Origin of the sequence: Paenibacillus taiwanensis DSM 18679, assembly GCF_000425125.1 — a bacterium.
GTDB classification, from domain to species: domain Bacteria; phylum Bacillota; class Bacilli; order Paenibacillales; family Paenibacillaceae; genus Paenibacillus_B; species Paenibacillus_B taiwanensis.
The window spans coordinates 1-57,671 of the sequence record NZ_AULE01000002.1; the positions used below are offsets into that span (position 1 = coordinate 1).

The 57,671-nt window shown below is 46.2% G+C and carries 54 protein-coding genes, 1 rRNA gene, 1 other RNA gene and 1 riboswitch; of the genes, 15 read left to right on the forward strand and 41 right to left on the reverse strand.

What is annotated here, in order from left to right; genetic code table 11:
• The 18 genes from H509_RS0100595 to rpoE all read right to left on the reverse strand — a co-directional run.
• Positions 1-266: ribosomal RNA gene (locus tag H509_RS0100595) — 16S ribosomal RNA — on the reverse strand; the annotation flags it as partial.
• Between the two features lie 345 nt (positions 267-611).
• Positions 612-875 carry a pro-sigmaK processing inhibitor BofA family protein gene (locus H509_RS0100600; protein ID WP_028543353.1) on the reverse strand — a complete coding sequence of 88 codons (264 nt, stop codon included), beginning with the start codon at positions 873-875 and terminating at the stop codon, positions 612-614.
• Positions 876-888: 13 nt separating this feature from the next.
• Positions 889-1,164, reverse strand: coding sequence for a DUF2508 family protein (locus H509_RS0100605; protein WP_245595950.1), 276 nt, complete (start codon positions 1,162-1,164; stop codon positions 889-891).
• A gap of 195 nt (positions 1,165-1,359) precedes the next feature.
• Positions 1,360-1,956, reverse strand: a complete 597-nt coding sequence (gene recR / locus H509_RS0100610) for a recombination mediator RecR (protein WP_028543355.1) — start codon at positions 1,954-1,956, stop codon at positions 1,360-1,362.
• A 130-nt stretch (positions 1,957-2,086) separates the two neighbouring features.
• Entirely contained in the window at positions 2,087-2,398 is a 312-nt protein-coding gene (locus H509_RS0100615; RefSeq protein ID WP_028543356.1) for a YbaB/EbfC family nucleoid-associated protein, read from the reverse strand.
• A gap of 38 nt (positions 2,399-2,436) precedes the next feature.
• Positions 2,437-4,182: a DNA polymerase III subunit gamma/tau gene (gene dnaX, locus H509_RS0100620; protein ID WP_028543357.1), complete on the reverse strand. Its 1,746-nt coding sequence runs from the start codon at positions 4,180-4,182 to the stop codon at positions 2,437-2,439.
• 207 nt (positions 4,183-4,389) lie between these two features.
• Positions 4,390-5,601, reverse strand: coding sequence for an ATP-binding protein (locus H509_RS0100625; RefSeq protein ID WP_084159023.1), 1,212 nt, complete (start codon positions 5,599-5,601; stop codon positions 4,390-4,392).
• A 181-nt stretch (positions 5,602-5,782) separates the two neighbouring features.
• Positions 5,783-6,050: signal recognition particle sRNA large type (ffs, locus tag H509_RS27020), an RNA gene on the reverse strand.
• A 51-nt stretch (positions 6,051-6,101) separates the two neighbouring features.
• A complete protein-coding gene (locus tag H509_RS0100630) occupies positions 6,102-6,743 on the reverse strand; it encodes a hypothetical protein (RefSeq protein WP_028543359.1) in 642 nt (213 codons plus the stop codon).
• Between the two features lie 40 nt (positions 6,744-6,783).
• Positions 6,784-7,740 carry a helix-turn-helix transcriptional regulator gene (locus H509_RS0100635; protein ID WP_028543360.1) on the reverse strand — a complete coding sequence of 319 codons (957 nt, stop codon included), beginning with the start codon at positions 7,738-7,740 and terminating at the stop codon, positions 6,784-6,786.
• A 241-nt stretch (positions 7,741-7,981) separates the two neighbouring features.
• Entirely contained in the window at positions 7,982-8,179 is a 198-nt protein-coding gene (gene rpmE, locus H509_RS0100640) for a 50S ribosomal protein L31 (RefSeq protein ID WP_028543361.1), read from the reverse strand.
• A 151-nt stretch (positions 8,180-8,330) separates the two neighbouring features.
• A complete protein-coding gene (locus tag H509_RS0100645; protein WP_028543362.1) occupies positions 8,331-9,599 on the reverse strand; it encodes a radical SAM family protein in 1,269 nt (422 codons plus the stop codon).
• 35 nt (positions 9,600-9,634) lie between these two features.
• A complete protein-coding gene (gene rho, locus H509_RS0100650) occupies positions 9,635-10,933 on the reverse strand; it encodes a transcription termination factor Rho (RefSeq protein ID WP_028543363.1) in 1,299 nt (432 codons plus the stop codon).
• Between the two features lie 265 nt (positions 10,934-11,198).
• Positions 11,199-12,452: a UDP-N-acetylglucosamine 1-carboxyvinyltransferase gene (locus H509_RS0100655; RefSeq protein ID WP_028543364.1), complete on the reverse strand. Its 1,254-nt coding sequence runs from the start codon at positions 12,450-12,452 to the stop codon at positions 11,199-11,201.
• Between the two features lie 385 nt (positions 12,453-12,837).
• On the reverse strand, positions 12,838-13,692 hold the full coding sequence (fba, locus tag H509_RS0100660; RefSeq protein ID WP_028543365.1) for a class II fructose-1,6-bisphosphate aldolase: 855 nt from the start codon (positions 13,690-13,692) through the stop codon (positions 12,838-12,840).
• A gap of 285 nt (positions 13,693-13,977) precedes the next feature.
• Positions 13,978-14,370: a response regulator gene (locus H509_RS0100665; RefSeq protein WP_028543366.1), complete on the reverse strand. Its 393-nt coding sequence runs from the start codon at positions 14,368-14,370 to the stop codon at positions 13,978-13,980.
• Positions 14,371-14,635: 265 nt separating this feature from the next.
• The gene (locus H509_RS0100670) at positions 14,636-16,237 is read right to left on the reverse strand and encodes a CTP synthase (protein ID WP_028543367.1); all 1,602 of its coding nucleotides are present in this window, start codon (positions 16,235-16,237) and stop codon (positions 14,636-14,638) included.
• Positions 16,238-16,746: 509 nt separating this feature from the next.
• Positions 16,747-17,301 carry a DNA-directed RNA polymerase subunit delta gene (gene rpoE, locus H509_RS0100675; protein ID WP_028543368.1) on the reverse strand — a complete coding sequence of 185 codons (555 nt, stop codon included), beginning with the start codon at positions 17,299-17,301 and terminating at the stop codon, positions 16,747-16,749.
• Between the two features lie 388 nt (positions 17,302-17,689).
• Here rpoE and H509_RS0100680 point away from each other — a divergent pair, with 388 nt between their 5' ends.
• Positions 17,690-18,841 (forward strand): S8 family peptidase, encoded by a 1,152-nt coding sequence (locus tag H509_RS0100680; RefSeq protein ID WP_028543369.1) that lies wholly within the window; start codon positions 17,690-17,692, stop codon positions 18,839-18,841.
• 176 nt (positions 18,842-19,017) lie between these two features.
• Here H509_RS0100680 and argS read toward each other — a convergent pair whose 3' ends face one another.
• Together argS and H509_RS0100690 are read right to left on the reverse strand one after the other, a co-directional pair.
• Positions 19,018-20,673 (reverse strand): arginine--tRNA ligase, encoded by a 1,656-nt coding sequence (gene argS, locus H509_RS0100685; protein ID WP_425414214.1) that lies wholly within the window; start codon positions 20,671-20,673, stop codon positions 19,018-19,020.
• Positions 20,674-20,711: 38 nt separating this feature from the next.
• Positions 20,712-21,221, reverse strand: coding sequence for a YwiB family protein (locus tag H509_RS0100690; RefSeq protein ID WP_051286740.1), 510 nt, complete (start codon positions 21,219-21,221; stop codon positions 20,712-20,714).
• Between the two features lie 319 nt (positions 21,222-21,540).
• Between H509_RS0100690 and H509_RS0100695 the strand changes: the two genes are divergently transcribed.
• Together H509_RS0100695 and H509_RS0100700 are read left to right on the forward strand one after the other, a co-directional pair.
• On the forward strand, positions 21,541-21,813 hold the full coding sequence (locus H509_RS0100695) for a hypothetical protein (RefSeq protein WP_028543372.1): 273 nt from the start codon (positions 21,541-21,543) through the stop codon (positions 21,811-21,813).
• A 286-nt stretch (positions 21,814-22,099) separates the two neighbouring features.
• Positions 22,100-23,515: an alpha-L-fucosidase gene (locus H509_RS0100700; RefSeq protein WP_028543373.1), complete on the forward strand. Its 1,416-nt coding sequence runs from the start codon at positions 22,100-22,102 to the stop codon at positions 23,513-23,515.
• A gap of 91 nt (positions 23,516-23,606) precedes the next feature.
• Here H509_RS0100700 and speB read toward each other — a convergent pair whose 3' ends face one another.
• Together speB and speE are read right to left on the reverse strand one after the other, a co-directional pair.
• Entirely contained in the window at positions 23,607-24,476 is an 870-nt protein-coding gene (speB, locus tag H509_RS0100705) for an agmatinase (RefSeq protein WP_028543374.1), read from the reverse strand.
• Positions 24,477-24,492: 16 nt separating this feature from the next.
• Positions 24,493-25,320, reverse strand: coding sequence for a polyamine aminopropyltransferase (gene speE, locus H509_RS0100710; protein ID WP_028543375.1), 828 nt, complete (start codon positions 25,318-25,320; stop codon positions 24,493-24,495).
• Positions 25,321-25,585: 265 nt separating this feature from the next.
• Here speE and H509_RS0100715 point away from each other — a divergent pair, with 265 nt between their 5' ends.
• Positions 25,586-27,661: a transglycosylase domain-containing protein gene (locus H509_RS0100715; RefSeq protein WP_028543376.1), complete on the forward strand. Its 2,076-nt coding sequence runs from the start codon at positions 25,586-25,588 to the stop codon at positions 27,659-27,661.
• Positions 27,662-27,809: 148 nt separating this feature from the next.
• Here H509_RS0100715 and H509_RS0100720 read toward each other — a convergent pair whose 3' ends face one another.
• Positions 27,810-30,032, reverse strand: a complete 2,223-nt coding sequence (locus H509_RS0100720; RefSeq protein ID WP_028543377.1) for an MMPL family transporter — start codon at positions 30,030-30,032, stop codon at positions 27,810-27,812.
• 239 nt (positions 30,033-30,271) lie between these two features.
• On the opposite strand from H509_RS0100720, the gene H509_RS0100725 reads away from it, so the two are divergent.
• Together H509_RS0100725 and H509_RS0100730 are read left to right on the forward strand one after the other, a co-directional pair.
• A complete protein-coding gene (locus tag H509_RS0100725; protein ID WP_036695760.1) occupies positions 30,272-30,892 on the forward strand; it encodes a TetR/AcrR family transcriptional regulator in 621 nt (206 codons plus the stop codon).
• A 14-nt stretch (positions 30,893-30,906) separates the two neighbouring features.
• Entirely contained in the window at positions 30,907-31,188 is a 282-nt protein-coding gene (locus tag H509_RS0100730; RefSeq protein WP_028543379.1) for a hypothetical protein, read from the forward strand.
• Here H509_RS0100730 and H509_RS0100735 read toward each other — a convergent pair.
• Together H509_RS0100735 and H509_RS0100740 are read right to left on the reverse strand one after the other, a co-directional pair.
• A complete protein-coding gene (locus tag H509_RS0100735) occupies positions 31,172-31,372 on the reverse strand; it encodes a YwbE family protein (protein ID WP_028543380.1) in 201 nt (66 codons plus the stop codon). The two genes, H509_RS0100730 and H509_RS0100735, sit on opposite strands and share 17 nt — an antisense overlap.
• Before the next feature lie 205 nt (positions 31,373-31,577).
• On the reverse strand, positions 31,578-32,075 hold the full coding sequence (locus H509_RS0100740) for a YwhD family protein (protein ID WP_028543381.1): 498 nt from the start codon (positions 32,073-32,075) through the stop codon (positions 31,578-31,580).
• A gap of 153 nt (positions 32,076-32,228) precedes the next feature.
• Between H509_RS0100740 and H509_RS0100745 the strand changes: the two genes are divergently transcribed.
• From H509_RS0100745 to H509_RS0100755, 3 genes are all read left to right on the forward strand, one after another.
• Positions 32,229-34,211 carry a M1 family metallopeptidase gene (locus H509_RS0100745; RefSeq protein WP_028543382.1) on the forward strand — a complete coding sequence of 661 codons (1,983 nt, stop codon included), beginning with the start codon at positions 32,229-32,231 and terminating at the stop codon, positions 34,209-34,211.
• A 7-nt stretch (positions 34,212-34,218) separates the two neighbouring features.
• The gene (locus H509_RS0100750) at positions 34,219-35,034 is read left to right on the forward strand and encodes a hypothetical protein (RefSeq protein WP_028543383.1); all 816 of its coding nucleotides are present in this window, start codon (positions 34,219-34,221) and stop codon (positions 35,032-35,034) included.
• Between the two features lie 209 nt (positions 35,035-35,243).
• Positions 35,244-35,387: riboswitch (cyclic di-AMP (ydaO/yuaA leader) on the forward strand.
• Between the two features lie 4 nt (positions 35,388-35,391).
• Complete coding sequence (locus H509_RS0100755; RefSeq protein ID WP_028543384.1) at positions 35,392-35,865, forward strand: C40 family peptidase; 474 nt, start codon at positions 35,392-35,394, stop codon at positions 35,863-35,865.
• 557 nt (positions 35,866-36,422) lie between these two features.
• Here the strand turns inward: H509_RS0100755 and H509_RS0100760 are convergent.
• Positions 36,423-36,989: a hypothetical protein gene (locus H509_RS0100760; protein ID WP_028543385.1), complete on the reverse strand. Its 567-nt coding sequence runs from the start codon at positions 36,987-36,989 to the stop codon at positions 36,423-36,425.
• Between the two features lie 289 nt (positions 36,990-37,278).
• Here H509_RS0100760 and H509_RS0100765 point away from each other — a divergent pair, with 289 nt between their 5' ends.
• The 4 genes from H509_RS0100765 to H509_RS0100785 all read left to right on the forward strand — a co-directional run bounded on the left by H509_RS0100765 (position 37,279) and on the right by H509_RS0100785 (position 40,858).
• Complete coding sequence (locus H509_RS0100765; protein WP_028543386.1) at positions 37,279-38,166, forward strand: ABC transporter ATP-binding protein; 888 nt, start codon at positions 37,279-37,281, stop codon at positions 38,164-38,166.
• Positions 38,167-38,315: 149 nt separating this feature from the next.
• On the forward strand, positions 38,316-39,050 hold the full coding sequence (locus H509_RS0100775; RefSeq protein ID WP_028543387.1) for an ABC transporter permease: 735 nt from the start codon (positions 38,316-38,318) through the stop codon (positions 39,048-39,050).
• Complete coding sequence (locus tag H509_RS0100780) at positions 39,051-40,256, forward strand: sensor histidine kinase (RefSeq protein ID WP_028543388.1); 1,206 nt, start codon at positions 39,051-39,053, stop codon at positions 40,254-40,256.
• Positions 40,253-40,858, forward strand: a complete 606-nt coding sequence (locus tag H509_RS0100785; protein ID WP_028543389.1) for a response regulator transcription factor — start codon at positions 40,253-40,255, stop codon at positions 40,856-40,858. The genes H509_RS0100780 and H509_RS0100785 overlap by 4 nt, the downstream gene beginning before the upstream one ends.
• A 107-nt stretch (positions 40,859-40,965) precedes the next feature.
• Here the strand turns inward: H509_RS0100785 and H509_RS0100790 are convergent, their stop codons facing one another.
• The 15 genes from H509_RS0100790 to H509_RS0100860 form a co-directional block, all read right to left on the reverse strand.
• Positions 40,966-41,490, reverse strand: a complete 525-nt coding sequence (locus tag H509_RS0100790) for a GNAT family N-acetyltransferase (protein WP_245595951.1) — start codon at positions 41,488-41,490, stop codon at positions 40,966-40,968.
• 51 nt (positions 41,491-41,541) lie between these two features.
• Complete coding sequence (locus tag H509_RS23915) at positions 41,542-42,204, reverse strand: DUF2306 domain-containing protein (protein WP_051286741.1); 663 nt, start codon at positions 42,202-42,204, stop codon at positions 41,542-41,544.
• Positions 42,205-42,448: 244 nt separating this feature from the next.
• A complete protein-coding gene (locus tag H509_RS0100800; RefSeq protein WP_028543391.1) occupies positions 42,449-43,438 on the reverse strand; it encodes an ABC transporter substrate-binding protein in 990 nt (329 codons plus the stop codon).
• Between the two features lie 86 nt (positions 43,439-43,524).
• The gene (locus H509_RS0100805) at positions 43,525-45,156 is read right to left on the reverse strand and encodes an ABC transporter substrate-binding protein (protein WP_036695763.1); all 1,632 of its coding nucleotides are present in this window, start codon (positions 45,154-45,156) and stop codon (positions 43,525-43,527) included.
• A 229-nt stretch (positions 45,157-45,385) separates the two neighbouring features.
• Positions 45,386-45,925, reverse strand: coding sequence for a hypothetical protein (locus tag H509_RS23920; RefSeq protein WP_051286742.1), 540 nt, complete (start codon positions 45,923-45,925; stop codon positions 45,386-45,388).
• A 47-nt stretch (positions 45,926-45,972) separates the two neighbouring features.
• On the reverse strand, positions 45,973-46,989 hold the full coding sequence (locus tag H509_RS0100815) for an ABC transporter ATP-binding protein (RefSeq protein ID WP_281169711.1): 1,017 nt from the start codon (positions 46,987-46,989) through the stop codon (positions 45,973-45,975).
• Positions 46,986-47,981 carry an ABC transporter ATP-binding protein gene (locus tag H509_RS0100820; protein ID WP_028543394.1) on the reverse strand — a complete coding sequence of 332 codons (996 nt, stop codon included), beginning with the start codon at positions 47,979-47,981 and terminating at the stop codon, positions 46,986-46,988. Before H509_RS0100820 ends, H509_RS0100815 begins: the two co-directional genes overlap by 4 nt.
• A gap of 23 nt (positions 47,982-48,004) precedes the next feature.
• On the reverse strand, positions 48,005-48,850 hold the full coding sequence (locus H509_RS0100825) for an ABC transporter permease (RefSeq protein ID WP_028543395.1): 846 nt from the start codon (positions 48,848-48,850) through the stop codon (positions 48,005-48,007).
• A 5-nt stretch (positions 48,851-48,855) separates the two neighbouring features.
• Complete coding sequence (locus H509_RS0100830; RefSeq protein WP_028543396.1) at positions 48,856-49,806, reverse strand: ABC transporter permease; 951 nt, start codon at positions 49,804-49,806, stop codon at positions 48,856-48,858.
• A 47-nt stretch (positions 49,807-49,853) separates the two neighbouring features.
• Entirely contained in the window at positions 49,854-51,434 is a 1,581-nt protein-coding gene (locus tag H509_RS0100835) for an ABC transporter substrate-binding protein (RefSeq protein WP_028543397.1), read from the reverse strand.
• A 150-nt stretch (positions 51,435-51,584) separates the two neighbouring features.
• Positions 51,585-52,037 (reverse strand): MarR family winged helix-turn-helix transcriptional regulator, encoded by a 453-nt coding sequence (locus H509_RS0100840; protein ID WP_028543398.1) that lies wholly within the window; start codon positions 52,035-52,037, stop codon positions 51,585-51,587.
• Positions 52,038-52,653: 616 nt separating this feature from the next.
• Entirely contained in the window at positions 52,654-53,481 is an 828-nt protein-coding gene (locus H509_RS26550) for a type II CAAX endopeptidase family protein (protein WP_051286743.1), read from the reverse strand.
• Positions 53,474-54,043, reverse strand: coding sequence for a PadR family transcriptional regulator (locus tag H509_RS26555; RefSeq protein WP_051286744.1), 570 nt, complete (start codon positions 54,041-54,043; stop codon positions 53,474-53,476). Before H509_RS26555 ends, H509_RS26550 begins: the two co-directional genes overlap by 8 nt.
• A 320-nt stretch (positions 54,044-54,363) precedes the next feature.
• Positions 54,364-55,296, reverse strand: coding sequence for a sulfurtransferase (locus H509_RS0100855; RefSeq protein WP_028543399.1), 933 nt, complete (start codon positions 55,294-55,296; stop codon positions 54,364-54,366).
• 206 nt (positions 55,297-55,502) lie between these two features.
• Positions 55,503-55,811 (reverse strand): DUF7167 family protein, encoded by a 309-nt coding sequence (locus H509_RS0100860; RefSeq protein WP_028543400.1) that lies wholly within the window; start codon positions 55,809-55,811, stop codon positions 55,503-55,505.
• 235 nt (positions 55,812-56,046) lie between these two features.
• Between H509_RS0100860 and motA the strand changes: the two genes are divergently transcribed.
• Positions 56,047-56,838, forward strand: coding sequence for a flagellar motor stator protein MotA (gene motA, locus H509_RS0100865; RefSeq protein WP_028543401.1), 792 nt, complete (start codon positions 56,047-56,049; stop codon positions 56,836-56,838).
• On the forward strand, positions 56,831-57,649 hold the full coding sequence (locus tag H509_RS23935; protein ID WP_036695765.1) for a flagellar motor protein MotB: 819 nt from the start codon (positions 56,831-56,833) through the stop codon (positions 57,647-57,649). Before motA ends, H509_RS23935 begins: the two co-directional genes overlap by 8 nt.
• The last annotated feature ends 22 nt before the right edge of the window (positions 57,650-57,671 follow it).

Sequence of the window (57,671 nt, forward strand, 5' to 3'; positions counted from 1 at the left end):
ACCAACTAGCTAATGCGCCGCAGGTCCATCTGTAAGTGGCAGATTGCTCCGCCTTTCTCGAATCTCCCATGCGGGAGTCTCGCCTATCCGGTATTAGCTCACGTTTCCGTGGGTTATCCCAGTCTTACAGGCAGGTTACCTACGTGTTACTCACCCGTCCGCCGCTAAGCATCAGAGGTGCAAGCACCTCATCAACTCCGCTCGACTTGCATGTATTAGGCACGCCGCCAGCGTTCGTCCTGAGCCAGGATCAAACTCTCCATTAAAGTGTTTGACTTGCTCATTTGTATTGCTGACGAGATAAATCTCGTGATTCTTAACATTCCCGTTAAATGCGCTTCATGACTGAGGTCATGTCCTTCATTCAACGTTGCTCGTTGTTCAGTTTTCAAGGAACAATTATCTTCTAATTAAAGCACTGCTTCACTTTAATTTTTTCGTCCGCCGTTTTCAGCGGCGACTTTTATAATATACCATGTTGTCCTCTTCAGTGTCAAGCACTTTTTTTAAGTTATTTTCCGTTGTCTTTCGACAACTTCTTTTCGCTTAATACCGTACCGCCCGAAGCGACGTTTATTAATTTATCACATAGTGCACCCTTGCGTCAACACTTAAATCACTACCATTTTCAAGAAAACAATTGCAGCTAATCCTGGCACCCCCAGAAGTCCAACGGTCAGGAGAGTAATCGGATTTGTAGGCACATGTAATCCCGCAATCCAACCTGTTGAATTTAGTAAATACAACAACACAAATGCCGCCACCCCATGAAGCAGAACACCCATAACCACCTTCCACGCAGAACGCTGACGCAGCAGCACTATTAACAAGCCCACGGCAGAGATCACCAACATGACCCACATAATCATTTTCATTTACTTTGCCCCCTTAGCGGTAATAATACACATGGGCATGCGTTTGTTTAGCTTTGCGTAACAGCATCGACAGACGCTTCTCAGCAGCTTCCAACATATAAATTGTATAGTCAATCTCATCTTCATTATCTGCATAATTAAAATGAACTTGCGCTTCTTCCCAATTCCTAAAAGCTAGTTGGATTTGATTAATAAGTTCCTCTTTCTCCTCTAGCGACAGCGACACGTTTGCTACGGACATGCTTTCTTTCTCTTTTGTTACTACAGGTATGGACATCCACGATTTCATCACAATGATTCCTCCCTAGGCTCGTCTTATATAGCCTATGGCTGTCCCACCTAGAGTAGAACCTAAAGCTCGTGCAAAATGTCATAAACAAAGACCACCTTGATTCTGAACGGAATCAAAGTGGTCTTTGTTGTGGAATACTTTTAGTGTGACACCCGCTGTGAGCAGCATTATGATATGAAGATGTAACAGACCTTACAGCTCCCGACGACCTTCCAGCGCTTTAGACAACGTTACTTCATCTGCATACTCCAAATCCCCACCTACAGGCAGTCCGTGAGCAATCCTCGTTACTTTGATTCCAAAAGGACGCACAAGCCTTGATATATACATAGCTGTAGCTTCCCCTTCAATGTTAGGATTAGTTGCTAAAATGAGCTCCTTCACCCGTTCATCACTTAAACGCTTCAGCAATTCCGCCAGTCTTATATCCTCAGGTCCAATGCCCTCCATAGGCGAGATCGCTCCCTGTAAGACATGATAATACCCTTGAAACTCTTTGGTCCGTTCCATCGCTACTAGATCTCGTGTTTCTTGTACCACACACATTACAGAAGCGTCTCGTGTCTTGTCTTGGCATATGCGGCACGGATCTGTGTCAGTAATATTGCAGCATACGGAGCAGTAGTGAAGATTTCGCTTCACATTAACAAGCGCTTTCGCAAAATCGATGACATCATCCTCTTGCATCCGCAGTACATGAAACGCAAGACGAGCCGCCGTCTTTGGTCCGATACCGGGCAAATGAGTAAAAGCATCTATTAATTTGGCTATCGGCTCTGGATAATACACTGGCCCGTCCCCCTTAATTTCCCTTTCACGTTGGCAATCATGCGGTGTTGCGGCATATAAATAGTGGTGCCCTGCCCTTAACGTAGAGCTTGACACCACTATCGATGCTGCTTATATTTCATTTAACAAATTAGAACAGGCCTGGAATTTTCATACCACCAGTAAATTTGGACATATCGTCGTTAGCCAAGTCTTCTGCTTTAACCAATGCATCATTAACCGCAGTAATGACCAAATCCTGCAACATTTCGATATCTTCTGGATCTACAACTTCTGGTTTAATAGCAATGCTTAGAATCTTCTTATGACCGTTAACTTCTACAGTTACAGCTCCACCGCCGGAAGAGCCTAATACCGTTTTGTCTGCCAGTTGTTCCTGTGCTTTCAACATTTGCTCTTGCATTTTCTTAACTTGCTTCATCATTTGATTCATATTGTTCATCGTTACGAATCTCCTTTATTCTCCAAAAGTGTTGGGTTTTAATCTTTTATGATAACGAGGTCTTCTCCAAACATTTGGATAGCCTCATCAATCCAAGGTTCTCTCGCACTGTTTTGTTCGCCTTCCGGCTCAAGTTGGAATGCAATTGGTGCTTCCTCGACCGTATCAACCGCAGCTTCCCAGTCTTTCAACATCATCGTATCCATACGATAGGGTTTGCCCAATACGTCTTGCAGCACACGCTCAATCACTTGTTTATTGGCTGGCTTCTCCGTCGTATCGCGATGAATACTGTTCTTAAAGCCTACTAAAAGGCTATCTTCTAAAGCTGAGATTGGTTCACCGTTAACAAGCCAAGCATGAATCGTAACGCCCGCTTCCTTCACCTTCTGCAACACCAGCCCCCATTGTCCCCGTATCCGTGCAAAGTCCGGAGACTGATGGCTAGATACGTAACGGTCAAATTGAGGTGGTTTTTTCGCCATAACAGACGGTCTAGCCGGTTGCCTGATTGCAGCTCGATCTGAAGGTGAAGCTTCCGTAGCAGAGGAAGCCGTTGCCCCTCCCGACTTCATCAACTGATTCAGCTTCGTTTCTAATGACGTTATCTGACGTTGTAATTGTTGCACTAATCCATCCACTTTTCCACTAGAGGCTCCTGTGGTCTGCTGATTGGATGCCCCAGAGCTTTCTGAGCCTTGTTGCTGCGCTGCAATATGCAGCAGCGCCACTTCGAATAGCGTCTGCGGCTGAACGGCATACTTCATCTCTGTCTGATAACGATTCAAGGCATCGATAATACTGAAAATTCGATCCGTTGCAAACGAATGTGCCAGTTCTTTAAAGTCATCTGCGCGTGTCATACGATCCGTCATACGATCGCCATTAGGTACCAACTTTAACATCAACAAGTCACGGAAGAAGTATAACAAACTTTCCATACATTTGTCCGCACTCTTGCCTTCAAGCATTAACTGCTCGATACCTGTTAGTACGGCAGCAACATCTTGATCACGTACAGCAACTGCCAACTTGGCAAATTGTTCTTCAGGCATACCACCTGTTATATCCAGAACTTGTTGGTACGTAACTTGGCCATCCGTGAAGGACGCAGCTTGATCTAGCAGACTTAGCGCATCCCGCATACCACCATCAGAAAGCTTAGCAATGTACTCAAGGCTCTCGCTATCTGCTGTGATCTCTTCCTGTCGACAAACTTGCTCCAGTCGTTCCACCTGCTCCTCTAACGAGACACGTCTGAAGTCAAAGCGCTGACACCGCGATATAATCGTAGCCGGCAGGCGATGAGGCTCCGTTGTCGCCAATATAAACATAACATGGGCGGGCGGCTCTTCCAACGTCTTTAATAGTGCATTAAAAGCTTCTGTCGTGAGCATGTGCACTTCGTCAATAATGTACACTTTGTAGCGCACTTCTGTTGGAGCGTACTTTACTTTTTCCCGCAGATCTCGAATTTCTTCGACACCCCGGTTGGAAGCGGCGTCAATTTCCACCACATCCATCACAGCGCCCGTCGTAATCCGACGACACGCTTCACATTCATTGCAAGGCTCCGGGCCAGGACCATGTTCGCAGTTGACCGCTTTGGCCAAAATCTTTGCTGCGCTCGTCTTTCCGGTGCCTCGCGGTCCATTGAACAGATAGGCATGCGAAAAACGCCGCTCACGCAACGAATTTTGCAACGTCTGAATAATATGCTTCTGGCCGACCATCTCCTGAAAAGATTGGGGGCGCCAAGCGCGATACAATGCGATATGAGTCATGCTCTAACCTCGAAACACGTATTATTGTCCCCTATCTACAAAACATAGTCCTCAAGTGCGCAATCCAATGCACTATAAAACTAACTTCAAGCAGAACAGAAGGACGCCTCTTTTATGAGGCTTTTTATATTATACTATATCACATTTGCTAAAAAAACAGCCATTCCGCTCACATCGGTAGCAGGGAATGACTGTAAATTGCGTGTACTAATAGGGTACCGCGATCGTAAAGGTTGTTCCAAAGCCTTTTGAGGCAACACGAATTGTACCACCAATATCATGAATAATACGTTGGCATACTGACAATCCGAGCCCTGTTCCGTTCTGCTTTGTTGTAAAAAACGGGTCAAATATCTTATCAATTAGAAACGCGGGAATTCCTGGGCCGGAGTCATGAACATCAACAAGCACCCTTCTGCCTGTCTCGTCCACTTTAACTTGAATGTGGAGCACACCTCCATCGACCATCGCCTCTATGCCATTTTTGGCGATATTGAGGCACACTTGCTTCAGCAGCTCTCTGTCAGCTACAACAGAAGGTACTGTATGAGGGGCTTCATATTGTACTTGGACATCATACAAAGCAGCTTCATTACGAATGATCGGAAGCAATTCTTCTACAACATGCTGCACATGTAATTGTTCAATACTCACATGCTTCGGCTTGCTTAACAGTAAAAACTCCCCTACCAATTCGTTAATCCTGTTGATCTCCGATAACATTATGTTAGTGTAGTCAACTTCCTTGACCATTCCACGTTCAGTTAAGGTTTTTTTGAACATCTGTAAGAAACCTTTAATTGAGGTTAACGGATTACGTATCTCGTGCGCGGTTCCAGCAGCAATCTGTCCCACCATCGCCAATCGATCGTTTCGCTGGACTTGCTCTTCGAGCGAGCGCAAGTTTGATACATCCTTTAGCAGGACGTATGCACCAACAATAGCTCCTGCCTCATCACGAAGTACGTTGGAATCCATCAGCAAATCATAACGATAGGTACCGTTCATCCACGAAACTGCATGATTTCGAACCACAACACCCTCCAATAACGAACGTTGAATTAAATGGTGCTCTGTTGGCATCTCACCGAAAAGCTCATTTACACGTCGATGTAGCAGCTGATCTCGTTGCCATCCGAGGAAGTGGCATGCCAATTCACTAATATCAACTAAACGGTATTGTGTATCCACCAAAATAACACCTAAATTGACGTCCCGTAAAAACGAATCGGCGAACCTCTGCAACAAACTTAATGGTTTCCCTTCTACAACAGTTGAATCGGCTAAGTTCGAACTGCCCGCTATAAGTTCATTTTCATAAACTATATTTTTATTATTGTGCACGCGATCACCCCATTCCTCCGAATTGCGATGACGATGACATAGCAACAGTCTGTATTGACCTATTGGATTCGCCATCCCAAATCAGAATCCTGCACAGACAAACCTAATGTGTATGTTGGATCATGTACACACTAGTTAAATAAATAAAATATACTCACGATATGCTCACAATATATGTTCGAACAACATATGTTCATACAAATGTTCGCACAAAAAAACACCGATTCTCATCGGTGTTACGTGACTCATATCGAAACCGTGCACCTGTTATCGATAATTGCGATCCGAGCGGCACTTCTGCGCCACAGCTCAGGCTAGGCTTCCCTCCGGCACATGAGCGAACTTACTTATGGCTGCTTCCTTCCGGACCTGACCAGATTCATAAGTGCCCATTGCGGAGGACCCGGCCGTCAACACCATACGCAAACGCCAGACCTCACATCGACAAAACCTCTAACAGGAATTCAACCTCGCTACAGCGGATTGCGAGTTACAGGGCACCGCTACCTCCCCATCTAGCACGGCAAGGATTAGTATAGAACATTTTTGGACAAAGTGCAACCGACAGCAATCATTTACAAATTTTGATAACGTTGTTGTTCCAACATTTTATGATTCGATTCTGCTTCAGCAGGCATAGTTATGGCATGATCAGCATCCACTTCGCAACTTTTTCTAAGCATCCAATCAACCACAACCAGCAACATAATCATTACGCCTCCCAGCAAATAAACATAGTCTGATACGGTAGGCAAATGAACAATGTATTTCAACAAACATGCACCGATGACCAAAACACCAAGGTTAAACAAGGTCCAGAACATATTCGATGTTAACCGAATCGACGAACCCCCTTGAAGAAGTTCCAACACCATTATGCCAGCAATGGCTAACCCAACAGTAACAAGACTGAAAGATGCCACATTAAAAGCTGCATCCACATCAGGTATTCCAAGTGAAGGGATTCCCCGTCGCAACCCTTTATAGATCAATGCATACAAACCAACCATAACGAAACACCCAAGTGCTGCGGTGCCACCTTCCTTTACCAACTGAACAATCGTTAATGACAAATCTCGACGCTTTGCCCGCCAAACTTCAACACCTGCCGCACATCCGCCTAAAAGAATTAAATATAAAATGATATCCGCTGAGTATGTCCCCTTCACAATATCTACAAAAAATCCAAGGCTATACTCCACTATTTTTTCTAACAACACTACAACCTCCAGTTCCACTCCATGTATATGTAATTTTTTATATATAATTGTTTCTGAAATCTACCACAGTATCATCTTCAAAATCAAGATTACGTGGGCTTTCTGGTAATGTCTGATCCCCCTCCACCGTGTCTGTAGTAGGTACCGACAAATCTACCTCCTCTAATCGTATGGAATCTACCCACACTTGACCTGGTCCACTTAAAAGCACACCAAACGCCACTGCATGTGCATTCTCAGCTACATCAAGCACTACTTCATAAGATGTCCATTCTGTCGTACCCCTTACCGCACGATTCATCATATTATCAAATGCAAGCGGCTCCTCGTCTTTACCGTCAATTCGCAGCCACAGTCCTGCCATGTGAGCCTCAGCTGATTTTAGAAAGCCTGTCAGGCGCAATCGTTTACCTCTATATAAATCAGCCTTAAACATCTGCATTAATGTCCCAAAGCCTTGTACATGTGCAGACTCCCCCGCACGGATCGTCCCAGATGCAGTGCCTCGGTTAACGATTTTACGATCAATTCCTACTGTATATTGGTGAGGGTATACACCGGTCACCATCCAGCCGACAGGCGGCTCACTGACATTTGTGTGCTGATGCACCTCTTGTGATTTTGATTGGTCCAAAGCCTGCTCATCCTCCATTCGTTGAAATGATCTGAACCCCTTACGGTACTGCTGTGGGGTAAAGCCATAATACTGCTTAAATGAGCGCGTAAATGAGTCTTGCCCAGCAAATCGGTACTCCAACGAAATATCAAGTATTCGCTTATCGGTGTAAAGCAGATCGATTGCCGCTTCCGATAGCCTTCTTTCTCGTAAATAAGAGGCTGCACTTACTCCGATATGATCTTGAAATACTCGGTGTAAATGATACCTAGAAACCGCTATGTGCTTGGCAATATCCTCAAATCCCACATCTTCTTTCAGGTGGTGCTCGATATAATGAATAGCGTCCTCCACCCATCGCTTATGCTCTAGCCACATCCGCTCCCCTCCTCGTGCATATTCACAACTTCATCGTACGTGATTGTGTTTCATTTTGTTTTGACATTTTGTGCGTTTATGTAGCGTTTATAGAAACGGGCATCGCAAACAGCGTGACCGAAGTTGATGTTCCTTTGTGTGCCATCGATATAACGAACGACTCGACTGCAACTAAAGTACATAAAAAATAAACTCCCTCGTCTTAATAGACAAGGGAGTTTGATTGTATAAACAATATGGATTACATGCCGTATTTCTTCTTGAATCGATCGACACGACCACCAGCATCCAGGAACTTCTGTTTGCCTGTGAAGAATGGGTGGCAAGCGGAGCAAACCTCTACTTTAAGGTTTTCCTTAACAGATCCTGTTTCGAATGTATTGCCACAAGCGCAAGATACAGACGTGATATGGTATTTCGGTTGAATTGCTTGGTTCATCGAATTCACCTCTTTCGGCCCTGAGCCCTTTGCGTGCCCAGAGTTATATGGAACAATGTGCAGTATAACACAAGCTTGCCTCGTGGCGCAAGTCATATTAGCATTCATCCATAAGCACTAGAAAGAGCTCGTAGATGCTATGGAGTTAACGTTAATATCGAGCTTTCTCACGCGCCAGCAATGCAGGAGGAACATGCGTGTACGACCCGATCACAACATCAGGAAGTTCTTCCTTAAAAATGTCAATCATCGTTTTCATCCCGAGAATATCTCCTTGCGGCTTAGGAATAAGCGCTAGGTAACTTTCGGGATCTATATTCAGATTGCGCAGCTGGATAAGACGCAGCTTCGAACGACGGGCGAATTCGACCATCGCCTCTACTTCCTCTTCTCGATCCGTCACCCCAGGGAATACGAGGTAGTTAATTGAAGTGTAAACTCCCTGCTCCGTTGCATATCGCAGTGATTTCTCCACGTTAGCGAGCGTATATGCCCGTGGACGATAATAAGCATTATAATGATCGTCAAGCGCGCTAATGGTGCTCACGCGCATTAAATCTAGGCCCGCATCTACAATACCGCGAATATGATCTGTTAAACCGGCATTGGTATTGATATTGATATATCCCATATCCGTCTGCCGTCGAACTTCTCGAATCGCCTCAATAATGATCTTGGCTTGAGTTGAAGGCTCGCCTTCACAGCCTTGGCCAAAGCTAATAATGGACTCCGGAGTTTTCAAATGCTCCATCATAATTTGCACAATCTCTTCGACTGTCGGCTTAAAGTTCATCCGTGTCTGCGGAGCCGGAAAGCCGCTATCTTCTGGCTGCTCGGAAATACAACCAAAACAACCTGCATTACAGGAATATGATACCGGTACCGCTCCTTCCCAACGTTGCAGGAACGTATTGGAAGCCGTCAAACATTCATATTGCAAAGCACAGTGCGATAAGTGCTGATATAGCCGATTATCCGGATACTTATTAACTAGTGTCGTTACTTGTCCACGAAGTTCTGTAGCGTCACAATTCAACGGATCCCACTTGTGTGGATCATCCGAAGCATGCGCCGCAACGTAGAACTGACCGTCATTCCATACTACAGCTGTATAGCCAAACAAAGGAAGGACCTGCTCCTTGTCCCTTTTAAAATAACTAGGGATATGCAAACGGGTAAAGCCTTGTGGCAAAAGTGCCCCTACCGCCTGAACCTCTCCAGGCATAGCAACCATCTCGCCACTCTCAGGGTCAAGGCCAACAGGTCTCGTGCCAGGCAATCCCACAAGCGTTGCACCGTCTGGCAGCGGTATGAGTTCATCTTCAAATATTTCAACGATCATATCACCGCTTCTTGCCAGCCCGATCCATTCCTCATGCTCAAATATATTTCCATCTTTATCCGCGTAAACTAAATACATCGTTCCGTTAGTCCTCCCGTATTACAATTACACTATTAGCTGACGGACGAGCTGCGCGGACGGCGTGTTGGTGTTCCATTACCGTTCGGTTCCTTCGACTCCAGCTTTTCCAAAAATTCCTCATTGGTTTTTGTATCACGAATTTTCTTAATAAATTGATCTACAAATTCAGGTGACTCATTCATATTTTTGCGAATCGCCCACAATTTATCCAATGCTTCTTTGGAAAGCAGCATTTCTTCGCGGCGCGTGCCAGAACGACGGATGTCGATAGCTGGGAAAATACGGCGCTCTGCCAATTTGCGGTCAAGAACAAGCTCCATGTTCCCTGTTCCTTTAAACTCCTCGTAAATGATGTCATCCATACGAGAACCCGTCTCTACCAGTGCGGTAGCTAATATCGTCAAGCTGCCGCCTTCTTCAATATTACGCGCAGAACCAAAGAAGCGCTTAGGACGATGGAAAGCAGCCGGATCAATACCACCACTTAATGTACGGCCTGACGGAGGCACGACCAAGTTATATGCACGTGCAAGACGTGTAATACTATCAAGCAGAATTACAACATCTTTCTTATGTTCGACTAGCCGCAGTGCACGCTCCAACACCAATTCAGCAACCTTGATATGGTTCTCTGGCACCTCATCAAAGGTAGAGGCAACCACTTCACCCTTAACGGAACGCTGCATGTCCGTCACTTCTTCCGGACGCTCGTCGATAAGCAGGACAAACAATTCAATCTCAGGATTGTTGGTTGAAATACTGTTGGCAATCTCTTTTAGTAGCAACGTCTTTCCGGCCTTAGGAGGCGCAACGATCAAACCGCGCTGTCCAAGACCCACTGGTGCCAAAATATCCATAATACGAGTGGAAGTCTTCTCAGTTGCCATTTCCAATACGAGTTTCTTTTGAGGGTAAAGAGGTGTCAGGGCTGGGAAATGAAGACGTTGTGCTGCCTCATCTGGGTTTTCCCCATTAACCGCGTTAATTTGGAGTAGACCAAAGTATCTTTCGTTCTCTTTAGGCGGTCGACACTTACCCGATACAAGGTCACCCGTACGTAAATCAAAACGACGAATTTGCGATTGGGAAATATAAATGTCTTCCGCGCTAGGCAAATAGTTAATAGGACGCAGGAATCCGAAGCCTTCCGGCAGGATGTCTAGTACGCCTTCCATAAATAAGTAACCACTTTGCTCTGCTTGTGCACGCAAAATGGCAAAAATCAATTCTTTTTTCTTTAATTGCCCGTAACCGGCAATTTGAAACTGCTTAGCAAGCTTATAAAGCTCAGTCAGCTTCTTTGTTTCCAAATCGGAAATTTGTAAATCCATGAATACAACTCCTATTCTATTCGAGAAATAACGTTGATGTCTGAAATAAACCGACCAAGCTTGCTGAACCAGTCCGAGAACAGTTCGGCTCTTACTGTTATTAAAATACTAAAATATACGTTGAACAATAGTAGAGGGTCCATCATCATGATGGGAAAAGGGCTCAAGATCAACATAAATTGCGGTATACAATCTAGGACTTGCTTGACAGATGGGTACGTTCGAAAGAAGGTTTACTACTTATATTAGACCAATTTGGATAAATCTATTCGGCCTGCCTCCATACTTCAGCGCCTAATTGCAGTAAATTAGGTACTAAATGGTCATAACCGCGGTCAATATACTCTACCCCTGTAATCTCGGTAACGCCATCTTCTACGGTTAATCCGGCAATAACTAACGCCGCACCCGCGCGTAGATCACTTGCACTAACCTTGGCAGCATTAAGCTTTGATCCTTCGATTAGAGCAGAACGACCTTCTACTCGAATCTTAGCCCCCATGCGAACAAGCTCAGGCACATACTTAAATCTATTGCTATATACATAATCCGTCAGCATGCTTACTCCATTGACTTGCGTAAGTAAGCTCGCCATCGGGGACTGCAGATCAGTTGCAAAACCAGGATAGATGAGCGCCTTCACATCAGCTTGCGTATATTCAGGCTTACCAATGACCCGAATGGATTCATCCAGTTCCTGAACTTCTACACCCATCTCAAGCAGCTTGGCCGTCACAGCTTCCATATGCTTAGGAATGACGTTGTCTATTAACAAATTGCCCCGCGTTGCCGCAGCAGCAATCATATAGGTTCCAGCTTGAATCCGATCAGGAATAATGGAATGACGGCAGCCATGCAGACTGTCAACGCCTTCAATTCGAATGGATTCAGTGCCTGCACCTTTTATTTTGGCACCCATTGCATTTAGCAAAGTTGCCACATCTATAATTTCAGGCTCTTTCGCCGCATTTTCGATAATCGTTAAGCCTTTGGCTCTTGAAGCCGCCAGCATAATATTAATGGTTGCGCCTACACTCGCAACGTCCAAGTATATTTTGGCTCCGCGCAGTTCTTTCGCAGAAATATGCACAGATCCGTGATCGTTTGTTACAGTTGCCCCTAAAGCTTCAAATCCTTTAATATGCTGGTCAATTGGACGCGGCTCAAAGCTACAGCCGCCAGGCATTCCGATCGTCGCCTCGCCAAAGCGACCAAGCAGTGCCCCCATCAAGTAATAGGATGCTCTTAACTTCTTTACTAGACCGTTATGCATCGGTAAAGAAATCATTCGTGAAGGATCAATGCGCATGGTGGAACCATCTCGTTCCACGTATCCGCCCAACTCCGTCATAATATCTGCATACGTTGCAACATCGTTAATCTCAGGCAAGTTATCTAATACTACTTCGCTCTCCGCCAGAATAGCAGCAGGAACTAGCGCTACCGCACTGTTCTTGGCACCACTAATCTGCACAGTGCCAATCAGTGGACGCCCGCCGGCAATCATTAACTTTTCCATATTATTAATCCGTTCCTCCTACCACGTACCTCAAGTCCTAAACCGTAGCTTCCAAAAAATATGCATGACTAAATAAACTATCTGTGTGCATCTTAGCATCTAATTGTTTAGTATTCAAACAGATACCTTCATTTCCCTGCTTAAAAAAGGAATATCGCACGAAATTCCTAAATTATAAGGTTGCTGAAACGATGTGCTCGCCCATATTTATCTATGATGCCATGTCTATGTCGTGATGAACTTGCTACTCTATATCTATTTGGGGACGATTCTATGACAAGACTTACGTAACTGTAGGGAGTCCTAAACTGCAAAAAAGGGAAGAACACCGGATAAACCGGCGTTATTCCCATCACTCGTCAAAGTGCGAATGCAATATCGCTTCTTAAGCTTGGTTGCTGCTTCCGAACAAACGGATTTTGCCGCGAACAACTTCAACCATTGCGCTGCGAGCAGGAGTCAAGTATTTGCGTGGATCGATAATCTCAGCATCTTTAGCCAATGCTGCGCGAATTGCTGCTGTTGCCGCAACTTGGTTCTCCGTGTTCACATTGATTTTGCCTGCACCTGCTGCGATTGCTTTTTTGATGGAGTCGTCCGGTACGCCGGAACCACCATGCAATACAACTGGAACTGGAATTTTGCTTGCTACTGCTTCGATGATATCATAGTGAAGCTTAGGCTCGCCTTTGTACATACCATGTGCCGTACCAACTGCGATTGCCATAGCGTCAACGCCTGTTTCTTCGTAGAAGCGAATAGCTTCTTCTGGTTTAGCCAAGGTAGCTGCTTCCTCATCAACAGTCAGGTCATCTTCTGTGCCACCGATTGTACCCAGCTCACCCTCAACGGATACGCCCATTGCATGAGCAGCGCGTACAACTTCTTTTGTCAAACGAATGTTATCTTCGTATGCGTGGTGGGAACCGTCAAACATAACGGATGAGAAGCCCGCACGAATACAAGCCATAGCCACTTCAAATGTAGATCCATGGTCAAGGTGCAACGCGATTGGCAAGCCGGACTTCTTAGCCGCTGCTTTCGCCATTGCTACAGTGTACTCCATACCCATATAACGCAATGCACCCTCAGATACACCGAAAATGAGTGGAGAGTTCTCTTCCATTCCTGCTTCAGTAATGGCTTGTACAAACTCCAAGTTGTTGATGTTAAACTGTCCTACCGCAAATTTGTTTGCTTTCGCTTTAGGCAGGAATTCGTTCATCGAAACTAATGGCATGGTTTCCATCCTCCTATAAAGGTTCTGTTCGTCGTCTGTCTCTCTTGATGTAGCCGACATCTTGTACCCCGTTATTATACCACAATTACCCGCGGAAAAGTATACAACCTCTTGACAACCGACTTTAGTCCTAATTTATCGACAATGACCGCCATGAAAGGGAATATGAAGCGGAAGACAAAGAAGCCAGGCTATGCCCAGCTATCGGTAAATCAGATACAAATGTGAATGAAATGTGATCTTTACTGCGTGCTGAGCAGCAGCGCAATTTCGCAATTCGAAGCCTTACGAGGGCAGTGTAATAGACGGGGCCGAACCTTCAAGCGTCATATTAACAGCGACTCTCATTTCATCAATGTCAAACGGCTTCGTAAAATGCATTAAAGCACCTAGGTCCGTCGCTTCCTTGATCATGTCCAGTTCGCCATAAGCTGTCATCATAATGACATTCATATGGGGCTTCATCTGCTTAATTTGCTTTAAAATTTCCAATCCGTCCATGCCAGGAATCTTCATATCAAGCAACACAATGTCAGGTACTTCATCCCGCACAATATCGAGAGCAATCTTGCCGTTCGATGCTTGATATGTCATATACCCTTCACTGCTAAACACTTCCATGAGAAGAACACGAATACCGTTCTGGTCATCCACAATCAACACTTTCTTCTTATCCAACTGGTACCCCTCCCACCATGTATCACAAGAGAGCAGTTGTGAGCAATCACTAACTCGCCTCACCAATATAAGTTGGTCTCCTGAAAAAATAATAAATACTGGAGCCGCATCCCTAAATTATTCGCGTTAATTAATTAAATTCCTCCTTATGGCAGTAAATCTAATGAAAGACTTTGGAAAATGAGGCAATGTCCATACAAACAAAAGAGCACCTCTCCTAAAAGGTGCTCTTCGTTATGACAAACTGTATCTCGTTATAGATATATTAGCCGCGATAAGCCAATGCCGCCTTCACAAACTCACGGAATAATGGCTGCGGACGATTCGGACGAGATGTAAACTCTGGATGGAACTGTACCGCTAAGAACCACGGATGCGCAGGGCATTCTACAATTTCCACCAAACGACCGTCTGGGGATGTTCCTGTAATCTTAAGACCTGCACGCTCAACAGCTTCTCTATACTCATTATTAAACTCATAACGATGACGATGACGCTCGTATACAAGCTCGTCATTATAACAAGTCATCGCCAAGGAGCCTTCTTGAATCTTACATGGGTACAGACCAAGACGCATCGTACCACCCAAGTCTTCAATATCCTTCTGCTCTGGGAGCAAATCAATAACAGGATACTCTGTTGCCGGATTGATTTCTGAACTATTGGCTCCACTCAAGCCCACGACGGAGCGAGCATATTCAATAACTGCAACTTGCATGCCCAAGCAAATACCAAAGAATGGTACATTGCTCTCGCGTGCATAACGAATAGCTGTTACTTTACCTTCGATTCCCCGATCGCCGAAGCCACCTGGAACCAATATGCCGTGAATATCCTTTAATTCTTGTGCCACATTTTCATTTGTAATTTCTTCTGCGTTCACCCAACGAATCTTCACTTCGGAATTAGCCTCAATACCAGCATGAGCCAAGGCTTCAACGATTGACAAATAAGCGTCATGAAGCTCTACGTATTTCCCAACAATTGCGATCTCCACTTGCTCTTCAAGCGACTTCACACGTTGTACAAGTTTCTCCCAATCGGCCATGTCCGGAGCAGGTGTTTGCAGTTTCAAGTGGTTAACTACAAACTCATCCATACCTTGGTCACGAAGCATTAGCGGCACTTCATACAGCGTGGACGCGTCGCGGCATTCCACAACGGCATTCCCGTCAATATCACAGAACAAAGCGATCTTGCGCTTCATATCCTCTGTAATCGGACGCTCTGTACGGAGCACAAGCATATTCGGCTGAATACCGATGCTGCGCAGCTCTTTAACGCTATGCTGAGTAGGCTTAGTCTTCACTTCGCCTGCTGCCTTAATGTAAGGCATCAACGTGACGTGTACATACATTACGTTATCGCGGCCAACGTCACTCTTAATCTGACGAATAGCTTCCAAGTATGGCAAGCTTTCGATGTCCCCTACAGTACCACCGATTTCCGTAATAACGACGTCGGAGCCTGCTTCCTTGCCTGCACGGAAAACACGTTCTTTAATCTCATTGGTAATGTGAGGGATAACTTGAACGGTTCCGCCCAAATATTCTCCACGACGCTCTTTGGAAATAACCGAAGAGTACACTTTACCCGTTGTTACATTGCTGTTTTTAGACAAATTGATATCAATAAAGCGCTCATAGTGCCCCAGATCCAAATCCGTCTCCGCGCCATCATCCGTTACAAACACTTCTCCGTGCTGATAAGGACTCATTGTGCCTGGATCCACATTGATGTATGGGTCGAACTTTTGAATCGTTACTTTTAAGCCTCGATTTTTCAATAGTCTACCCAGAGATGCAGCCGTAATCCCTTTACCCAAAGATGATACGACGCCACCCGTTACGAAAATATATTTTGTCACTGGTGAAACCCTCCTATGATCAAGTGCATTCATGACAAGTTCTCGGGAGGCTTTGATTGCGAATCAGGTTCGATGGTGAATTGCATAATGATATCGTAACCCATTTGCAGGCAAAAAATTGATGCGAATTAAAAACGATCATAATCGCGCTTCAATTGCCTCATTTCCACAAATCAATACCTTAAAAAAACAAAAAAGTGACTCCCGTAGTCACGGGGCACTTTCGAATAACTCTATTATTTAATTAACTACAAATCCAAAGCCCATATGCTAGTTTAACTGTTCAGTAGTCCCATGTCAAGGAATTACGGCTCATTAAAATGGGAAGCCATAGACGCCATAAATGACCCCTTTCACCTCACATGAGAAGCTTTCAATTTGGCTAAAATAGGCGGCTTGTTTATTGGATTACAGCATAGATTGCCACTAAACAAAACAAATACCGCCTGACTCGGCATGTCATGACATACCGGAACAGACGGCATTTCTTGATGATCGAACGAAGGAGCTTAGCGCTCTTCTTCATCTCCATCTTCATATTCATCTTCAGACTCGTCTTCTTCGGATTCTTCTTCATCCAGCTCTTCATCTTCCAAGATGCCTTCTTCTTCTTCATCCACTTCAGCTTCGTCTTCATCAACGTAGAGCTCTTCCTCTTCACTATCCTCGTCGGTATAGTCGAAGTCTTCATCGCCACTGTACGTATCGTCTTCTTCCACGTAGATATCCTCATCTTCGTCGTCATCATCATTGATGATACGCGGACGCTTCGCGCCACCCGCCAACGCTTCTTCAGAGCGATCTACCGGATACCAACGCTTCAGGCCCCACATGTTGCTGCCTACGCAAGCAAAACGGCCATCAATATTAATTTCCGTATATAACTGAGCGATAACATCCAGAATCTGCTCCTCCGAAAGACCGCGGAGCTTCGCAACTTCATTCATTAGATCGCGGTAGTAGAAAGGCGTGTTGGCCGCTTTTAATATCATAAAAGCTAAATCCACCATCGGCATTTCATGCACTTTGTCAGGATCCAGCTTCAAATCCAACGGTGTGCTCATACTTACACATCCTCTCACAAGTGTTCATTTACGGCATGTTTATCTACAAACATATCCATGTTCACACATAAGTAAAACCGATTTGCCGATAAAATGCAAGTTTTCTTCGCACACTTGTCCAACCTAAGTTCTGATTTAAGGCGTATGTAGAAATTAAGAAACGCGAAGGGACCTCCTCCGCGTTCGACTGTATCCGCAATCAAAGACGTACAACGCCTTCGACCATGGCGTGCAGAGCCCTTCGCTGGCTCTACTCCATATTATGTATCCGCCCTCACTTTGACACGGAAGACGGCCTATCTTTCATAAAAAAGGCGGCTATACCAGTCCACCCTTATCGAATACGCATACGATACTGCACAAGGAACTGTCGGGAGGGGACTCCACATTGGATGTATCTGCCTTTCTCCAGCTATTGCTGCAAGAGCTCTCTTCTGACGGACAAGACACGCGCCCACATCTCATTCGCTTTCAGGAGCGCCACCTCTATGAACAATGCCGCGATTTGCTTCGCATCACTGCAATTGATTATCCGCTGCTTGCTCAAGTCCGTGATGAGCCGCTGCTGACCGGCTTTCGCTGCATGCTTCCGATTCAACCACAAGCGAAATGGGCGCCATACGAACGTGAATTGTTCGTAGAAGAAGATATTCGAATTAACATGCACGCCTCTTCCCATAAGCCTGTATCTTGGGAGCGCGGCATTCCTTGGGGAGTGCGTCAGGTCAAAGCCCCCCAGGCTTGGAGCTCCACAACGGGACACCGCATTCTAATTGGTGTCATTGATACAGGCGCTGATTACAAACACCCCGACCTTTCTCATTCGCTGCTATCTGGTATTAATCTGGTGCACCGTGGCTTGCCTCCTCGAGACGACAATGGACATGGCACGCATATTGCGGGCACAATCGCCGCTTCCAACCAGATGTACGGTATTATTGGCATTGCACCGCGCGCGCTCATACATCCAGTCAAAGCCTTCGATTTAAATGGTTCAGCATATGTGTCTGATATCGTTGCAGGTATTGATTGGTGTGTTCGTAACAAAGTACAAATAATCAACATGAGCTTTGGCATGAAGTCGCGCAGCAAGTCTCTGCTGCAATCGGTCACAAATGCCTATAACGCTGGGGTTACAATTGTCGCTTCGTCCGGCAACGATTCGAAGCGAAAAGCAATTGATTACCCTGCGCGTTACATTCAAACGATTTCGGTAGGCGCAACCGACCGTAATCGACATATTGCGCCCTTTAGTAATCGAGGCAGCTTTGTAGATATATACGCACCTGGCGAGAAAATTGTGTCTGCATGGCTAAAAGGCAAATATCATGAAATGAGCGGCACCTCTATGGCAACATCGCACGTCAGCGGTGCCATTGCGCTTTTACTGGCAATAAAGCCAGGATTAAAGCCAAATGAGATAAAAGCGCTCCTAAAGCGTACCGCCAATCCAACCCGATCCCGTACGAATAGGCAAAATACCCTTCGTATTGCGGGGGAGATTGATATTGCTCGCCTTCTACGAGAGGCGAATGTATAGCAGTCGCTCATATTACCACCGTACAATAATCACCACTAAGCAATAAAGAATTATATGCTTTGGATTAGCAAATCACAATTCATCCGCTCATGATCAAGATAGCCTCGATCACTTAAACAGCACAAAAAGGCCCCGTCTCTCTTATTATCTGAGACAGGGCCTTGTTTATTTATCAATTACATACGATCCGGCGCAGATACACCGACCAACCGCAGCACGTTCGCCAACACCGTGCGAACAGCACCTAACAATGCAAGACGCGCTTGTGTCTGCTCCGCATCTTCGGTGATCACACGCTCTGCTTTGTAATAGCTGTGGAACAGCGAAGCGAGCTCATACACATAACGAATCAAGCGATGCGGCGCATATTCACGTGCTGCAACATCGACTTCATCCGGCAATTCACCCATCTTGCGGAGCAACGCAAATTCATGTTCCGTCGTCAAGGCACTGAGGTTCACCTCATTCAGCGGCTTCACGACCACTTGTTGCTCCTCCGCCTGACGGAAGATGCTGCATGCACGTGCATGCGCATATTGCACGTAAAATACGGGATTCTCATTCGAAGTAGATACTGCTAAATCCATATCAAAATCAAGGTGCGAATCCATTGAGCGCATCGTAAAGAAATAACGGATCGCATCCACGCCTACTTCATCCATGAGATCTTCCATCGTCACCGCTTTACCCGTACGCTTGGACATTTTCACTTTCTCGCCGCCTTGGAACAGACTAACCATCTGTGCAATCAGCACGACCAACTTGTTTGGATCGTTGCCGAGTGCCTCCATAGCCGCCTTCATCCGAGGAATATAGCCGTGATGGTCTGCGCCCCAAATATTAATCATCCGATCGTAACCACGCGCATATTTATCACGATGGTAAGCTACATCAGGCGTCAAATACGTATAAGATCCGTCATTTTTAACTAACACGCGATCTTTGTCATCACCGAAGTCTGTAGTACGCAGCCATGTGGCTCCTTCTTCCTCAAACACTTTGCCGCCAGCTTTAAGTGCGTCGAGTGCTTTGATCACCTCGCCGTTTTCGTACAAAGAAGTTTCACTAAACCATGAATTGAATTGAACATTAAAACGGCCCAAGTCACGCTTAATCTTATCAAGCTCCTTATTCAAGCCGTAAGTACGGAAGAACTTAATACGCTCCTCATCTGGAAGCTGAAGCAAGCGTTCCCCTTCTTGAGCTACCAATTCTTGTGCAAATCCCTTAATATCTTCGCCATGATATCCATCTTCAGGCATCTCAGCATCTTGTCCAAGCGCCTGCTTGTAACGCGCCTCTATAGAATACGCAAGATTCATGACCTGATTTCCAGCATCATTAATATAATATTCACGTGTCACTTCATAACCGGCAAAGTCCAACACATTACACAGCGCATCACCTACTGCCGCTCCACGTGCATGTCCAAGATGGAGACTTCCCGTTGGGTTGGCACTGACAAACTCCATCTGTACCTTTTGCCCTTTACCTGATTGGCTACGGCCATAATCCGCGCCTTGAGCAGCCACTTCACCCACTACGCCATACAAATAACTTTTGTCCACACGGAAGTTAATAAAGCCTGGACCAGCAATCTCTGCACTTTGAATAGATGCAGAAGCCTTGTCCAAATGCTCAATAATCGCCTCCGCAATCTGACGGGGGTTGCGCTTCGCAATACGTGTCAATTGCATAGCCACGTTCGTTGCCAAATCTCCATGCGTCTTGTCCTTTGGCACTTCGATTACAAAGGCAGGCAATTCATCCCGCGTCACTAATCCTGCCTTCAGTATAGATTCCTCAATCGCCGTCTTCACCGCAGCATTCATCTGTTCAATTACACCGTTACTCATGAAATGGTTCCTCCTCAATTTTCGTGCGCAAGCTCCAGCCGCATCTCAATTTCAAATTGCCCCGTACATTTTTCTTCTATATATAGATCATATGACCAGCCGATATAAGACGGAAACAGCGTCTCAGAGCCATCTGATAATCTTATAGGTACATCCTTGCGTTCCATTCGGCGTGTGCGAGTCACCAGAGGAAAACGTAATACCTCAGATCTGTACGCACCTTGAAGCGAACGCTCCTTGGCAAATGACATCTCCGATTGTACATGACCTCGTCGTGACAACTTCCACTCCTCGGCACTCAGTTTTAACATAACTGTTGTATCTGGCAACAATGTTGCATGCTGAGACGAGCCACTTTGCTGCTTAGTCTGCTCCTCTTCAGGAGCTGGTTCAATGTATCGAATATACATACTGTTTCCTTTATAATACAAATCACCTTCAACCCGCAGCTCGACACATTCATGCTGCTGCCTGCTCGTTACGTGAATACGAACACGCTGCTTATCTGAACGTTGTCCTGTCATCATTGCTACTCCCTATCTCAAGTAAAGTCTGATTCAACAATTATCTAGGAAAGGCGCTGCTTTTGCAACCTCTTTTGCCGCGTTGTTCCTTTATCATCAAGCCTTATTCACCCTAGACAACTTTACATATAATTTGAGCAGACAACTACTCCAAACGACAGATTGCAAAAGCTTACAATATTGTAAGCAACCTCAATAGTAAATCTATGGATGTTATGAATCATCTGCCTTATAATTTTAAATAGATAAAATGAAGTGTGAACCGTTGTACTTTCGTCATATTTGCAAAAGATAACTGAACCGATAGGAGCTGACATCAATGCAATGGACTATGATTGTCTCATGGGTAACCCTGAATCAGGATATCCTGCTGTTAACTTTATTGGGTCTTCATCTCGTATCCGTGCTTTGGATCCTTGTGGACAGCATTCGCATTGAACGATCGATCCTGTTTACACTGATGATTACCCTTATCGCAGCCATTACACCGGTTGTTGGATTATTTATTTATATGCTAATTCGACATACTAAGCTTACCTCGCATGCCACGGCCTCTAGCAGACGGACTCATTCGGCTATACTGACAAGGTAACATAGAAGGGAGTTGCCTTAGATTTGTATCCGGCAGCTCCCTCTTTATTTTCTCCTACTTGCCTAGCTTCATACTGCATAAACACTAGCCCCTCTCTTCTAACTTAATGGACCCCGCCCATTTATTCATTATTTTAAAATGATATCGGTATCCACAAACTATTTATTTATACTATCCTTTGAAAGCACTTTTCCATTATAATAGACCTATGAATTTGAGATACCGATAACTCATTTTCATTACGATGATGCTTGTTTCATGATCACATCTCAGGAGGATGATTTACATGAGCGACGCAAATGCACAAAAAGTAGAACAAGAAGAGGAATCCGTAGAGGCTGGAGTACATACCTTTAGCCAAGAAAGTGAATGGATAAAACCTGAACATCCGCAGCTCCTAGCACAATTAGAATGGTTTCAAAATCAAAAGTTAGGTCTAATGATGCACTGGGGTACTTATTCTCAGCTTGGAATTGTGGAGTCATGGGCATTAAGTGATGATGACGCAGACTGGTCGCGTGATGGAATTGATTGGGAACAGGACGGGGAGACATTTAAACAACAATACTGGAACTTGAACAAAACGTTCAACCCTGTTCGCCTCCAACCTGATGAATGGGCAACACTCGCCGCTGACAATGGGTTTAAGTACCTAATTTTTACAACGAAACATCACGACGGCTATTGCATGTGGAATACTAAAACAACCGATTACCGCATTACCGGTTCCGAGTCGCCTTTTCGCGACCATCGCTACGCGGATATTTGTCGGCATGTGTTTGATGCTTTCCGTAACCGCGGGCTAGGAATTGCCGCTTATTTCTCAAAAGCTGATTGGAATACCCCTTACTATTGGGCGCCTAATATGGAACGAAGCAATCCGACCTGGCGCGGGCCCTCCTATCATCCAGAGCAGCATCCTGAGCTGTGGGAGCAATTTGTACAGTTCACCCACGAGCAAATTATGGAGCTTATGTCCGCGTACGGACGTATTGACGTCTTGTGGTTGGACGCAGGCTGGGTGTGCGCAGAGAGCCGCCGTGTGCCTCAAGATATTCGGCTGGGTGAAGTTGTTGAACGTGCACGCCAGACACAACCGTGGCTGCTCGCTGCTGATCGTACCGTTGGCGGCCCTTACGAAAACATTATTACACCCGAGCAAACCGTTCCTGCAACAGCGCTGCATGTCCCTTGGGAAAGCTGTATCACGATGGGGACTTCCTTCTCCTATAAATTCGACGATGAATACAAATCCATTCGCCAATTGGTACATCTCTTAATTGAGGTAGTTTCCAAAGGCGGAAATCTAGCGCTCAACGTCGGGCCGCAGCCTGACGGCCGGCTTCCCCAAGGCGCAATTCGCTGCATGGAGGGCTTAGGGGCGTGGCTGAAACAGAATGGTGAAGCCATCTACAGCACACGTATTTGTGCACCATATTACACTGAGCGGTGCGCCTTTACTCGTAAAGGAGACAGCGTCTACGGCTTCTATCTTTATCCGTCCGATGATAGTGCTGTAGAGGCTTCCGTAACACTGCCGTACACAGGTAAAGTCGGTCGTGTTACTCTGCTTGGGGCTAACGATCCTCTTCACTTTGCATGCTCAGAAGAGGGCTTGCTAATACAGCTGCCTCCATCCGAGTTAGGTGGCGACTCTGCACCGTTAGCGCATGTGTTTCACATCCTAGCAGCTGATGAATAATATTAAGCTGTGGGGATAAGTAACCCTATAGTAAATACACAAAGGGACTGTGCCCCCTTCCAATGGAAGGATGACAACAGTCCCTTATTCCTTACTTCACAAATCCAAGCAGCATTTCGCGGATAATTTTGCTTGCCGCAATTGGTGTCTGCTCTGTTGGATCATAGATCGGTGCCACCTCAACGAGGTCACATCCTACTACGTTTACTTGCGAGCCCGCAATCAAATGCACAGCTTCAAGCAATTCCTTCGTCGTAATGCCACCAATCTCAGCTGTTCCCGTACCTGGTGCACAGCTTGGATCAAGCACGTCGATGTCAATCGTCACGTAAACCGGACGTCCTGACAACTCAGGCAACACTTTACGCAGCGGTTCAGCTACTTCAAACGGATAAAAATTAATGTTCTCACGCGCATACGTCCACTCCTCGCGCGAACCCGAACGAATACCGAACTGATAAATGTTTTTGCTGCCGATCATCTCAGCCGCTTTACGAATTGGAGTGGAGTGAGAAAGCGGCTCACCTTCATAGTTCTCACGCAGGTCAGCATGAGCATCAATATGAATGATGGCCAAATCCGGATACTTCTTGTAAACCTCTTGGAAGACAGGCCAGGAAACCAAATGCTCCCCGCCTAAGCCTACTGGGAATTTATCGTCCTTCATGAGGCCTGCAATGTACTCTTGGATAATGTCCAAGCTGCGCGCTGCATTACCAAAAGGCAGAAGCAGATCACCCGCATCAAAGTACGTGATGTCCTCAAGACTTTTATCGAGATAAGGACTGTATTCCTCTAACCCGACAGAGGACTCCCTAATTCTACCAGGACCGAAACGGGAACCTGGGCGGAATGATACGGTGTAGTCCATCGGCATACCGTAAATGACTGCTTTGGAATTCTCGTAATCATCAGAGCTTAATATAAATACGTTGCCGGAATATCTTTGATCTAAGCGCATCTTGGTGCCTCCCTGCTTACTTCGTCAAATCTTCCACGAATTTAGGCAGGCAGAACGCTGCATGATGCAACCGTGGAGAATAATATTTAGTATCGATCTCGGCAATGCTGTCTGCGTCTACTTTTAACGGATCATATGTCTTGCTACCCATCGTAAACGTCCACAAACCACTTGGATATGTTGGAATGTTCGCACCATACACACGTACGATCGGGAAGATCTCCTTCACATCGCGGTTTACTTGCTGGATCAAATCCGCTTTGAACCAAGGGTTGTCCGTCTGTGCTACAAACAAACCATCTTCTTTTAGTGCCTCATAGATGCCTTGGTAGAAACCACGCTCAAAGAGCGGAGCCGCAGGACCTACAGGTTCTGTAGAGTCTACCATAATCACATCGTATTCGTTCTTGCTATTCAAAATGTGCATATAACCATCGTTAACGATGACTTCTACACGTGGGTTATCAAGTTCACCTGCGATCTCAGGCAAGTACTGCTTCGAATACTCAATGACTTTTCCGTCAATTTCAACCAGAACAGCCTTCTCAACGGACGGGTGCTTCATAATCTCGCGGATAACACCGCCGTCTCCACCGCCCACAACAAGCACATGCTTAGGGTTAGGGTGAGTATACAATGCAGGATGGGCAACCATCTCATGATAGACAAACTCGTCTTTAACCGTTGTCATTACCATGCCGTCCAATACGAGCATGCGTCCAAATTCTTCGGTTTCCTGCATCACTAAATGCTGGAACGGCGTCTGTTCATTTACATACGTCTCACGGATCTTAGCCGTAATGCCGAAGCTCGGCGTTTGTTTCTCTGTATACCACAATTCCATAATAATCAACCTGCTTTCTTCCGGTGACCGGTGATGGTATCGTTGGTCCAGCGAAATGCTCGTAATGGTTCCTGTGTAACATTCGTAACACTTCTTCTCCATATTGCACCAAACAAATGTATTATATATAATCCCCCCCAAAATGCAACTATTTCACACAATAATTATTATTTTGTTTGGAATATCCTGTCGATTCCTTTTCCATACTGATGAGATAGAGTAACTATTTAACAGTAGTCATCGGTTATAAAAGGAGACGGCGGGCATGAGCGACATACTTAAACGAGCATCAACCAAAACGAAGAAGAAACGCTGGCGTACCGTTTTTTATATATGGGGAGTGTTAGCTGCACTCAGTATCGGAGCAGCTGCCTCCACGCTTGGTTACCTGTACTTGACAGAGCTGCCTGAATCCCAACTACAGCAATCCTCCGAGTTGCTGGACCGTACTGGCAAGCCTCTTGCGCTGCTAGCCTCAGGCCAAACGCTGCAACAATCTGTGAGCATTCGGGATATTGCACCGTCCCTTGTACAGGCCACGTTAGCAACTGAGGATCGCAAGTTTTACAATCATTTTGGCATCGATATTTATGGTGTCGCAAGAGCGGCAGTCGTCAACCTGGAGCACCTTTCTACCAAGCAGGGGGCAAGTACATTAACGCAGCAACTGGCCCGCAACATGTATTTGACGCATGAACGAACATGGAAACGAAAGGCGAAAGAAGCGCTCTTTGCGCTGCAGCTTGAAATGAAGTATAGCAAGGATGATATTTTGGCGATGTATTTAAATCAAATTTATTATGGTCATGGTACATATGGCATTGAATCTGCTGCCAGAATGTATTTTGGAAAATCGGCGAAGGAGCTGACACTCGCTGAAAGTGCCATGCTTGCTGGTATACCACGTGGTCCAAGTTATTATTCACCGTGGATTAATATGAAAAATGCAAAGGATCGGCAAAAAGTGGTGCTGCAAAATATGGTGGAAACAGGTGCCCTTGCACAGCACGAAGCGGATGTTGCTTATAACGCAACTCTTCAATTTCGAACAAAGGAAGAACGCTCGGATACACTTGTTGCCCCTTATTTTCGTGATTATGTACGCAAAGAATTGTATGCACTCGGCTTAACGGAGGATGAGATCGAATCAGGCGGCCTGCGTATTTACACCACACTGGATGCACGTGCACAAGCAGCAGCCGAATCAGCAGTGGCCAAAAACATTCCCTCAGCTGGCGATTTACAGGCGGCTCTCGTCTCGATTGATCCAAGGTCAGGCGACATTAAGGCTATGGTTGGTGGCAAAAACTATCGAGAAAATCAGTATAATCGCGTATTCGCCAATACGCGGCAGCCAGGCTCTGCGTTTAAGCCTATCGTATACTTGACGGCGCTGGAGCAAAAACAGCTAACGGCAGCCTCACGCTTTACGAGTCAGCCAACTTCTTTCAGTTACGATGAAGGCCGCAAAACGTACAGTCCAAGTAACTTTGGCGGCAAATATTACGGAGATATCGATCTCCGCCAAGCAATTGCCGCCTCGGACAACATTTTTGCCGTGAATACGATTATGCAAATCGGTCCAGACAAAGTTATTGAGATGGCCAAGCGGCTCGGTATTCATGCCGAAATGAAACCAGTGCCATCTCTCGCACTTGGCACGTACCCTGTCAGCCCGTATGAAATGGCTTCCGTTTATGCTGTGCTAAGCAACGAAGGAAACAAGATGATGCCTAGAGCCGTATTAGCTGTGACGGATCGAGAAGGGCACATAATCTATCAAGCAGCCGCTTTAAAACCTGTTCCCATTGTAGATTCCGCTACAACGTATGTATTAACGAACCTCATGGAAAGTGTGTTTGAAGCAGGAGGAACTGGCAATCGAGTATCATCATTGATCAAACGGCCCGTAGCCGGCAAAACCGGAACAACGGATAGTGATTCGTGGATTGTAGGTTATACACCCGAGCTGTCTACAGCCGTCTGGGTGGGGTATGACAAGGGCAAGACCATTACGACTACAGATGCGCACCTATCGGCGCCGATTTTTGCCGAATATACCGAGAAAGCGCTGGAAAGTGTGCCTCCCAAACTTTTCACGATTCCAGAAAATGTCGTTAACGTTTATATTGACTCGGATTCTGGTAAGCTCGCCGGTGAAGGGTGTGTGAACAAGCGTCTTGAGACATTTGTCCGCGGCACAGAGCCTACGCAATGGTGCGGACTGCATCCTGGGGGCAATACTTCCGAGCAGAAGCAGCCCGAGGAAGCTCCATTGCCGGCGGAAACTAAAGAGAAGCAATCGTGGTGGAAGCATTTGAAGCGTTGGTGGGCAGGCTAACACGATTTAAACTATAATAATGACAAAAAAAGCCATCGAACAAGAGCTGAACTGATCGTTCAACTCTCGTTCGATGGCCTCTATAATTATTCTCCAAAAAGGAGAACAAGCTGCAAAGCTTCCGTCTCATAGCGGTTCTGAACGGTTCTTATTCGGTTGATGCGGATCGCTCTTCCACACGGCTTAATTTACCCGGCCAGAAGGCCCATCGCCCCAGTACCGTCGTTATAGCAGGCACCATAAAAGGACGTACAATAAACGTGTCCAGCAGCACGCCAAGCGCAGTCACCGTCCCGAATTGCACGAGCACCTGCATAGGCAGCGTAGCCAACACAGCAAATGTTCCCGCCAATATTATACCCGCCGAAGTAATGACGGAGCTCGTTTCGTTAACTCCCTCACGAATCGCTTGCTTCATCGGCATCTCCTTGCTCTTCTGCCAGATGCGCGACACCATAAATATATTGTAGTCCTCCCCAAGCGCTACCAAAAATACAAACGCGTACAATGGAATCGCTCCTTGAATAGCCTCCGCGCCAAACCCATAGTGCAGAATTAGCCAACCTAAGCCTAGCGCAGAAAAATAGGAAAGTACCACGGTACCAATTAAATAGACAGTGGCCACGATAGATCGTAAATAAATGAGCAGCAGCAATGCAATCAAGCCAATGACAACGGGAATAACAATGGATGTATCTCGGTCATTAACAAATTTGGTATCGTATTGAGTAGCTGTCTGACCGCCTATCCATACCTTTTGCTCCACGTTATTCAGCCCTGCCTCCAGCAAAGCAGACTCCGTCGCGGAACGAATTTCCGGGATATGGCTCATAGCTTCCTGCGAATACGGATTCGAGCTTAGTTCTATACGGTACGCTAAAATATGCTCGTTCTTTTGCCCTTTCTGCGGGTCAAATACTTGATCGATATAAGGAAGCGAATCCAGCACCTTTTGTAATGGAACATCTTTACCTTCTGTATCTATCATCAAGTTTACAGGGGCCAACTCCCCCTGCGAGAACTTTTCTCCAATTATTTTAAACCCTTCTCTTGATTCCATCGTAGATGGAAAGGAAGATAAGAGGTCGTATGTGTATTGGATTCGTGTAGAAAAGCCCGCTAGCCCGCCTAACAGCAGAACGGTAATGGCGATTACCGCCCACGGACGTGTCACCACAACCCGACCTATCCAGCCAGCAGACTTATGAACCTTCTTCTGCTTGACAGGTTTTCCTTTATGCTTGGCACGCTCTGCTTCCATTTCAGGTGTCCGGGGAACGAACGGATAAAATGATCCTCTTCCGAAAATAGCAAGCAACGCCGGAACGAGTGTTAAGCTTGCAATACCCATAATGAGAATAGATAAGCTAAAAGGAACAGCAAAGCGGTAATAGGCGCCATACTTCGCCAGCAGCAACACTAATAAGGAGATAACTACTGTAAATCCACTCATCGCAATAGCACCCGACGAACCTTTTAAGGCATAAACCAATGCCTGACGCTTATCAGCTACATGAGTGAGCAGGTGTCTATAATGCGAAACTAGGAATAGACAATAATCTGTACCCGCTCCAAACAAAAGCACCGTCATAATGGAGATCGCTTGTGCATCAACTGTTATCCAGCCCTGCTGCGCCATAAAGCCTAGAATAGGTCCGATTGCACCGTATGCAAAGCCCACAGCGATAAGTGGTATAAGTGCCAACATCGGTGAACGGTAAATTAGCAGTAAAATGACTAATACGAGCAATACGGTAGCCACTAGCAACGAAACGTCTGCATTCATAAACAGCCCCGTCGCATCAATAGAAATACCAACAGGTCCCGTGACTCGGGCACTTAATGCTGTAGTTGATTCGATACTCTCATTAAATGGGTTATTGCCAAATTGAGCAGTTGCCTGCTGCTTTAATTGTGCAACACTTGCCTTGAGCCGGACCACATCTGCTTCCTTGTTAAACAATACGGGCAGTACCAACGTGCTCTTATCCGTAGATAACTGCGCCTGCAACGCAGGGAGTGGGAACTTATGCAATGGCATAACCGTGGTCTGGTCAGGCAGCGGGTTCGCTTCCCATTGCTTGGTTAGCGCCTGCAAATGCAGCAAATCTTCCTGCGTTAATCCTCCCGGTCGCTGCCAGACGATCAGAGCAGGGTTTCCCGCTTCGTTCGGAAACTCGCGCTCCGCAATAAGAGCGGCTTCAACCGAAGGGGTATCTGCGGCAAGGTTGACCGCACCATTTTGCTCCTGCGACTTTACGGAGGGCCATACCCCGTTTAACACGGCTACAATCATAATCCAAATGATTAACGTGATCCACTGACCGCGCGGACCAGATACCCATCCGCTAATTTTGCGTTTCTGTTCCATCGTATCCTAGTCCTCCTATATTTATTTCTCCTTGATCTGCTCAAGGGCAAGGTACGATTACCTAACCCATCTATTTAGCACCCGTTAGAGAAATAAGTTATAATATTATATATACCGGAAGGTTAATTAATTAGCAATCCTTTTTTTACATTTCTCTTTAAACTATATGTGAATAGATACGTTACCAGTATAATGAACAGAGAACAGATGTTAACGTTATAAAGGAGCTTCTTATCGATATGAACTCGAAACGCCCACGCAGACCAGGCAGACCCAAATTGGATGACAACGGCACGCCTTTACAGACCGTGATTGTACAAACGGCAGCGCGAATGTTTATGGAGCAAGGCTTTGAAGCAATCTCGCTCCAGCTTATTGCTAAAGCTTGTGCTGTTACCAAAGCAACCATTTATTATTACTATTCCAATAAAGCAGAACTGTTTACGGCCGCTGTCGTTCAGGTATTAGAGAGAGGACATTACTTTACCCAACAGCACTTGTTGGCACCTCTCAGCTTCAAAGAACGACTACAGGCGATTGCGTTATCCAAGATGCAACAATCCCATGTGGATATGGAGACGATGATGCGTGAAGCCGAGGCCCAGCTATCTATTGAACAGATGGAGCGAATCCGTCAAGCAGAGCAGCACATTCATGATCTGCTTGCTGAACATTTTGAGATCAGCATCGGCCAAGGAATTGTTCGAGCCGGTAATGCCATGATGATGGCTCATGCCTTCTCTGCGCTTGTTATGTTAGGCAACAGAGACAGTGCCGTTCAATTGTACACATCTAAGCAACAGCTGGCTGAAGCCGTTGTTGACATGTTTTGGTCAGGCATTTCTATTTCCTCTAAGTGATGTACATAGCTTACATGACTGAGGGCCAACGCCCTGTGCCTGTTCCTTTTGAACATTCGTTCTCGTATCCTGTAACCTTGGTGGATGATGACGATCATCATGTATGGCCACATGCAGTGCTATTAATGAAAGAAGCCGTATACACCACCTCTAGCGGAGCTTACGGCTTCTTTGATATGGGTATGATGTCCACCATGCGACGCAATAATAGCCCCATACCAGAACATTTTATTTTACATCGAACACATCGCTTATATCGCTTACTCGCACTAACGCAGATTAGTTTGGCTGAATAATCTCCTGCACACGCCCAACCATTCCATTGGCAAGCCTTACTTTAATGCCATGCGGATGCTGAGGGGCGTTTGTTAATATATCCTTTACAATGCCTCGCGTTCGTTTGCCTGTACGTTGATCCTGTTTTAATACGATATCTACTTCCAGGCCTGGTTTGATGTCAGCACGCAGCTTTCCGCTCATGTTCATTTCACTTCCCTCATTGTTGATATCTACTAGCTGAAAGATGAGAAATAAAAAATAGAAGGTGAGATCTATGTGCATCGCTTTAAAATACCTCATCCGTCCTCGAATTTCCCGATCAGCTTCACTCAAAAAAAGAAGGAGCCTTTGCGTCGGATCTACGACGCTCCAGCCTCCCTCTTGTTCGTAATTACATCTAGTATAACTACACTAGTGCCGCTTTAACCTCTTCAGATGTGTTGGCCCACCATTCTTCATTATGCGTTTGCAGCAGCCCGCGCAGCAAGCCCAACTCTTCTTCACCTAGCCCATCAAGCATAACACGGCGTTTCATGGCAGCATCCATCTTATTCACATGCTCCGCAAGAATCTTCCACCCACGCTTCGCTTCCGCGTCAATCAGCATCTCACAAGCTGTCAGGCCCGCATAGAATCCGCCCTCAGCGTTGCGGTCAACGGCCACCCATACGATCCAGCAAGTACGACCATTTGGCACGTCTTCTTTGTTTGCAGAGAACTTAATGCCGCGTTCCAGCTTGCTTTTAGCATGCATGGCGCCAATATCAATGTAGGCGCGTCCCCCTTCGATCATGACAGGCGACACATTATTCAGATCGATGCTGCCTGCACCGAAGCCTTTATGCTTACCGCTGCTTACGACGTTAAGCGCAAGCGGCTTCTTTACCTTCTTCTCTTGTTCCATTATTATTCTCCTTCCTCGCCCTCTCTACGTTCCTATTCCTGACAGGAAACAAAGCCTTGGCTGGAATCAAAATCATTTTCATTTTAGCTAATATTCTGTAAAAAGCCAACATATACATGCTGTAGATGCTTGTCAACGGGAGGTAAGAAACGGATGACTCGAAGCAACGCCTATCGCTCACTCCTCTATTCACTCTTATTTATCACAGCTGGTATCCTGCTTACGCAATGGCTCACACCTACGCAGCCCTTACCCTCCCTCGGTCCAGAAGTGACACAAGGGAAGGCCAAAACCAGTGAACCGATTACGCCACAGCAGATTCAAGCTGTCACACCAAAGGCCCGCAGTGAGCGGGTATCGGAGTACCACATTGAGGTCCGATTGGACGAGGCGTCCAAGACCCTTTATGCCACTCAGACCGTGACATGGACCAACCCGGGTAAAAAAACGGTAAACGAACTTTACTTCCACCTGTACCCTAATGCATTCGCTTCTGCGGATACCACCTTTATGAAAGAATCTGGTGGTCGGCTGCGAGAAGACCGCATGCCACAGGACGGGTACGGCAGCATGCAGATTACGTCCCTACAATCAGTAGACGGGCTATCCTTGATGAACCGTCTGGAGTTTGTTCAGCCTGACGACGGCAACATAAAGGACAAGACTCTAGCTAAGCTGCGATTGCCGCAGCCTGTCAAAGGCCACGACAAAATTACGCTAAAGCTCAAATTTGAAGTCAAACTCCCTAAAGTCTTCGCCCGCATGGGAGCTACTAATCAATTTGTTATGGCTGGCCAATGGTTCCCTAAGCTGGCCGCGTATGAGAAGGCGGGTATTCGTGGCCGAGCTGAGGAAGGGTGGAATTTGCACCAGTATCATGGCAACTCCGAATTTTATTCCGACTTTGGCATTTTTAACGTCCGAATTCAGGTTCCTAGCAACTACATCGTAGCCGCAACCGGTTTTCCAACCAAGACACCTGTATTCGGAAATGGTACCAAGACGTATCAATTCTATGCAGACGATGTACATGACTTTGCTTGGTCAGCCTCTCCGAAGTTTGTCTATGCGGAAGAACCGTTCTCATCAGATAATGTGCCAGGTGTTCGGATCAAGCTGTACCTTGACCCTAAGCACGCACAGTTGAAAGATCGTTACTTTTTTGCCGCAAAAGCCGCACTTACCAAGTTTAGTGAATGGTACGGAGAATACCCGTATTCCACACTGTCCATTGTAGTCCCCCCAAAAGAGGCTAACGGGGCAGGTGGTATGGAATACCCTACATTAGTAACGGCATTTGGGGCAGATGATGAAAGCCCAGGCTATGATTTGGAGCGAACCGTCGTCCACGAGATCGGACACCAATATTTCTACGGGCTGCTCGCTTCCAATGAATTCGAGGAGGCTTGGCTCGACGAGGGCTTTACTTCTTATGCCGAGGATAAGTTAATGGAGTCGGAATTTGGCGTGACGCCTAATTTGGCGGTGCAAGCAAGTTACATGACTGATCCCGCTCCGCTCAAACAACATGCATGGCAATACAAAAATCAGAACCATTACGCCGAAAACGTATACTATCGCGCTAAGCTTGTACTGCTTGCCTTAGAAAAGCAGGTCGGAGAAAAGACGATGCAGCGTATTCTGAAAATCTATACGACCAAATACCGCTTTAAGCATCCGACTACCGCTGACTTTCAACGAGTCGTAGAATTGGTGACCAAACGGAAATGGACCGACTTTTTTAATCAGTATATATACGGGCAGAAAATGGCCGACTTTTCCGTCGAGAGCATATATACTCGTACTTTTAATGAAGGAGGAACGCCACGTTATGAGGCCACAGTAAATATTCAGAAAAACGGTGCTGACTATCCGAACGTACCAATCGTATTTCAATTTGCAGACGGAAGTACAACTCGTAAAGTATGGTCTGTGGAAGGCGATCGCATTCAATATAAGCTCAGTCATTCTTCTCCTCTCACATGGGTAATGATTGATCCCCTCTATACGATCATGGTAGAGAATCGCCACATTAATAACTATATGCGTGCTCAAATTGAAGAGCCCGTGCGCACGCGCGTCAATTGGGCGGCCGTCAAATGGCTCGAAGTAATAACAAACGTATTGGGGTGGTGATGGACATATGAAGCTGCATATGCGCGCAGGGTGGGACTGGCTAAAAGACCATTTATACATCTGGATCATCTTATTTCTATATCAGTTGTTGTGGGGATTTCTACTTTATCGCTTTATGGATTCCATCATCATGCCCATACTTCGACGGTATCCAAATCCACCACCTACAGAAATGAGTTCGCAGCTCTTCTTATTGGAATCTCAATTCCAATTAACTAAAACGTCTACTTATACACCGTACCTTTGGATCATAATAGCCTTTATTGCAGTGCGGATGCTGCTCACACCCATTATTCAGGCCGGTATCTGCTACTCAATGGCTAATCACCGAACCGAATCGGGGTTGACCTTTTTTAAAGGCATTGCCGCAGCATGGAAACCTTTTGCTCTCTTATATATCTTAGAAACGGCTTTGCTGCTCGCCCCTGCCTACTGGGTGATCCCTTATTTGGCCGAATCACTTGCTTCTAATCCGAGCTGGAAGCTGTTATTAACCGGAATTGTTCCTGTCAGTCTCGGTTGGCTGGTTGGAGGTTGGCTGCTTCATCATCTGTTTTTATTTCTACAATTCGGCGCAGGGGCAAACATGCCGCTACTGCTTGCGCTAAAAACCGGCATCATACGCGCTCTGCCTGTCATTGGATTGTCACTTCTATTTGCACTCATCTCATTACTATGCAGTACATTAGTGACAACCGCCGCTATGTTATGGACCGGAATGACCGCGCTTATTTTACAGCAAGCTTATCCTGCGCTACGCGCACTTCTCAAATTGTGGAGCATTTCGAGTCGATACCATGCATGGGATCATCGAGAACCGTAAATTTCGGTCTTTCTAAACAATTTTTCACTAAAAAAACGCTTACTTAAGCCTTTTATCGAGGTTTAAGCGCGTTTTTTTGGCGTTTAGGGACAAAAAGTGTTTGTCAAAGTAAAAAAGGTCTGCTAAAATAAACCTTAGATTGTTACAACTTTGTCATGAAAGACACTTAGTTCTTGCAATTTTGTAATCAGAAGTAACGGAATCTGATGTGAACCAATAGGCCAAATTCCCGTACACATCCGGGAAGCGGGGGAACCATTTATACTGGGTGAATTGATCTTGCGTATGCAGAGATCATAGGGAACCTTCAACCGAACCCTCCAGCTAACCTCGCAGGCACGGAAGGAGCTTTTCCAATTGAAGAAGAAGTTGGTCACTGCGGTGGTCGGTCTGAGCTTACTGTTCTCGATCGGAACAGGCAGCGCATTCGCCGCAACGAAGATGGACAACACTATCCAAGATTTAATGGGTATCGACTACAAGTATGGTGGTACTACAACGAAGGGGTTTGACTGCTCTGGATTTGTAAAGTATGTTTTTGACAAATTCAATGTCGAATTGCCTCGTTCGTCTTCTTCCCAGTATGAAGTTGGCGACAAAGTAAAAAAAGACGAGCTACGCCCTGGTGACTTGGTATTCTTCAATACGAGTGGCAGCGGAATCTCCCATGTCGGCATTTATGTAGGCAACGGTCAATTCGCTCACGCATCGACAAGCAAAGGAACACGTATCGACGATCTAAGCATGGATTACTATGAGAAGCGTTATGTTGGTGCTAAACGTATTCTCAGCTCGAAGCAATATGATAGCTTTGCTTCTTACGAGAAATAATACAATATTATACCGAAAGCCCGATGGATTGCCCTTCGCATTCTGTCGGGCTTTTATATTACATCTGTTCAATATACTATATGCACGCCATAATAAAACGTGCCACCTAGAGAGTCATCGTCCCTGAATAAATTGCTGCAGTCATAAACGAGCATGTGCTTATGCATCTTTACTTACGTGTAGCATCGACTACTATACATATGTTTGTGTTTGGCTGTATGGTGGCAGCATGCTAACGATCATTCTGCTCATCTATCCTCATCCTCAGCCCCGTACCCTTATGCAATAATTAACACGTAAGCCCTTAGGTGAATCAGGTTTATCTTCTCGTTTGTCCAAATATGAAATTAACTCCCCCATTTGCTTGCTCTTGTAAAAAGTAACCTTGCAGAACGTAATAGAGTCGAGCTAGAACAATCAGGACTACGCCGTTTATATACAAAAAGGCATGCTGGGCGCTCTTCCAACATGCCTCGACACGATTCAAAATGACTTGCCTACGTTCCACACATCTCCGACAAGTTCAGGACTCACCAACCGCGCTTCTCATAACTCCGTTACTGCTGTTGTTCTTTTACCTTGCTCCTTATTTGTTTCGTATTCAAGTGCTTCGTCGTTACTACTTGTTTCTTTGCATGTTCCCCTATGTGCTGTTGATGCAGCTTTTGCTTATCGACATGTTTCTCGTGGAACATCTTGCCGTTATGTCCAACCATTTGTCGCAATTCATGACGTAATTGCTTACTCGTCTTGTTTTCGACAACAATCCCGTATTTCTGTGCAATCGATATCAGCTTCTGCTGTCGAAGCTCTTTTATCTGACTTTGGAGCTTTACCTGCTCCTTGTTCAGCTGTCTCTTTTCCGTGTGATCGTTCTTGTTTAATTGTGCCGACCAGTGGCTTGCTTTGGAAGTCGAAGAGCTTGGCAGCAACGCCAGTACCCCGCCCTGTCCCTCACTCTTACGGGAAATATCCGTGTCATCTTCAGACGCAAATACAACCCGCGCTTCAGGCGACTTCGCAAATGCAGCAGCGGCATGTTCGCTTTGGGCCGCTGCCGGAGAGGCAAGCAGCAGCATCATTGCCGTTGACCAGGCGACCGCCGATGATGTCGTCCATTTCATACGTTCACCTCCTTTCTCGCTGTCATCTCTTCAGTATGAAGCCAACACATGAAACCAAGCTGAATGAATACTTAATAATAATTTAAGTTCATCTCCTCATTTTCGAATCAAATAAGGCTGTGTACGTTATTACGATCTGGAACGGGAACCGTTTCTGATTCTGATTCTGACATTTGTCAGCAGCAGTTCATGACATCGTACACTAACGGACGATGACGCGTAATACTACAATATGATTATAGCCACACGATAAACGGCAAACACATACTTCGTCAAAGGATGATGACAAATGACATACGCAATCGAATGTACTGGACTTAGCAAACAATTTGGAAGCTTTCATGCTGTAAATGATATAAATCTCCGTTTCAAGCAAGGACAAATTAGTGCATTGCTCGGCCCGAACGGTGCCGGCAAAACAACGACTATATCGATGATCCTTGGCTTGCAAAAACCAACCTCCGGCAGCATCAATGTGTTGGGTATGCCCGCCGGAACAAAAGAAATTCGTCAGCGCATCGGGGCATTGATGCAGGACGTGAAAGCTGCTGATGGGCTGACGGTCAAAGAAGTGCTGGAGTTGTTCCGCAGCTACTACCGGAACCCGCTGTCACTAGCCCGCCTGTTGGACCTGTCGGGCCTTCAGCAAGAAGCTAAGCGCCGCGCATCTGCATTGTCAGGCGGACAACGCAGAAGATTGGCCTTCGCCCAAAGCTTGGCCGGCAATCCTGAACTTATCCTGCTCGACGAACCAACGGTAGGCATGGATATTGAAGCTCGCGGCCGCTTCTGGGATACGATCCGGACATTGGCCGCTGATGGCCGGACTGTCGTGCTGACCACGCACGACTTGACCGAGGCTGACGGTGTTGCCGACCACATCGCCATCATCGCGGCGGGGCGCGTGGCGGCTGAAGGCACGCCTGCTCAATTAAAGGCCCAATCCGCGCTGCGATCCATTTCATTTCGATCCGGATGCGACTTGTCAGATGCTCAGCTCATGCAGCTACCAGGGGTCGTAAAGTTCGAACGTCATGCTGACCACATTCATTTGTACGCTGAAAATACAGACATATTAGTTGGGGCACTGCTTCAGTCAGGATGGGGCATATATGACCTGGAAATTCAATCTGCCAAACTCGAGGAAGCGTTTCGTATCCTTACCAACCAACAGTAAGCAGCCCGCTCACCAAAATCTTGAGTATTAATGCCAGAAGCATGTCCTTTTTATTCCGATCACTACGCCGTTCTGTTCCTGTCCTACTAAATTTCATTATGAACATGTCATACATAACCAACGTTATCCATCTAAGGAGGAGTCTTATCATGTTACTTGCTCAAACCAAAGCCGAAAGTTTACGTATTATCCGCAGCCCATTCTTTATGCTGTTTTCCATACTTATGCCACTCGCGTTTTACTTCCTGTTTGCTAGCTTGAATGGCGCTGACAAAAGCATCGCCTCTACGACCTATGGTTCATACTCGCTCATGTCGATGACCGCCTTTAGCCTAATCGGAACAGCCGTCAGCCAGTTTGGCATCCGACTAGCCTATGAACGTCGTGACGGCTGGGTACGCCTGCTCCGACTCACACCGCTAACACCGGCTGTATGGATTGGCAGCAAACTAATTGCACATATGGGCATTCATTTGCTAACCATTATAGTAATTTTCAGTGCAGCTCAACTCACGTATAGCTTTGATCTTACTCTTGCTCAATGGGTGTCTTGCGGATTATGGCTTTGGTTAGGCAGCCTTCCGTTTCTAGCTCTTGGCTCAATTTTAGGAACTATGAAAAATGCTGATGCCGCCATCGCGATAGGCAACATGCTGCATATGGGTCTCGCTATTCTGGGAGGACTATGGATGCCGCTTCGTACGCTCCCCCACTGGATGCAATCCATTGGCGAATGGCTTCCCTCTTACCGCTTTGCACATGGAGCCTGGAACATGCTTGCTGGAAGTGCACCTGTTTTACTGGATTGGTTAATTCTCGTAGTTAGCGGTATATTATTCATGGTATTATCAGGATATATACTGAATAGACGGGAAGCGATGTAAGTGAAAAAGACAGCATGGCGGATGTTTCCTGCTGAAGAGGGATGGGCCCCTGCCGTATCACTCACCAATCTCTTAGTGGCCATTTATTTCGTATTGCAGGAACCTCCGGTTAAGCTGGCGGCAGGTCTCCTGCTTGTGTTATTATTTGCTGCTGCGTACCGTGAGATCTTTTGGCGACACCAACAAGCTCCATTATTGCTCGGATGCCAATTAGCCATCCTGCTCGTTCTCACTGCCTACTACCATCCGATGTTTGCTTATATCGGTTTTCTTATGTCCTTGTCCCTAAGCCGACAGAAGCAGTCATTTATGGTGGGTGTGTCTGTTGTATTTGTAGTTGGTACTATATTTGCAGCTATTCCACAACTGAAAACAGTGGGGCCCGTTATTTTGATTATGCTGCTGCCGCCTATTTTTGGAGTGGCAATCGTACCGTTCATTATGAGAGCCTCCGCTCGCTACAAACAGATGGCCGAAAGACTTCAGGCAGCCACGTCTCAACTCGAGCGTATGGCTCAGCAAGAAGAGCGCCAACGTATTGCCCGTGAGTTGCACGATACGTTAGGACATACCTTATCTTTAATTTCCTTGAAGGGGGAATTAACGGAGAAGCTGATTACGCGTGATCCTGACCGCGCTCTTACAGAAGCGCGTGATATCCGCGAAACTGCTCGAGCTGCGTTAAAACAAATGCGTGAGCTTGTGACCGAGATGAAAATTGTTCGGCTAGTTGAGGAATATCAACATGCCCAGACCCTTTGCGCAGCAGCTGATATTCATCTACAGCTTAAACAACAAGCTGTAGGCGGTAAAAGCAATACGGATGAGCATACACAGACCGATACGTTTCGATCTGCTATCGAGGTAGCTGAAGCGCTGCCATTGTCACCCCTTCAGGAAACGATCCTTGCGATGTGTTTCCGTGAGGTCGTAACTAATGTAGTCCGGCACAGTCAAGCCAACTCTTGTATCGTTACTTTATATATCGAAGAGGGTCAAGTAAGACTAGCTGTCACGGACAACGGCATCGGACTTAACCTGAATGCCCAGTATCGTGCAGGCAGTTCAGGCATGACCGGCTTAAAGCAACGGCTTGCCCTTGTAGATGGCAAGCTGCAAATCGATTCCGCCCCTCAGGCCGGAACTAGTATTTATCTTATTATTCCGCGCGTATTACGCAGTGAACAGAGAGGTGAAGTCGGATGATACGAGTCATCCTAAGTGAAGATCAGCGACTACTGCGTGGTGCACTAGCTACCTTGTTGTCGCTTGAAGATGATATTGAAGTTGTCGGACAAGCCGAGAATGGCGAAGCCGCACTTACGCTTATACGTGAGCAGCAGCCCGATCTGGCGGTTCTTGATATTGAAATGCCGCTCAAAACGGGCCTGGACGTGGCAGAAGCTATTAAGCAAGAACAGCTCAACTGCCGAGTCATTATGCTAACTACATTTGCACGACCTGGCTACCTTCAGCGGGCAATGGCCGCAGGTGTATCGGGTTACCTGCTCAAAGACAGTCCAAGCGATGAGCTGTCCGATGCCATTCGCCAAGTCTATGCTGGACGCCGTGTCATCAGCCCTGAGCTGTCACTTGTAGTATGGGATAACCCCTGTCCTCTGTCTGCACGTGAACGTGAGGTCATGCAGTTGGCCGCTCAAGGCTTGACTATGCAGGATATCGGCAACAAGCTGTTCTTATCACATGGCACCGTTCGCAATTACATGTCGGAAGCGATCGGCAAGCTTGGTGCCGCCACCCGCATGGAAGCTATTCGCATGGCGCAAGACAAAGGCTGGCTGGAATAGATGGCAGCCAGGAAGCCCTCAATCAGGGTATCTTGGCTGCTAGTTGCTTCACAATTACCGCAAATGAACACGTACCATCATGATGTCATCGAGCCTCAAACGGTTCATTACGCTCTATCCTCTGTCGTAATGGCAAACAAAGCATGATCTTCCCATACCCCGTTAATGTTTAAATAACGCAAGGCTAGACCCTCTTCGCGGAACCCTGCCTTCTCTAGCACACGCTTGGACGGAACGTTACGTGGCATCACACCTGCCTGGATTCGATGCAGGCTCAAATGATCAAACGCATAGTTGACACAGAAAGACACAGCCGCAGTAGCATATCCTTTACCGTTATGGTGTTGATCAAGAAAATACCCTATATTAGCATTTTGATGCGGTCCTCGAGCAATGGCTGACAACTCGATTTTTCCGATCAGTTGATTCTCCGAACGGGCAAATATCCCAAAAGCATACGCTTGACCCGCTTCAGCTGCTTTTACTTTAGAAGTAAGTATTCTCTGCTGTTCTTCAAGCGTATAATGATTGTCCTCATACAGCGGCTCAAAAGGCTGAAGAAACTGACGGTTACTTTTCCTTAAATGAAGAAGTGACTCAGCATCATCGACAGTTAAAAGCCTCATATCCATCTCTTTATGCAGCATCCCTCTTGATTTCCTCCATCCTCTACATCCTATTTCTTAATACGATGAAGCTCTACCGTGCATCTTAACTGCATACATGCGCCTTATAATTGCCTCGGCTATAAGCAAATTCGGCAACCAACACAACCAAGCGATGACCCCAAATGTGTCGTTGGTGTCGGTGTAGCCGAACAGTACCGCGCCTAATGGAATATAAACTCTCAGTGATATGGCCGCACAGGAAAGTGCATAATTACGAATCATCCATCGCCCATGCTCGACCGGTTCACGATCTATAAATAAGCTGTACAAGCTGCGGTAAAGCGTAAACAACCAGAAGCTAGACAGCATCGCGAAGCCAGCTTTTGCGATCCAGCCTCCATCCGCATACCACGATAAGTACAGCCCAGTTACCCCTCCAACTATTATCATAACCGTATAAAGGATGCCGATGGTGCGATGGACTAGAGGTCTGCGAAGCCGCAAACGTCGCCTAAATTGCAGCCACCCAATGGCCAAGCCGACTCCTGCGCAAAGTGCGTGCAGCCATAAAATAGCATACCACAGCTCCGGCAAACTTTTTTTACCCATCACAAAAGGCTGTTCGCGGATACTTGCAGGTGAGCCATACAGCATAAAAGCATACGTCCCTATCAAGATCGCCAGAAAAGCGAGCATACCAAAGGCCCACTTGTGAGCGAATGTAAATTTACTCGGCAAATTCCATCCCTCCCTCTTTGTAAGCTTTTTTAAGCTTATAGCCCCTATGTTACCTCATATTACCATTAAACTGTAAGCTCGTGATATAGCCTTGAGACGGAGCGCAGCTCAGTCAAAAGTCTTAGTAAGCTCACAACAAAGGGTGCGTCCGCAGAGGGAGGTCTGTGTGTACGCAAACAAGAACGCTCCATCATCCTGATCACTGCTTACCGCAGCATTCGAATGTGAAGCGCTCTCGGATCATTTATTTAGCTGACTTCGTGAGCCACTCCGCTAGTTCCTCCGTCTGTGCAAGGACCGCGAGCGGATCATAGTACCAGGAACGCTCTTCTGGCCATACGTAGATGCGCCCATTCTTGACTGCTGGCAGACTCGACCAGATCGTATCCGCTTTAAAATCTGCTACAGTCCGTTCATTTGAAGTCATAATAATATAGTCACCTGCATATTTGTCCAACACTTCGGCTGATATTTCAGCCCATTGTTTCTTCATAATCTCATCCGCAATTCCGCCCGGAGGCTTGCGTCCCAATGCCTGATAGGTCGGTTGTCCGCCCCGTCCAAAGTTATCTCCATATACTAAAATCCGCTTGCCCGCATCTTCCATAATCGAAAACGAAGCGTCAGCAGGAATGACGGCATCCACCTTGGCCTTGGCTTCCTTAATGCGACGGTCATATTCAGCCAACCATGCCTCGGCTTCTTTTTCCTTGCCAAAAAGAGCTCCAAAATAGGTTAATTCCTCATGAACATTTTTTAATTGTCCATAGGGGATTACTAGGGTTGGAGCAATTTTGCTCAGCAGCTCATAGCTATCCTTATTGCCCGTAATAATGAGGTCCGGATTCAGACTCATAATACGTTCAGCCGAAGGCTTACCGTACACACCACTATCTTCAACACTAGCGAGTGCTTCCTTAAAGTAATAATTTTTGATGGTTAATTCCGGCGCACCTACTGGAATTACTTCCAAGGCGATCAAACTCCCCAAGTACTCCTCCGCAACGATCCGCTGCGGGTGAACCGGAACTTCAATGTCACCGTTAATAGTAGAGATCGTCTTGACCTCCCCTGCTTGTGGGGTCACTGCTTTATCGGAGGGTAATTTCGTCCCACCTGCATCACTATTTGATGACGGCGTGTTCCCGCAACCCGATAATACAAATCCTGCAACAAATACAACGGATAAGATAAAAGCTAGGAAGCGTCTGCTGCCCTGCTGTGTTATACGCAATGTAATTCCTCCTCGTTATGAATGATAATGATTATCATTCATAACTTTACAACGAAGTCAGGGATTAGGCCATGCCTTAAAGTGATCTATCTTCTTATATTATTGTGATGTGAACCACTGAGCACCTGCACCAGTTCATGAAGCTGCGCGAGCGAGGAAAGCGGATCATACCCGCAAAACAATTCCGCATCATTTAATAGGTACACCTGATTCTGTTGTACAGCCTTTAGTGCTTGCCACCTTGCCGACGCAAATAACCGTTCTAGCTTCTCTTGACTAGCAGTAGAGGACGGCAGCTCCGTTATTATAATATAGTCCGCAGGGTAGTTTGCTATCGCCTCTAATTCCACTTCCACAAACCCCCTGGATACGATCCCTTCTTCTATCAGCTGTTCTGGCATACAAAAACCTAGATCGTCGTATAGAATTTGACATCCCCTGCCATAACTGCTGCTAAAGCAATAGGCCTTGTGCTTTCCGATTTCCCATACAATAACCGTGCCCCGACTACCTAATTGGTGGTCCAGCGACTCGTTTGAGACACGCACGAGATCGTCAAATCGTTGCAGCCACTCTTCAGCTTGCGCGCGCCGTTCAACAATATCGGCTAGAAGACGGAACTGCTCACGCCAACTCATCGTCATAAATGGCAGTTCTACCACGGGAGCCAAAGGCAGTAAGCTTTTGTTCTCTGGTGCCGTGTTGTAACTAATGATCACATCAGGCTGTGAAGAAGCTACTGCTTCATAATAGGCAGCGGGTGTGCTGTCATATGGATCTAGCTTCTGTATTTTTCCTGAGGCTTGCTGCACCCGCTCTAGCCAAGACGTATAAACACCAATCTCCGGTGTAACGCCAAGCGCCAGCAAACTGGCTGTATGATTCAGATTCAACGCTGCAATACGCTTTTTCTTCCGTAAATAATGGGTAGGTGATAGTCCGACAGCCTCTTTGAATTTCCGGCTCAAATAAGCTCCTTCTTTATAGCCAACCTCCTGCGCCAGCACATGTAAGCTGGACATGCCAGTCAAGAGCTGACGCTGGGCACTTCGTATTCGAATCAAGGTTAAATAGCCATTAAAGGTACGCCCTGTATACTTTCGAAACATACGTGAAAAATGCTCTGGGCTTACGTCTGATTGGTCTGCCATCTGCTCGCGTGTCAACTCCTCCCGATAGTGGGCCTCCATGTAGCACAGGGCTTTTTCTAGCCATGAATTAGGAGAAGACCCCTGTCTGGATGCTAACTCCTCGTGCAGTGCTGTTAGCAGCTCTGTAAAAAGCTGCTGCAACCTGAACGGACCGCCCAATTGTGGTTCCCTCCAAATCATACCTATCTCCCCAGACAACCTCATGATGGCGCTGGGACAACGATGTATCGGCACAGGAGAATCCAACCCTTGCGAACCAGCCGCATGAACGGAGATACAACGGCACATGATGACAATACCATGTAGGTCGGCATCGGGCTTCATGTATAGATGAGGCAAAGACGAGCCATTACAAAGAAACACACTGCCTCTGGACATCTGGTGTTCACACCCATTAACAGCTAGTGTTCCTGTCCCACCCCACACGATAATGATGCAACCATCGTTCGGAACGTCAACCTGATTGCCGCAAAAGCTACTCGTATTTAATGGTTCGACTTGAGTGGGCATATAAAAGTAATGAGCAGGCGAAACTATTTTCGTGTTTGTAGTAGCAGACGTAAGCATCGTTCTATCTCCTGATAGGGAATAATATTTGGCTAACCTTACAATTGGTTTCGTATTCATTCTGCATATCCTTGTTAGTCATTTCCCTCATTATAAATGATAAACATTCTCAATTATAGTGAAAAATCGACTTATTCTACGCCAATACAAAGATAAAGAGCCCCATAATTGTTATGGGACCCCTCGGGAAAATAGCTGAACAGCCAGATGAACTGGCAAACAAGCTTCATTACATATTTCTTTTGAATTGTTGATATACAGTCGCAAGCTCCGACCGAATAACTAAAGTTAACGTCCGAAGTTCGCCTTTTGCCACAGACGGCATACCAACACCACTGCTGTCCGTCACCAGCAGCGCGCGGTCTACAAGCGCGCCTTGTTCTATTATGACCCAGTTGTCAGCTAGCGTTTCACCTAATACTCGAACCTGTTCATCATTTAGCTGTACTTGCTCCAACCGACCCGTCAATACTTCGTAATCCACCTTCGGCTCAAGGCCAAATCTTTCTTGTAACCAAATCTGTACTCCCCCTGGTGTATTAAATTTCATTTGATAGCCAAAACGGACTGCATCCTCTAACCGTTCATGATGAGTACGGGCATAGGTCACAAACTCGTCATAGCTGTAATATTGAGCAGCAGCAACTTGTAAGGGGGCAGTGTCACCCGTTGTAATACAAGTAAGCAGATCAGCATCAGTAACGTTAAAGCGTCGTGCCCGCTCTAGCAAAATAGCGGTATGCTGCGAAAGTTTGATATCGGGGTTCATCTTGTTCATTCTCCTTTTGGCCGTACTGCTTTAATTTAGTGGGAAGATCATTCATGCAAATGGCACGCCGCATAATGGCCTGGGGCAATACGTTTAAGCACCGGTTCTTCTTCACCGCATCGGCGGGAGGCATATGGGCAACGAGACCGGAATTTGCAGCCGATAGCAGCATCGATTGGACTTGGCAATTCACCTTGCAGCAGCCTATCGGTTGGCATTAAGACTTTCGGATCTGGAATTGGAATTGCCGCAAGAAGTGCTTCAGTATAAGGATGTGCGGGATGTGTATACAGTTCCTCACTAAAGGAGACCTCCACCAGCTTGCCCATATACATCACACCAATGCGATTCGAAATATGGCGCACCATTGACAGGTCATGCGCAATAAACAAATAGGTCAACCCCAGTTCCTGCTGAAGATCCTCCAGCATGTTGACTACTTGAGCCTGCACAGATACATCCAGTGCCGAAATCGGCTCATCACACAGTACAAACTCTGGACCCGAAGCAATCGATCTTGCAATGCTTATGCGCTGCCTTTGCCCCCCACTAAATTCGTGGGGATAGCGATCTGCATGCTCGCGCTTTAATCCTACTCGTTCCAACAACTCAATAACGCGGTCGCGCCGATTGGAGCGGCTGTATCCGCCATAAATCTCTAATGGCTCGCTAATCAGTTCCATTACGTTCATGCCGGGATTCAACGAAGAATAGGGGTCTTGGAAAATCGCCTGCATTTTCTGCCGATAGGGCTTAAGCTGCCTCTCATTCATGCCAGCCAAGTCGATCCCCTCATAGCAAATTTCACCTGAGGTAATATCAAAAAGTCGAATGACACTGCGCCCCGTCGTCGACTTTCCACAACCTGACTCTCCCACAAGACCGAACGTTTCGCCGCGATGAATATGAAAGCTGACATCGTCAACCGCTTTAAGTACCTTCGTTGTTCTCCCGAACAAAGATTTCTCAATGGTAAAATGCTTCGCTAATCTGCGGACTTCCAGTAACGGTGTCTTACCTGTTCTCGCTTGCCCACGTCCTTCCAACAAACTGTTATCGCTCACTGTAGTCCCTCCTGGCGTTCGCTCTTTCGTGCCACCGTAAGCCAGCAGAGCGATCGATGTCCTGGTTTTGATTCTACATATGGGGGTAGTATGAGGCATTCACTCGACGCTTGCGGGCATCTTTCCATAAATGGACAGCCCGAAGGTGGATTAAGCAAGTTGGGCGGCGAACCTTCAATAGGAACCAGTCGCTCACGCCGTCCCTCGCGCATCCTCGGTATCGAACGCAGCAGCCCTTTGGTATAAGGATGCTGCGGGGCACTAAAGATATCCTCCACTGTCCCTTCTTCCATAATCAGACCACCGTACATGACAATAACACGAGAGCATACTTGTGCCACCACACCCAAATCATGCGTAATCAGCAGTACCGACGTACCTGTTGTTTTGCACAGGTTTGTTAATAAGGCAAGAATTTGCGCCTGAATAGTCACATCAAGCGCGGTTGTTGGCTCGTCCGCAACAAGCAAGTCCGGCTTGCAGGACAAAGCCATAGCAATCATAACCCGCTGGCGCATTCCGCCGCTGAACTCGTGCGGATATTGATCAATTCGAATCTCCGGCGAGGGGATGCCAACTTGTCTTAGCCATTCAATCGCTTCCTGACGTGCGTGCCGCCTGCTCAACTTTTGATGACGCCTTAGCACCTCGGTTAATTGCGCGCCTACTGTCAACACTGGATTAAGCGACGTCATAGGGTCCTGAAAGATCATCGCCACCTGATGACCTCGGACTTTACGCAGCTTCTCTTCTGGCAAGCTAAGCAAATCCACTCCTCGCAGCTTCGATTGACCGCCCACGATTTGACCGGAAGGGGGTATTAGGCGTAAGAGCGATTTAGCTGTGACACTTTTGCCGCTCCCTGATTCCCCGACAATACCAATCAGCTCACCCTCCTTGATCGAGAAGCTGACACCTCTGACCGCCTGCACCTCACCGTCACGAGTAAAAAAAGAGGTCCGCAATTGATCAACAGATAACAACTCAGTCATGGTCCTCACTCCATTAGTCATATTTATCGCCGATTCACTTTCGGTTCAAATGCGGCGCGAAACACATCACCCAAGTAGTTAAAGGCTAACACTGTCGTTAAAATAAGCAGCCCAGGAAACAACGCAAGCGTAGGGTTTTCCCCGATATAACCTTTGGCGTTGTTTAACATGCTGCCCCAAGATGCATCTGGTGGACTAATGCCAAGCCCAAGAAAGCTGAGCGACGATTCCATCATAATAACACCTGCAATATTAAGCGTTGCGGCGACCACAATTGTAGGCACAATACTCGGAATAATATGACGAAAAATAATACGGAAGGTGCTTTGCCCCGATACTCGCGCGTACAGCACATACTCCCGCTCTTTAACTGATATCGTCTCCGCCCTTACGATACGTGAGATCGACATCCAGCTTAACAAGCCAATGATGAGCACAATGGTGACCACTCCTGGCTTCAAGTAAGCATTTAATATGAGCATGAGGAAAAAGGAAGGCAGCGACATGCCAATGTCGATACTTCTCATTAGGAAAGTGTCCAGCTTGCCGCCGAAATACCCGCTGATCGCCCCAATTATTGTGCCGATCGTAACGGATACCAACATGGCAAGTATGCCAACGCTCAACGAGACTCTGGCACCATACAAAGCACGTGCAAAGTAATCGCGCCCGTTATCATCTGTGCCAAACCAATGCTGTCCGCTTGGAGGGAGCAGCCTCTCATCCAGATGAATCGTATTCGGGTCGTGCGGTGCAAGTGGCGCAGCTAGCGCCGCCAACACATATATTCCTAATATAATCAAGGCGATCAAAGCCGACTTTTGTGTCCGAAGCTGACTAACAAGCAGTGTCCATCTCATTCGGTTCATCTTGTTCACCTCATCGATTTAATTCGGGGATCAACCACACCATACATCATATCAGCTAGCAGATTTCCAAATATAAGTAAAAATGACGACATCATCGTGATCCCCATAATCATCGGATAATCAAGACTAAAGACGGCGTTGATGCCAAGGGAGCCCATACCAGGCCACGAAAAAATACTTTCTACAATAAAAGCACCCGTTATAATCTCTGGCAGTGACAAGCCTAATATAGTAATAACGGGAAGAAGTACATTACGTAATACGTGTCGGAACAAAATAACCGTGCTCGTTGATCCGTAAGCATACTGGATATTTACATAGTCCTCTTCCAACTGGCTGATCGTGCTAGAACGAATGTAACGCATAAATACAGCGATGCTCGTAATACTGAGCACAAGACATGGCATCACACCGTGCAGAATCACATCCCAGACTGAATTTACACCGATGGTCCGCATCCCAAGACTAGGCAGCCAGTGAAGTTGGATTGAAAATACATAAATTAGAATCATGGCAAACCATAAGCCAGGCAGCGAAATTCCAATATAAGACAAAAAACTGAGCACACGGTCTATCGGCTTGTTTTTGTTCAGTGCGGCGACTAATCCAAGCGTAATGCCGATAATTAACGAGAGCACCAAAGAACATCCCATCAGCCCAAGTGTTGCTGGAATACGCTCTACTATGAGATCAAGCACAGGTCTATGATTGATCAGGGAATAGCCTAAATTACCTGTCAGAACATTTTGCAACCAATACGCATATTGCAAATACAAGGGCTGATCTAGTCCCATACTGGCTCTAATTCGCTCTATATCGTCGGGACTCATGTTTGGCGTGACAAACGACATAACAGGATCACCAGGAGCTAGGCGAATAAGCGCAAATGAAACTATTGAGATAAATAGAAGCATCGGAATAAGCTGAAGCAATCGTCGTAGTAAATACTTTTTCAACTGTTACTCCTTCTGGACAGCGCTCCCTTCGCCCATCCGTTGTAGTCTTATTTCTGCTTGTATAACTTCGCAAAATCATCAAACATTACGACAGGCTTCGCTACAGCTTCCTCTATGCCAGCAAATCGAGCATCAATCGCGATGATAGACTTGCCATAAGCTATTGGGTAAGTGGTCACTTCCCGTGCTGACAACTCTTGAATTTGTCCATACAGCTGTGCGCGTTTGTTGGCATCCGTTTCAACCGCAGCTTGCTGCCACCATTGATCGAACTGCTCATTTTTGTAATGTGAATAATTGTAAGCCGCATCACTTAAGTACAGTACCTTATAAGCATCCGGCTCAAATCCCATACTGTAACCGCCAAAGGACATGTCATAGTCCGTATTGTCTTTGTTTAGCGCCTTCTTGCCAAGCGCCGCTCCATCCAGTGGAATCAGCTCTACCTGAATACCGACCTCTTTTAATTTCTGCTGCAAGTAGAGCGCCATATTGGTTTCCGGCGTACTCGCGCTAAAGTAAGCAAATCGAATCTTCAACCCTTCCGCTCCAGCTGCCTTTAGTAATGCCTTCGACTTGTCTTTGTCATAAGGGTAAGTAGGCAGCTCTTTCTTTACATACAAGGTGTCAGGCGAAAAAATAGACGCCGCCGGCTCTGCAAACTCCGTTGAGGAAAAGCCTGCTTGAATTAGCTCTTGCTTATCAAGTGCATGCACGATGGCTTGCCGTACTTCCTTCTGTTTCATCCTGTCGATATTCATGTTAAACACCATCGTAGTTACGCCACCCGATGGGAACATCATTAGCTTTGCATGGCCCGCAGCTTTTACTTTGGCATAATCCTGTGGCTCCACACGCAGCATGTTAAGCTCGCCATTCTGAAGCGCAAGCACAGCCGAATTATTTTCCTTGGCGATACGGAATGTAATTGAATCTAGCTTGGATTTCTCGGAAAAATAAGTGTCCGCACGTTCCACAAGAACATATTCACCTGCACGGTACTCTTTAAATTTGAAGGGACCTGATCCGACAGGACTATAATTTTTGTCGCTTTTCTCCAGATCTGCTTCACCCTCAAATATATGTTTCGGAATCGGAACGATCTGGACGAGCGCGCTTTCGAACGCCGCCGAAGCCTGTGGCAGCACAAATTCGATAGTTCGCTCGTCAGCTTTGTTCACCTTTATTGGCTTACCGTCAAGCACAAACGAGCTGCGAAAATAGCTATGCTGCTTCTCATCAAGGATGCTGTTAAAGGTAAACAGAACATCGTCCGCAGTTAACGGCTGCCCATCATGCCAGACTAGTCCTGCGCGCAGCTTGAGCGTAAATTTCTTTAAATCTTTCGCAGCGGTCAAACTTTCGGCCAATACGAATTTCTTCTCTCCGTTGTTCACACTTAATAAAGGGGCATACAATGCGTTATTAATCGTTAGAGACATACTGTCGCCCGCATAAATCGGGTTAAATGTCTTCGGATCATCCTTAATCGCGATAATCAGATTGCCTCCCTCCCCCGACAAGCCACCTTTATCAGTAGTAACAACTGGATATGAACTGCATGCACCCGCAAACAACGACACCAAAAGAAGAACAATAGCAGCGCGTAGACCTCTTTTTCTCAACATAAATCTGCCTCCCTAACATTTAGTGAACCTTTATGAGCACAGCATGATAGTTCCATTTGGGCTACTACAAACATTTAATTCTTATAATATTTATTTGTTTACTTGGTTATTTAGTTAAAAAAATTTGCACCCCCGCTCCTTATGTTTAAGTTATTCTGTTTTTTCTTTAAGTACTTTTTCAAGTAATTGATCAAGCTTGTTTAAGCCTAGCAAAATATCGTTTAGATCCTCTTGCGATGCATGTTTGACAAACAATTGCTGAAAATCCCTTACGTTGGCCTTAATGTCCCGCATTCGCTCTTGTGCTTTATCGGTTAACTGAATCTTGACCACCCGCTGGTCATCTTTCATTCGAACCCTGCTTACCAATTCCATATTTTCGAGTCGAGAACATACCGCCGACACATTACTATCTACCATATTCAGGACAGCACCAATGTCCCCCACTCTTAAAGGACCTTCATTCTCTAGCAAAAGTAAAATGTTGATCGAGGGAGCCGTAAGATTTTGCGGTGCATAAAATTGATTAACGATCTTTGAATGTTTAGTATCTATGACACGCAGCAAACTACCAATTTGTACACAAGATTCAATGGGTTCCATACATTCTCCTTGCTGGTCCGACATTTATTTATCTCGATAAATATTTCTACAATAATTAAATAGTAAACGGTTACGATTTCGCCGTCAATCATTTTATGGAAATTTTTTTGTAGCGTATATCACCTTACCCCCATTCATCCTTCGTTATACGATGAGTACTGGAAACACCTGATTGAGGAATTTACCTAGTAGCCTGTTTGAGCTTAAATTTGCTGACCTATTTTCTTGTAGAATAAAAGAGCCGGTACTGCCCTCAAATTTAATGTCAATCGTCTGAGTAGCTTGTTTAGTATATTTAAGCGTACCGTCTTCGTTTAGTACGTAATCCAATAAGGTGCAGGATCGTGGAGTCTTATTGTTAAATTGAATTTGCACGGTTTCACCAAGCGCCACGTATGGCATCGTTAGACTAGAATCTTTTAGGATCGTTTGGAACAGCTCTGTATTTACATCATCTTAGATGTCTACAATCCTTGACTTCACCGCGGAAGATAGCTCGATGCTGCCTGCTTGGACAGTCAAATCTGGTATCCCTTGTAAACTTCCTTAGAACCGCTGCAAGCCGACAACAGAAATAGCAGAACTACACTTAGCAATATCAATCTAACAGGACAGCTTAAACACTTGCTTTAGCGTCCCTCTGGGGCCCCTCCGTTAGAGCGTATTTCGACGGCTCCTTTAACCTCGATACAAGTCCAAAGCCAAAGATCACCAGCGCGATAGCAAATACAGCATATGACAAAGTCGAAGCTTTGGGTGCATACAAACCTACATAAGAAATAGCATTAAACGAAGCGTGGAACAGAACAGCCAAAATCACACTCGAAGTTCGCACATAAAGCCAAGTTAATATGGCACTGTAGCCTATTAGCTCGATCATATAAATGGCAAAGTTGTTGCCGTATTGCCCTGAGTCAGGAATGAAAAACAGTGGAATATGCCAAAGGGTCCAGGCCACACCAACGATCAGCGTGGAGCGATAGTAACCAAGTCGGACTAACAAGCTAGGGAGAAGCAGGCCGCGCCACCCTAACTCCTCCAATCCTCCAAATACAATGGAGCTGAACAAAGCTGGTAAAAATGTGTAGAAGGCCCTTATTTCATAGCTACGCATGCCTTCAGGTTCGAGTATAAAGCCAAAAATGTATCCGAGCCCCCCTAACAGGATAGGCAATCCAATGGCTATTGCCAGCCATCGCCAACCGAAGTTCCAACGAAATTGTTGATGGTACGTTTTAAATCCACCGTGCTTCTTGGTACAGGCGATCGCGAGGTAAGCACTAATTGTAGGCCCCATCAATCCTAGCAGCATTAAAACTCCCATATGGTCGGAAAAATTAAGGGTGCTGTCAATTCGATGGATGTAGATGGCATAAATGGTCCATGAAACGTACGTCAAGACATAAGTGAACAACAAATACAAGCCTGTTCGTTGCTTACTCATGTTGCGTCCCTCCATGATTGAGCTGTTCCAATATAGTTAAAGTCTCGGTGCCCCATTCTACATTCGCACGGAAAGTATAACGGCCCTTTTTCAAGCTAATCAACCAGTACAAAGCATCTGATTCCGCCTGCAACCGCTCTGGAGGGAGATATTGTTGTTCTATAGCATCCAGTTGGCCTAAAAGAGTCTTATTCCACTCGACATAAGCATGGAGGGCAGACTTCAACTTGTCTGAATTTCCCCGGGCACTGAAAAAAATTCGTAAAACGAAGGCGTCGCGCACTTTAAGCGAATCTTGGAAATGGTACTCGTTTAGCCAATGCACCAATTCTTGAACTCCGCTGTCGGAGATAGCATACTGCTTTTTATTCGGTTTGCCCTCCTGAGGAATGATTGTTGAAGTGACATACCCATTCTTCTCCAAATCCCCAAGCTCCCGATACACCTGGCTTTGCTGGGCATGCCACATGAAGCTGAGCGAAGTATTGAAATCGTTGCTGAGCTCATATCCGGTCATCGGGCCGTTTGCAAGTAATCCTAATATTCCATGCTTTAAAGACATAGGGACCTCCTTAATAGAAGCTTTCTGGCTTCTTTATTACTATACATGTATAGTATTATACTTGTATAGTATAGTCAAACAAATTTTATATTCATCTACATATCCGATTGACAAGCACTCCTTATGCTTCCCAGCACAATAAAAAACACCCATCCCTTATAGGATGAGTGCAGAGAATGACCCCAGTATCCACGTACTTCGAACGTGGTTTTATTAAATCTATAAATACGTTCCATACGTACCTAATTGATAAGCGAAGCATCGGAAGGTGTTGTCGGTCCTAATAAATGAGGGACACTAAAATGTAGAAACAAGCCTTTCTAATCTTCCCCTACTGCCACCGGATTCCCGCTATACGAAATCCAATCGCTCCAGCTTCCTGCGTACAGCTTGGCATTCGTATACCCAGCTTGCCAAAGCGCAAGCACGTTCGGGCAGGCCGTGACGCCTGAGCCACAGTAGACGATCACCTCATCTGCATCCCCTACGATGCTGCTCCACCGAGCTTGCTGCTCAGCCGCGGGCCGCCAGCGCCCCGCTTCATCGAGGCTTTGCTGCCAGAACACATTAACTGCACCGGGAATATGTCCGGCTTTCGGGTCTATCGGCTCTATTTCCCCGCGATAGCGGGGCGATTCACGGGAATCGACGAGCCTTACGCGCGAGTCCCCGAGCTTGGACGCCACTTCTTCCATACTCGCAACAAGATGATCGCGTACACGAGGTGTATAGCTGCTCGTTACCCCCGAACTTGAACTTGCCACTCCAGCGGACCAATTCTCCAACACGCGCCCCGCTTCTGCCTGCTCCAAAGGGTAACCCGCCTGTTCCCACGCCTGGATACCTCCATCAAGCAGCAGAACTTCGCCCTCGTGCCCTAGCCATTGCAGCAGCCACCACAACCGGCTTGCGTTAGCGCCGCCTTGCGCATCGTAGGCTACAACCACACTCTCGTGTGTTATCCCCGCTTCTGTTAGCAGCTGCGCCAACACATGCGGCTGAGGTAATGGATGACGACCGCCATGCTCCGCTTTTGGCGCTGACAAATCCCGATCCAGGTCGAAATATACGGCACCAGGAAGATGTCCCTCCTTATATGCTGCTTGTCCACGTTCTGGCTCCATCAGCCAAAATCGGCAATCCACAATTGCAACTGCACTTGCTGCGTGCTCTTGTTTGCATTGTCCACCCATTCGGCCTGCAATTCTGTTGTAAAGTTCCTCTGCGCGTATGATCGGTGATAATAATGACATCGTCATATCCCCTTCCCATGCTCTACTTATGATCTTCACACTTAACACCAGGACACCAGATTGGTTAAGTTAGTTTGTTAGTTTTAGTTAGGTTAGTTAGATTCAGCTTAGTTTAGGTGTAGATTAGTTAGATCAGGCTCGCTTAGCTTCCAGAATAGGACGATTCAATTTAGAAGTCCTGCCTATCTACACATCTACCTATCTACTTATGCCTCCGATGAGTCTACCAACTGCACCTTGGCAATAACCTCATTTTGTTTCATTACTTCAATAACATGAAATTGCCGATCATGCTGTGCACTTCCGCTTCCAATAAATAAAATAGGCTCCTGCCCTAATCCATAAAATAAATCGTCTGCCAGCGCTTCCAACACCTCATTGCGCTCTTCTTCACTCATTGCTTGCCAGTCCTCCGACTCCATCTCAAAAAAAGAGTAACTGTCCGGTATCTGACCTATTGCTGCGGCTAATTCCTGCAAAATATCTTTATAGGGTCTAGTAAAAGGCATGCCCATTTCTATTCGCTCCTTTATACTGCATTACAAATTACTTCGTATTGTAGCATAATGCCCATCTTACACCAATGCGAAGTCTAACTTTACAGAACGGTTCAAGCTAGACGTCTAAATTTTTGGTGCTATTTTGCCGATAAATAGGATGTTGCATCATTTTTTCTATAATGACGGTGAATACCGTCGAAAGAGAGCGCAGGAAGCATCATTATACTCATGGATGAGGTGGATGTAGAACATGGAGAAATCAACGATTATAGGCATAGTCCTCGGGCTTGCTGCTGTCCTGGTGGGGATGGTTCTGAAAGGAGCCTCTCTTACAAGTTTGTATAATCCCGCAGCTTTTATGATCATTATTGTCGGAACTACCGCCTCCGTATTTGTGGCGTTCCCGCTAGGCGAACTTAAAAAAGTTCCGAAGCTATTTAAGCTGTTGTTCGTCAAGCAACATCTTGTTGATCGCGTACAGCTAATTCAACTCTTTATGGAATGGGCATCCATTACACGCCGTGAAGGCTTATTGGCGTTGGAATCCCGCATAGATGAGATTGACGACGACTTTCTACGCGGCGGCATGCGGATGATTATTGATGGTAATGACCAGGACTTTGTGCGTGACGTGCTCATGGAAGACATTCACGCAACAGAAGAACGTCACCGTGGTGGCGCACTTATCTTCTCCCAGGCTGGTATGTATGCGCCGACACTAGGGGTGCTAGGGGCGGTTATCGGGTTGATTGCCGCATTGGCGGATATGTCCGATATGGGTAAACTCGCTCATGCGATTGCCGCAGCTTTTATTGCTACGCTTATGGGTATTTTTACTGGTTACGTGTTATGGCATCCCATTTCCAACAAACTTAAACGGCTATCCCATAACGAAATTCAAATTCGATTGATGATGGTAGAAGGACTCTTATCCATTCAATCCGGTGTATCTACGATCGCGATCAATCAGAAGCTTTCTGTCTTCTTGACACCTGCTGAGCGTAATCGGATGAATACGAAGGAGGAGGCTGTGAGTGAGTAAGAAAACACGGAAAGAGCATCACGAAGAGCATGCAGATGAATCCTGGCTCATACCGTATGCCGATCTGATGACACTGCTCCTCGCCCTATTTATTGTTTTATATGCAATGTCAGCCGTTGATGCACAGAAGTTCCAAGAAATGAGCCAAGCATTTAGCACTGCTCTTAACAGCGGCGGTGCAGGCAACGGCATTCTCGATAACAACGCCGTAATTCCTCAAGGCGGGCGTAAGCCAGAGGAACAAAGTGAGGAGAAGGATCGTAAATTCGAGACTGCTGCTGACAAGGCGCAAGAACGCTTTGCGCTCCAAGCAAAGCAAGAACAAAAGCAGCTTGAAGAACTACAGAACAAGGTTAACGATTACATCTCCAAAAATGGTCTTACAGATCAGTTAAACACAAAGCTGAATCATTCCGAGCTCAAAATAACGATTAACGACAGTGCTTTATTTGATTCCGGAAAATCGGATCTGAAGCCAGGTGCGAAACAGCTTGCCTTAACGATTGGTGATATGATCAAACAATATACCGGCTATCAGATCGTGATCAGCGGACACACCGACAACGTGCCGATCAAGAACAGCAAGTACGAATCCAACTGGGATTTAAGTTCAGCACGTGCCGTGAACTTTATGAAGATTGTGCTTGGACGGTCCGGACTTGATCCGAAGTTATTCCAAGCAGTAGGTATGGGGGAGTATCATCCTGTTTCATCCAACAATACCAATACAGGACGAGCGCAGAACCGTCGTGTTGAGGTATCTATTCTTAGAAAGTTTACGTCTAACAAACAACCTGCCGCAGGCTCTTAATGGCTCGGTCCAATTTCATGAA

Bases quoted from the DNA above. Each gene is read 5' to 3' on its own strand.
- H509_RS0100600 (WP_028543353.1), bottom strand. From the start codon at position 875: ATGAAAATGATTATGTGGGTCATGTTGGTGATCTCTGCCGTGGGCTTG.
- H509_RS0100605 (WP_245595950.1), bottom strand. From the start codon at position 1,164: ATGAAATCGTGGATGTCCATACCTGTAGTAACAAAAGAGAAAGAAAGC.
- H509_RS0100615 (WP_028543356.1), bottom strand. From the start codon at position 2,398: ATGAACAATATGAATCAAATGATGAAGCAAGTTAAGAAAATGCAAGAG.
- dnaX (WP_028543357.1), bottom strand. From the start codon at position 4,182: ATGACTCATATCGCATTGTATCGCGCTTGGCGCCCCCAATCTTTTCAG.
- H509_RS0100625 (WP_084159023.1), bottom strand. From the start codon at position 5,601: ATGGCGAATCCAATAGGTCAATACAGACTGTTGCTATGTCATCGTCAT.
- H509_RS0100635 (WP_028543360.1), bottom strand. From the start codon at position 7,740: ATGTGGCTAGAGCATAAGCGATGGGTGGAGGACGCTATTCATTATATC.
- rpmE (WP_028543361.1), bottom strand. From the start codon at position 8,179: ATGAACCAAGCAATTCAACCGAAATACCATATCACGTCTGTATCTTGC.
- H509_RS0100645 (WP_028543362.1), bottom strand. From the start codon at position 9,599: ATGTATTTAGTTTACGCGGATAAAGATGGAAATATATTTGAGCATGAG.
- rho (WP_028543363.1), bottom strand. From the start codon at position 10,933: ATGGATTTACAAATTTCCGATTTGGAAACAAAGAAGCTGACTGAGCTT.
- H509_RS0100655 (WP_028543364.1), bottom strand. From the start codon at position 12,452: ATGGAAAAGTTAATGATTGCCGGCGGGCGTCCACTGATTGGCACTGTG.
- fba (WP_028543365.1), bottom strand. From the start codon at position 13,692: ATGCCATTAGTTTCGATGAACGAATTCCTGCCTAAAGCGAAAGCAAAC.
- rpoE (WP_028543368.1), bottom strand. From the start codon at position 17,301: ATGAGCACACCGTTGGATTTGAAGCTGGATCCTGACAAAGTGCATGAA.
- argS (WP_425414214.1), bottom strand. From the start codon at position 20,673: ATGAATGCTGCGGTGAAGACGGCGATTGAGGAATCTATACTGAAGGCA.
- H509_RS0100690 (WP_051286740.1), bottom strand. From the start codon at position 21,221: ATGACAGGACAACGTTCAGATAAGCAGCGTGTTCGTATTCACGTAACG.
- H509_RS0100695 (WP_028543372.1), top strand. From the start codon at position 21,541: ATGCAATGGACTATGATTGTCTCATGGGTAACCCTGAATCAGGATATC.
- H509_RS0100700 (WP_028543373.1), top strand. From the start codon at position 22,100: ATGAGCGACGCAAATGCACAAAAAGTAGAACAAGAAGAGGAATCCGTA.
- speB (WP_028543374.1), bottom strand. From the start codon at position 24,476: ATGCGCTTAGATCAAAGATATTCCGGCAACGTATTTATATTAAGCTCT.
- speE (WP_028543375.1), bottom strand. From the start codon at position 25,320: ATGGAATTGTGGTATACAGAGAAACAAACGCCGAGCTTCGGCATTACG.
- H509_RS0100715 (WP_028543376.1), top strand. From the start codon at position 25,586: ATGAGCGACATACTTAAACGAGCATCAACCAAAACGAAGAAGAAACGC.
- H509_RS0100720 (WP_028543377.1), bottom strand. From the start codon at position 30,032: ATGGAACAGAAACGCAAAATTAGCGGATGGGTATCTGGTCCGCGCGGT.
- H509_RS0100725 (WP_036695760.1), top strand. From the start codon at position 30,272: ATGAACTCGAAACGCCCACGCAGACCAGGCAGACCCAAATTGGATGAC.
- H509_RS0100730 (WP_028543379.1), top strand. From the start codon at position 30,907: ATGACTGAGGGCCAACGCCCTGTGCCTGTTCCTTTTGAACATTCGTTC.
- H509_RS0100735 (WP_028543380.1), bottom strand. From the start codon at position 31,372: ATGAGCGGAAAGCTGCGTGCTGACATCAAACCAGGCCTGGAAGTAGAT.
- H509_RS0100740 (WP_028543381.1), bottom strand. From the start codon at position 32,075: ATGGAACAAGAGAAGAAGGTAAAGAAGCCGCTTGCGCTTAACGTCGTA.
- H509_RS0100745 (WP_028543382.1), top strand. From the start codon at position 32,229: ATGACTCGAAGCAACGCCTATCGCTCACTCCTCTATTCACTCTTATTT.
- H509_RS0100750 (WP_028543383.1), top strand. From the start codon at position 34,219: ATGAAGCTGCATATGCGCGCAGGGTGGGACTGGCTAAAAGACCATTTA.
- H509_RS0100760 (WP_028543385.1), bottom strand. From the start codon at position 36,989: ATGAAATGGACGACATCATCGGCGGTCGCCTGGTCAACGGCAATGATG.
- H509_RS0100765 (WP_028543386.1), top strand. From the start codon at position 37,279: ATGACATACGCAATCGAATGTACTGGACTTAGCAAACAATTTGGAAGC.
- H509_RS0100775 (WP_028543387.1), top strand. From the start codon at position 38,316: ATGTTACTTGCTCAAACCAAAGCCGAAAGTTTACGTATTATCCGCAGC.
- H509_RS0100785 (WP_028543389.1), top strand. From the start codon at position 40,253: ATGATACGAGTCATCCTAAGTGAAGATCAGCGACTACTGCGTGGTGCA.
- H509_RS0100790 (WP_245595951.1), bottom strand. From the start codon at position 41,490: ATGGATATGAGGCTTTTAACTGTCGATGATGCTGAGTCACTTCTTCAT.
- H509_RS0100805 (WP_036695763.1), bottom strand. From the start codon at position 45,156: ATGCTTACGTCTGCTACTACAAACACGAAAATAGTTTCGCCTGCTCAT.
- H509_RS23920 (WP_051286742.1), bottom strand. From the start codon at position 45,925: ATGAACCCCGATATCAAACTTTCGCAGCATACCGCTATTTTGCTAGAG.
- H509_RS0100820 (WP_028543394.1), bottom strand. From the start codon at position 47,981: ATGACTGAGTTGTTATCTGTTGATCAATTGCGGACCTCTTTTTTTACT.
- H509_RS0100825 (WP_028543395.1), bottom strand. From the start codon at position 48,850: ATGAACCGAATGAGATGGACACTGCTTGTTAGTCAGCTTCGGACACAA.
- H509_RS0100835 (WP_028543397.1), bottom strand. From the start codon at position 51,434: ATGTTGAGAAAAAGAGGTCTACGCGCTGCTATTGTTCTTCTTTTGGTG.
- H509_RS0100840 (WP_028543398.1), bottom strand. From the start codon at position 52,037: ATGGAACCCATTGAATCTTGTGTACAAATTGGTAGTTTGCTGCGTGTC.
- H509_RS26550 (WP_051286743.1), bottom strand. From the start codon at position 53,481: ATGAGTAAGCAACGAACAGGCTTGTATTTGTTGTTCACTTATGTCTTG.
- H509_RS26555 (WP_051286744.1), bottom strand. From the start codon at position 54,043: ATGTCTTTAAAGCATGGAATATTAGGATTACTTGCAAACGGCCCGATG.
- H509_RS0100855 (WP_028543399.1), bottom strand. From the start codon at position 55,296: ATGTCATTATTATCACCGATCATACGCGCAGAGGAACTTTACAACAGA.
- H509_RS0100860 (WP_028543400.1), bottom strand. From the start codon at position 55,811: ATGGGCATGCCTTTTACTAGACCCTATAAAGATATTTTGCAGGAATTA.
- motA (WP_028543401.1), top strand. From the start codon at position 56,047: ATGGAGAAATCAACGATTATAGGCATAGTCCTCGGGCTTGCTGCTGTC.